The sequence below is a fragment of the Variovorax sp. OV329 genome, from assembly GCF_900114785.1.
Classification (GTDB): Bacteria; Pseudomonadota; Gammaproteobacteria; order Burkholderiales; family Burkholderiaceae_C; genus Variovorax.
Genome location: NZ_FOUG01000009.1, coordinates 170160 through 214321 on the forward strand (window position 1 = coordinate 170160; position 44162 = coordinate 214321).

Consider the following 44162-nt stretch of genomic DNA (forward strand, 5'->3'; position numbering starts at 1 on the left):
ACGGCCAGCACCGCGGCGCCGGGGGTGCTCCAGGCGATCATCACCGGCTTCCTCCACAGGAGCGAGGGCAGCATCGAGGCCAGGCCCATGCCGATGCCCAGCGCCCACATCCACGAGGCGATCTGGCCGGCGTTGGCGCCGAAGGCCTGCGCCGCCTGGAACACGATGGCCACCGAGCTGGTGAAGCCCACCAGCACGGCGACGAAGCCGGCGGTGAAGGCCGAGAGGCTCAGGTCCTTGAAAAAACGCATGGCGGCGATTGTGCCGGCCCGTGAAAGATCGCGCCCCGCAGGGCAAATGCGCCGCAGCCAAAGACCAGGGCGCCCGCGGAACCGGCTTCGTCGGGCCGCTGGGTGCGCCCCCTCGCAGGGGGTTGGCGGACCAGCGAAGCAGGGTAGCCTGGGGGTGGGCTAGATTTCTATCTTGCTTCCCAACTCCACCACCGCATTGTTCGGCAGGCTGAGGAAGTCCGCCGCCCCGCTCGCGTTGTGGTGCATCTGCGCAAACAGCTTCTCGCGCCAGGGCGCCATGCCGCTGCCCAGCGTGGGAATGACCACGTCTCGCGACAGGAAGTAGCTGGTGGTCATGGGCTCGAGCTGGCAGCCGCGCATGCGGGTGCCGTCCAGCGCGCTGGGCAGGTCGATGTCGTTCTTGAAGCCGTAATGCACGATCACCTGCCAGCAGTGGCGGCCCAGTGGCTCCATCTCGATGCGCTTGTCCATCGGGATCCAAGGAACCTCGTGGTTGCGCACCGTCACGAACAGGTTGTACTCGTGCAGCACCTTGTTGTGCTTGAGGTTGTGCAGCAGGGCGTTGGGTACCACGCCCGGCTCGGCGGTGAGGAAGACCGCGGTGCCGTCCACCCGCGCCGGCGGGTTGACGAAGACCGATTCCAGGAAGGCGCGCAGGTCGATCGCGTCCTGGCGCTGCACCTCGTGCATCAGGCGCCGCCCTTCCTTCCAGGTGAGCATGAGCGTGAACACCGCGCCACCGATCAGCAGCGGGAACCAGCCGCCTTCCAGCAGCTTGAGGAGGTTGGAGGCCCAGAAGGCGAAGTCCACCACGAAGAAAGTGGCGGTGGCGCCGATGCACAGCGCCAGCGGCAGCTTCCAGGCGAAGCGGATGACGAAGAAAGTGAGCACCGTGGTGATCAGCATGTCGGTGGTCACCGCAATGCCGTAGGCCGCCGCCAGGTTGCTGGAGCTGCGGAACATCACCACCGCCAGCACGATCGCCACGAACAGGCCCCAGTTGACGAAGGGGATGTAGATCTGCCCGGCCGTGCGCACGCTGGTGTGCTCGATGTTCAGGCGCGGCAGGTAGCCCAGCTGGATGGCCTGGCGCGTCACGCTGAAGGCGCCGGTGATCAGCGCCTGCGAGGCAATCACCGTGGCCAGCGTGGCCATGACCACCAGCGGAATGACGGCCCACTCGGGCGCCATCATGAAGAAGGGGTTCTTCACCGCCGAGGGCTCGCGCAGCAGCAGCGCGCCCTGGCCGAAGTAGTTGAGCGTGAGCGAGGGCATCACCACCGAGAACCAGGCGATGCGGATCGGCCCCTTGCCGAAGTGGCCGAGGTCGGCATAGAGCGCCTCGGCCCCGGTCACGCACAGCACGGTCGCGCCCAGGATGAGGAAGCTGGTGCCCGGGTTGTTCCAGATGAAGCCCAGCGCGTAGTGCGGGCTCAGGGCCCACAGGATCTCGGGGTGCGTGACGATCTGTGCCACGCCCAGGACGGCGATGGCGAGGAACCAGACGAGCGTGATCGGGCCGAAGAAGCGGCCGATGCCCGCGGTGCCATGCTTCTGCAGCGCGAACAGGCCGAAGAGCACCACCAGCGTGATCGGGATCACGTATTCCTTGAAGTGCGGCGACACGACCTCCAGGCCTTCCACCGCCGACAGCACGGAGATGGCCGGCGTGATGACGCCGTCGCCGTAGAACAGCGAGGTGCCGAAGATGCCCACCGTGAGCAGCACGTTGCGCAGCCGCGGGCGGCCGACCACCGCCTGCGAGGCCAGCGCCAGCATGGCGATCAGGCCGCCCTCGCCCTCGTTGTCGGCGCGGAGCACCAGCACCACGTATTTCAGCGAGACGATGATGGTCAGCGTCCAGAAGAACATCGACAGGATGCCGAAGACGTTCTCGAAGTTGAACATCACGCGGTCGTGGCTGAAGACCTCCTTCATCGCATACAGCACGCTGGTGCCGATGTCGCCGTAGACAACGCCGATGGCGGCCAGGATCAGCCCTGCGGAGGCCGTGGACTTGTGGGAAGACACGTTGTGTGACAGCGAAGGTCGTGGCGGCTGGCTTGTTCGTGCCGGGAGATGCTGCGTCCCGCCGATGCCGTGCTCGCCTGCGCCCGCGGGCGTTGCGTTGTTCTGGGAGGGGTATTGTGCAGTCACGCCGGGGCGCCGCCAATGAAAGGCGGCGGCCCGGCGGCGAGGCTCACTCGTAGACTTCGGCGTCCGGGTCGGTGGCTTCGAGTTCGTAGCTGGCGGCCACCATGGCCAGCCGGCCGATCACGCCGTACATGTAGAAGCGATTCGGCGCACTGGCGCCAGGCTTGGCGCCCGGCTGCGGTAAGTGCGCACTTTCAGAAAACGCCAGGGGCACGTAGCTGGCCCCGGGCGAATCCAGGTTCTCGTCGATGCTGCGCTCGGCATGCACCCGGTAGAAGCCGCCCACAACGTAGCGGTCCATCATGTAGACCACCGGCTCGGCCACGCCGTCGTGCACCCGCTCGCGGGTGAGCACGCCTTCCTGCACGATGATCTCGCTGCCCAGCGCCGGGGCCGGACGGCCGCCGGCGCGCGGCTTGAACAGGGCCTCGAGGTCCTTCATGTCGCGCACCGTCATCACGCCCACGCCATTGGTGCCGTTGTCGGGCTTGACGATGACGAAGGGCTTCTCGTTGATGCCGTATTCCTTGTACTTGCGGCGCACCTTGGTGAGCAGTTGGTCGACGTGGGTGGCCAGCAGGTCCTGCCCGGCGCCGGTGGACAGGTCCACCTCCTCGGCGTGGCTGGACATGGGGTTGATCAGCCAGGGGTCGATGCCCAGCAGCTTGCCGAAGCGCTTGGACACCTCTTCGTAGCTGCGGAAATGCTTGCTCTTGCGGCGCACCGACCAGCCGGCGTGCAGCGGCGGCAGCAGGTACTGCTCGTGCAGGTCTTCCAGGATGCCCGGCACGCCCGCCGACAGGTCGTTGTTCAACAGGATGGTGCAGGGGTCGAAGTTCTTCAGGCCCAGGCGGCGCTTGCTGCGCACCACCGGCTCCAGGCAGACGCTCTCGCCGTGCGGCAGCACGATCTTCTTGGGCGACTTGATGGCCGGGTCGATGGAACCCACCTTCACGTTCAGGCCGGCCATCTGGAAGATGCGCACCAGCTGGGCCACGTTGGCCAGGTAGAAGGTGTTGCTCGAGTGGTTCTCGGGGATCACCAGCAGGTTGCGGGCCTCGGGGCAGATCTTCTCGATGGCCGCCTGCGCCGCCTGCACCGCCAGCGGCAGCATTTCCTGGGTGAGGTTGTTCCAGCCCCCGGGGTAGAGGTTGGTGTCCACCGGCGCCAGCTTGAAGCCGGCGTTGCGGATGTCCACCGAGCTGTAGAAGGGCGGAGTGTGTTCCATCCATTCCAGGCGGAACCAACGCTCGATGGCTGGCATCGAGTCGAGCACACGCTGCTCGAGTTCGTTGATCGGCCCGGTCAGGGCGGTGACGAGATGGGGGACCATGCGGCAGCCTTGTTATGCGTGTTCTTGCTTGAGCTCAGAACGCAATTGTAGATTTGGGCCAATTGCGTCCAGGACAAGTGGCCCCTCGCCGCGAAAGGCCAGCCGCCGGCTACGTACGCAGTTCGCCCTGGCCCAGCACCACGTACTTCAGCGAAGTCAGCCCCTCGATGCCCACCGGGCCGCGGGCATGGAACTTGTCGGTGCTGATGCCGATTTCCGCCCCCAGCCCGAACTCGAAGCCGTCGGCGAAGCGCGTGCTGGCGTTGACCATGACGCTGGCCGAGTCCACCTCGCGCAGGAAGCGCTGGGCGTTGACGTGGTCGCGCGTGACGATGGCGTCGGTGTGGTGGCTGGAGAAATGGTTGATGTGGGCGATGGCCTCGTCCACGCCCGCCACCACCTTGATGCTGATGACGGCGGCCAGGTACTCCTCGTACCAGTCGGACTCCACCGCGTCCACCACCCTAGCGCCGTCCGGCAGCGCGCCGGGCGCTCGAAGGATGGCGGCGGCCTCGGGATCGCAGCGCATCTCCACGCCCTTGGCCGCAAAGATGGCGCCGATCTGCGGCAGGAAGGCGGCCGCCACCGAGCGCGCCACCAGCAGGCCCTCGGCGGCGTTGCAGGGGCTGTACTTCTGGGTCTTGGCGTTGTCGACGATGCGCACCGCCATGGGCAGCTCGGCGGTGTCGTCCACGAAGACGTGGCAGTTGCCGTCCAGGTGCTTGATCACCGGCACCTTGGCGTCGCGGCTGATGCGCTCGATCAGGCCCTTGCCGCCGCGCGGGATGATCACGTCCACGTACTGGGGCATGGCGATGAGGCGGCCCACCGCCTCGCGGTCGGTGGTCTGCACCAGCTGCACCGCATCGGCCGGCAGGCCGGCCTCCAGCAGCGCCTCGCCCACCAGCAGCGCCAGCGCCTTGTTCGACTCGATGGCTTCCGAGCCGCCACGCAGGATGGCCGCATTGCCGCTCTTGATGGCCAGGCTGGCTGCCTCGATGGTCACGTTGGGCCGGCTCTCGAAGATCATGCCGAACACGCCGATGGGCACGCGCATCTGGCCCACGCGGATGCCGCTGGGCTGCTGGCGCATGCCGATGATCTCGCCGATGACGTCAGGCATGGTGGCCAGCTGCTCGCAGCCCTCGGCCACGGTGGCCAGCACCTTGGGCGTGAGCTTCAGGCGGTCCACCATGGGCGCGGGCAGGCCGGCGGCACTCGCGCGCTCCACGTCGCGGGCGTTGGCGGCCTGCAGCTCGGCACCGGCCTCGCGCAGGCGGCGGGCAAGGGCCTTCAGGGCCTTGTTCTTGGTGGCGGCATCGGCACGGGCCATCGCGGCCGCGGCGGTCTTGGCCTGCGCACCCAGGGCCAGCATGTGTTCGTCGACGTTGAAGGCGTTCATGACGCCATTTTCCCACCGGCGGGGCGGGCGGCGACGGCGCGGGGTTTCAGGCGCCGCGCGGCGCGCGCCCCTCGGTCATGCACAGGCGGCAGAGGCGGAAGGCCAAGCGCTGCAGTGCCTGCCAGCCGTCCTTGGGCCAGTCGGGCTGGGGCAGGCCCTTGACGATGCCGTCCACCTTGTGGGCGTCATTGAGCAGGCGGGTCAGTACGCGGCCTTCCAGCCGGGGCAGCACGCGCTCGAAGGCGCGCTCCTTGGGGCCCCAGACGCGGTTCTCGCGCAGGGCCATGGGCAGCGGCCGGCCGGCATCGACGGCATCGCGCACGCGCTTGAGGGCCCGGATATCTTCCGCCAGCGTGTAGTGCACCAGCACCTCGGCCTCGCCCTCGGCCTTCAGCCCCTCCAGCATGCGCGAGACGCGCTGCGGGTTGCCGCCCAGGACCGCTTCGGAGAGCTTGAACACGTCGTAGCGGGCCACGTTGTTCACCGCGCCTTCGACCTGTTCGAAGGACAGCTCGCCCTCGGGGTGCAGCAGCGCCAGCTTCTGGATCTCCTGGTGCGCGGCCAGCAGGTTGCCCTCGACCCGGTCGGCGAAGAACTGCAGGGTGCGCTGGCCTTCGTCGCCCGACTTCACCCGCTGGCCCTGGCGGCCCAGGCGTTGGGCGATCCATTCGGGCAGCATCCCGCGCTCCACCGGGTCCAGCTGCAGGGTGATGCCGTTGGCCTCCAGCGCGCCGAACCAGGCGCCCGTCTTGGTGGCCTTGTCCAGGCGCGGCAGCAGCACCAGGGTGAGCGTGCTGTCGTTGCCCACGGTGCTCTCGGCAATCTGCTGCAGCGCCACGCTGCCGTCCTTGCCGGGCTTGCCGGACGGAATGCGGATCTCGACGATCTGCTTGTCGGCGAACAGGCTCATGGAACCACCGGCCGCCTGCACCGAGCCCCAGTCGAAGTGGGCGCCGGCCACCGTGTGCACGCTGCGCTCGGTGTGGCCCTGGGCGCGCGCCTCGGCGCGGATGAGGTCTGCCGCCTCCTGCACCAGCAGGGCTTCGTCGCCATGCAAGGTGTAGAGCGGACGCAGGCCCTTCTTCAGGTGCGCCGGAAGCTGGGCCGCGGCCAGTTGCACAGCGGGTGCCCTCGTCCTCAGAGCGACTTCAACGCGCCGAGGCGGCGGATGGTCTGCTGCACGACGTCGTTGATCATGTCGCGGTAGAGCAGCTGCGTCTCGCTCTCCTTGGCCAGCGCCGCGGTCTCGTTGTAGGTGATGTCGCGCGACTGCAGCATCTCCGAGGGCGGGATCACCTCCTTGCCCTGCGGCGTGCGCAGCTTGAAGCGCACGCGCAGGAACAGCTGCAGCTCGCGCACCTGGCCGGCCGAGTTGGTCGACAGCACCAGCTGGTCGCGCGTTTCGCTCAGCACGTCGAACACCACGTCGGCCTGCTCCCACTCGGTCATCGGCTTCACCGTCAGCTTGCCGGTCACGTCGATGGCACGCTTGAGCTGGGCCAGGTAGGCCGTGTTGGTGGGCATGGCGATGGACTGGAAGGCGAAGTCCGGCGCCTGCCGCAGCTTGAAGCCGCAGCCGGCCAGGCCCAGCGCGGCGCCCGCGGCCAGGAAGGCGCGGCGGGACGACGTCGACGTTGCAGTGCTCGAAGGGCTCATCGTGCGCGCACTCAGACCACCACGTTGACCAGGCGGCCAGGCACGACGATGACCCGCTTGGGGCTGGCGCCTTCGGCAAACTTGACGAAGCCTTCGCTGGCCAGCGCGATCGTCTCGATCTCCTGCTTGCTGGCGCCCGCGGGCACAAGCAGCGAGCCGCGCAGCTTGCCGTTGACCTGCAGCATGAGCTCGATCTCGTCCTGCTCCAGCGCGGTCTCGTCCACCGTGGGCCAGGGGGCGTCGAGCAGGTCGCCGTGCCCCTTGTCGTAGTCCAGGGCCTGCCAGAGCTCGAAGGCCAGGTGCGGCGTCGCCGGGTACAGCGTACGCAGCAGGATGCCGAAGCCCTCGCGCGCCGCGGCGATGTCGCCGGCGTCCGCAGGCTTGAAGCCCTCCAGCGCGTTGAGCAGCTTCATTGCGCCCGACACCACCGTGTTGTATTGCATGCGCTGGTAGTCGTAGTCGATCTGGCGCAGCACGGTGTGAACCTCATAGCGCAGCGCCTTCGCGGCCTTGCCGAAGTTGGGCGCGGCGGCAGCGCCCTCGCCCAGTTCCTTGAGCTGCACGCCGTAGTTCCACACTCGGCGCAGGAACCGGTAGGAGCCTTCCACCGCCGCGTCGTTCCACTCCAGCGTGGCCTCGGGCGGCGCGGTGAACATGGTGTACAGGCGCGCGGTGTCGGCGCCGTATTTCTCGATGAGCTCCTGCGGATCGACACCGTTGCGCTCGCTCTTGCCCATCTTGCCCACGCCGCCGTACTGCACCTCGGTGCCGTCGGCCAGCCTGCCGCCGACCACGTGGCCGGCGGCGTCCAGCTTGGGCGTGACTTCCGAGGGCGGGTGGTAGTCCTTGCCGCCCTTCGCGTTGCGGGTGAAGAAGATGTGGTTGAGCACCATGCCCTGCGTGAGCAGGCGGCTGAAGGGCTCGTCGATGGTCACCAGGCCCAGGTCGCGCATGACCTTGGTCCAGAAGCGCGCATACAGCAGGTGGAGGATCGCGTGCTCGATGCCGCCGATGTACTGGTCCATCGCCATCCAGTACTGCGCGCCCTCGCCGACCATGGCCTGGTCGTTCTTCGGGTCGCAGTAGCGCATGAAGTACCAGGACGAATCCACGAAGGTGTCCATGGTGTCGGTCTCGCGGCGCGCGGCCTTCCCGCACACCGGGCAGGTCACGCCGGCGTGGAAGCCCTCGTGCTTGTTCAGCGGGTTGCCGCTGCCGTCGGGGACGCAGTCGGTGGGCAGCACCACCGGCAGGTCCTTCTCGGGCACGGGCACGGCGCCGTGCTCATCGCAGTGGATGATCGGGATCGGCGTGCCCCAGTAGCGCTGGCGGCTCACGCCCCAGTCGCGCAGGCGCCAGGTGGTCTGCAGGCCGCCCAGGCCCTTCTGCTCCAGCGCATGCGCCACGGCCTTGACGGCCTCCTGGTAGTTCATGCCGCTGAAGTTGTCGGAGTTGATGGTGATGCCGCGCTCCTTGTCGGCATACCAGTCCTGCCACTTGTGATAGTCGAAGTGGGGCTCGTCCTCCACCAGCACCACCTGCAGGATGTCGATGTTGTACTTGTTGGCGAAGGCGAAGTCGCGCTCGTCGTGCGCCGGCACGCCCATCACGGCGCCGTCGCCGTAGCTCATGAGCACGTAGTTGCCCACCCACACCGGCACCTGCTCCTCGGTGATGGGATGGGTCACGGTGAAGCCCGTGGGCACGCCCTTCTTCTCCTGCACGGCCAGCTCGGCCTCGGTGGTGCCGCCGGCCTTGCATTCGTCGATGAAGTTGGCCACGCCCAGGTTGCTGCGCGCTGCCAGCTGGGCCAGCGGATGCTCCGGCGCCACGGCGCAGAAGGTGACGCCCATGATGGTGTCCGCACGCGTGGTGAACACGTACATGCGGCCGTCCTGGACCAGCTTGCCCTCGTGGTCCTTGATGCTGTGGGTGAAGGCGAAGCGCACGCCCTCGCTCTTGCCGATCCAGTTCTCCTGCATCAGGCGCACGCGCTCGGGCCAGCCGGGCAGCTTGTGCTGGGTGTAGTCCAGCAATTCGGGGGCGTAGTCGCTGATCTTCAGGTAGTAGCCGGGGATCTCGCGGCGCTCGACCGGCGCGCCGGTGCGCCAGCCCTTGCCATCCACCACCTGCTCGTTGGCCAGCACGGTCTGGTCGACCGGGTCCCAGTTGACCACCTGGGTCTTGCGGTAGGCGATGCCCTTTTCCAGCATCTTCAGGAACAGCCACTGGTTCCACTTGTAGTAGCTGGGATCGCAGGTGGCGACCTCGCGGCTCCAGTCGATGGCCAGGCCCATGGCCTGCAGCTGGCCCTTCATGTAGGCGATGTTGTCCATCGTCCAGGCGGCCGGGGGCACGCCGTTCTTCAGGGCGGCGTTCTCGGCCGGCAGGCCGAAGGCGTCCCAGCCCATGGGCATGAGCACGTTGTAGCCGCTCATGCGCAGGTAGCGCGTGAGCATGTCGTTGATCGTGTAGTTGCGCACGTGGCCCATGTGCAGCTTGCCGCTGGGGTAGGGCAGCATGGAGCAGGCGTAGTACTTCTTCTTGTTCGCGTCTTCGGTCACGCGATAGGCGTCGGCCGAGGCCCACTTGGCCTGGGCAGCGGATTCGACGTCGGCGGGTTTGTAGCTGGAATTCATGCGATCTCGACAGGGGATCGGCGCCGGGCCTGTTCTCAAGACAGGCCGCAAGGGGCCACAACGTGCTGGACCAGGGATTATCGCGGCATCGCCTGCCACTCCGCTGACGCGGGGCTGGCCCATTTCTCGCGTGCCAAAATGAAACACAACCAAAAGGGTGCGTGCATGGGCAGCAGGGGCGAGGACTGGTGGCGCGGCGCGGTGATCTACCAGATCTACCCGCGCAGCTTCATGGACAGCAACGGCGACGGCATCGGCGACCTGCCGGGCATCACGTCGCGGCTGGACCACGTCGCCGGCCTGGGGGTGGACGCCATCTGGGTCTCGCCCTTCTTCCGCTCCCCGATGAAGGATTTCGGCTACGACGTGGCCGACTACCGCCAGGTCGACCCCATGTTCGGCACGCTGGCCGACTTCGACGCCCTGCTGGCCCGGGCGCACGATCTGGGGCTGAAGGTCATCATCGACCAGGTGCTCTCCCACACCTCCGACCAGCATGCCTGGTTCGCCTCCAGCCGCGCCAGCCGGGAGAGCCCGCAGGCCGACTGGTACGTCTGGGCCGACCCCCGGCCGGACGGCACGCCGCCCAACAACTGGCTCTCGGTCTTCGGCGGTCCGGCCTGGCAGTGGGACACGCGCCGGCGCCAGTACTACCTGCACAGTTTCCTGGTGGAGCAGCCCGACCTCAACTTCCACTGTCCCGAGGTGCAGGAGGCCCTGCTCGACGAAGTGCGCTTCTGGTGCGAGCGGGGCGTGGACGGCTTCCGCTTCGATGCCTGCAACCACCAGTTCCACGATGCAAGGCTGCGCGACAACCCGCCGGCCCGGGCCGAGGCCATCGACGAGGTGAGCACGGTGCGGGCCGACAACCCCTACGCCATGCAGCAGCACTTGTACGACAAGAGCCAGCCGGAGAACCTGGCCTTCCTGGAGCGGCTGCGGGGCCTGCTGGACGAGTACGGCGCCGTCGGACTGGGCGAAGTGGGCGACGAGAACGCCCCGCCGGTCATGGCGCGCTACACCGAGCGCGGCCGGCGGCTGCACCTGGCCTACAGCTTCTCGCTGCTGACCACCGAGCACAACGCCGCCCACCTGCGTAAGCAGGTGCAGGCCCTGGACGACGCACTGGCGGAAACCGGCGGATGGGGCTGCTGGGCCGTTTCCAACCACGACGTGCCCCGCGTGGCCAGCCGCTGGAGCGCAGGCGGACCGCTCGACGCCCGGCGCGACAAGATGTGGCTGGCCCTGCTGCTGTCCCTGCGCGGCAGCGCCAGCGTCTACCAGGGCGAGGAACTGGGCCTGCCGGAGGCCGAGGTGCCTTTCGAGCGACTTCAGGACCCCTACGGCCTGGCCTTCTGGCCCGAATTCAAGGGCCGCGACGGCGCCCGCACCCCCATGCCCTGGCAGGCCGACGCCGGGCACGGCGGCTTCTCGGCCGGCAGCGCCGAGCCCTGGCTGCCGGTGTCCGAGGTGCACCTGCCCCTGGCGGTGGACCGGCAGGCGCAGGACCCTCTCTCCATGCTCAGCTACAGCCGCGGACTGCTCGCATGGCGCCGCCGCCAGCCCCTGTTGCGCACGGGCGGCATGCGCTTCGTCGACGTGCCCGAGCCCTTCCTGTGCTTCGAGCGCTTCGAAGGCGATGCGGTCCTACAGGCCCTGTTCAACCTGTCGGGCCAGCGGGCCACGCTGCGCCTGCCCAACATGCTGGTTCCGCTGGCCGGTTCGCCCTTCCTGGATGCGAAGCTGGACGGCGACCTCGTCCTGGAACTGCCGCCCTACGGCGTGTTCATGGGAGTACCCATCGATGCCGCTGCTGCCTGAATCCGAGATCCGCGCCCTGATGCGCGCCGAACATGGCGACCCCTTCGCCGTGCTGGGACCGCACCAGGACGCGGACGGCCTGTGGGTGCGTGCCCTGCTGCCCGGCGCGCGCTCGGTGGCGGCCGTGCAGGCCAGTTCCGGCTGGCCGCTGGCCGAACTGGAGCGCCAGGGCGAGTCGGACGTGTTCGCCGCCCTGGTGCCGGCCGCCGAGGCGCGCCTGGGCTACCGCCTGCAGGTGGACTGGGGCACGCACGCCTTGCAGCTGGACGACCCCTACCGCTTCCCGCCCGTGCTGGGCGACACCGACGTCTGGCTGCTGGCCGAGGGCACGCACCTGCGCCCCTTTGAACAGCTGGGCGCGCACCTGCGCGAGATGGAGGGCGTCCAGGGCACGGCCTTCGCCGTGTGGGCGCCCAACGCGCGCCGCGTCTCGGTGGTGGGTGACTTCAACAACTGGGACGGCCGCCGCCACATGATGCGGCTGCGCCGCGAGTGCGGCGTCTGGGAAATCTTCGCGCCGCACGTGGCGGCCGGCGATGCCTACGAGTACGAGATCCTGTCCGGCAGCGGCGAGCTGCTGCGCAAGTCCGACCCCTACGGCTTTGCCGCCCGGCTGCGGCCCGAGACCGCCAGCGTGGTGCAGGCCCTGCCGCGCCCGGTGGCCCTGCCGGCGGAGCGGGCACAGGCCAACGGGCGCGACGCGCCCATCAGCATCTACGAGGTGCACCTGGGCTCCTGGCGGCGCAAGAACGGCCACGAGTGGCTGACCTACCGCGAACTGGCCGACACGCTGGTGCCTTACGTGCGCGACCTGGGCTTCAGCCACATCGAACTGCTGCCCATCAGCGAGTTTCCCTTCGACGGCTCCTGGGGCTACCAGCCCATCGGCCTGTACGCGCCCACCTCGCGCTTCGGCACGCCGGAGGACTTCCGTGCCTTCGTCGAGGCGGCGCATGCGGCCGGGCTGGGCGTGATCCTCGACTGGGTGCCGGCGCACTTCCCCACCGACCCGCACGGCCTGGGCCGCTTCGACGGCAGCGCGCTCTACGAGTACGCCGACCCCCGCGAGGGCTTCCACCACGACTGGAACACGCTCATCTTCAACTACGCCCGCACCGAGGTGCGCAACTACCTGGTGGGCAACGCGCTGTACTGGCTGGAGCGCTACGGCGTGGACGGGCTGCGGGTGGACGCGGTGGCCTCCATGCTGTATCGCGACTACAGCCGACCGGCCGGCCAGTGGGTCCCCAACGTGCAGGGGGGGCGCGAGAACCTGGAAGCCATCGACTTTGTTCGCCGCATGAACCAGGTGGTGGGCGTGCAGCGGCCCGGCGCCTTCACGGTGGCGGAAGAATCCACGTCATTCCCCGGCGTGACGCGCCCGCCCGAGCATGGCGGCCTTGGCTTCCATTTCAAGTGGAACATGGGCTGGATGAACGACACCCTCGCCTACGTGGGCCTGGACCCGGTGTACCGACCGCACCACCACCAGCAGGTGACCTTCGGCCTGATGTACGCGCACAGCGAGAACTTCGTGCTGCCCTTCTCGCACGACGAGGTGGTGCACGGCAAGGGCTCGATGATCGGGCGCATGCCCGGCGACGAGTGGCAGAAGTTCGCGGGCCTGCGCAACCTCTACGGCTACCTATGGGCCTACCCGGGCAAGAAGCTGCTCTTCATGGGCGGCGAGTTCGCACAGTACGCCGAGTGGAACCACGAGCGCAGCCTGGACTGGCACCTTCTCGACCACGCGCCGCACCAGGGCATCCAGCGGCTGGTGCGCGACCTCAACAACGTGTATCGCCACTTCCCGGCCCTGCACGAGATGGACTGCGAGGCCCAGGGCTTCGAGTGGATCGTGCACGACGACAAGGCCCACTCGGTGTTCGCCTTCGTGCGCCGCTCGGCCGACGGAAAGTTCGTGCTCGCGGTGTGCAACTTCACGCCGGTCGTGCGCCACGGCCACCGCCTGGGCGTGCCCGAAGCCGGCGCCTACCGCGAGATCATCAACACCGACAGCGCCGTCTATGGCGGCAGCGGCGTGGGCAACGGCGTGCTGCCCGCCGAGGCCGTGCCCTGGCAGGGCCAGGCGCAGTCGCTGGTGATGACGCTGCCGCCGCTGGCCACCTTGCTGTGGGTGCTGGTCTGAGCCGGGCCGACGGAGCGCCATGCTGAGCGCGGGCCGGCCCTTTCCGCTGGGCGCCACGCTGGCCGAGGAGGGCGGCATCAACTTCGCGCTGGTGGCGCCGGATGCCGACCAGGTGGAGCTGTGCCTGTTCGACCCCACCGGCCAGTACGAGCAGCAGCGCCTGCGCCTGCCGGCGTGCACCGACGGCTGCTGGCACGGCCGCCTGCCGGGCGCGCGGCCCGGGCTGATCTACGGCTTTCGCGTGCACGGCCCCTGGGCGCCTCGCCAGGGCCTGCGCTTCAACCCCGCGAAGCTGCTGCTGGACCCGTACGCACGCGAGGTCGTCGGCGCCTACGGCGGCGAGGACCTGTTCCTGGGCCACGTGCCCGGCCGCCCCGACGAGCGCGACACCCGCGACAACGCCGCCATCGCCCTCAAGGCTCGCGTGGCCGCGCCGCTGCAGCAGGCGTCGCCGTCCGCGCGTCCGCGCATCGCCGCCGGCGAACGCGTGCTGTACGAGCTGCACGTGGGCGGCCACACGCAGCTGCACCCGGCCGTGCCCGAAGACCTGCGCGGCAGCTACGCCGGGCTGGCGCGGGGGCCGGTGCTGGACCACCTGCAGCGCCTGGGCGTCACCACCCTGAGCCTGATGCCGGTGCAGCACCGCGCCGACGAGGAGCGCCTGCTGAAGCTGGGCCTGCTCAACTACTGGGGCTACAGCCCGATCGGCTGGTTCGCGCCCGAGGCGCGCTACTGGAGCGGCAGCGCCGGCAGCACGCCCGCCACCGAGTTCCGCGCGCTCACCGACGCGGTGCATGCGCGCGGCATGGAGGTGGTGGTCGACATGGTGTTCAACCACAGCGCCGAGACCGACGAGCTGGGCCCCACCCTGAGCCTGCGCGGCATCGACAACGCCCTGTACTACCACCTGCGCCAGGACGATCCCGCCCTCTACGAGAACTGGACCGGCTGCGGCAACTGCCTGAAGCTGTCCGAGCCTCGCGTGCTGCAGTTGGTGATGGACTGCCTGCGCCACTGGGTGCTGGAACTGGGCGTGGACGGCTTCCGCTTCGACTTGGCGCCGGTGCTGGGCCGGCGCTCGCCCGGCGGCGAGTTCGATGCGCAATCGCCCTTCCTGGCCGCGATCGCGCAGGACCCGGTGCTGTCGCGCTGCGTGCTCATCGCCGAGCCCTGGGACGTGGGCCCGGGCGGCTACCAGCTGGGGCGCTTCCCGCCCGGCTGGCTGGAGTGGAACGACCGCTACCGCGACACCCAGCGCGCCTTCTGGCTGCACCGCAGCGCCGGCCTCGGCGAATTCGCGCAGCGCCTGGCCGGCTCCAGCGAGGACTTCCGCCACCACGGCCGCGCGCCCACCGCCAGCGTCAACTTCATCACCGCGCACGACGGCTTCACCCTGCGCGACCTGCTGAGCTACGACGAGCGCCACAACCTGGCCAACGGCGAGCACAACCGCGACGGCCACCGCCACAACCTCAGCCGCAACTGCGGCGTGGAAGGCGACACCGATGATGCGGCCGTGCTGGCCGAGCGCGCCCGCCTGTCGCGCGTGCTGCTGGCGGTGCTGCTGCTGTCGCAGGGCACGCCCATGCTGCTGGCCGGCGACGAGCTGGGCCACAGCCAGCGCGGCAACAACAACGCCTACTGCCAGGACAACGACATCACCTGGCTGGACTGGGTGCGCGCCGATGGCGAGCTGACGGCCTTCGTCGCCCGCCTCACCGCCCTGCGGCGCGAGGCCGCGCCGCTGCGCAGCAACCGCTGGTGGCCCGCGGACCCGCCCCGGGGCGAGGCAGCGCTGCGCTGGATTTCCGCCGAGGGCCATGCCATGGCCGCGGCCGACTGGGAAGCGCCCGGCCGCCAGGCCATCGCCGTCCTCTTCGAGGCGCCGGCGCCGCACAAGCAGTGGCTGCTGCTGGTCAACGCCCAGGAAGGCGCGGTGCGCTTCCACCTGCCGCCCGGCCGCTGGCAGCTGCGCCTGGCGACCGACGCCAGGGTTCAGGGCGCCGGCGAGCCCGGCATGCCGCTCGCGCCGGTGCAGGTCGTGCCGCCCACCAGCCTCTGGCTTGCAAGTGCGTAGGAGCCAGAGCGCCCGCGCGGTGCTAGTGTGCGGGGGCACGGGAAACTCATTGCAGTTCGGTCAGTACACATCAGGAGGCAAACAAGATGGACGACGACGTCAACACGCAATCCCAGCTCCAGGCGCACCAGTTGGTGCGCCGCACCATCGCGCTGGTGCTGGCCGGCGGCCGCGGCTCGCGGCTCAAGCAGCTCACCGACAAGCGGGCCAAGCCGGCGGTGTATTTCGGTGGCAAGTTCCGCATCATCGACTTCGCGCTGTCCAACTGCCTGAACTCGGGCATCCGGCGCATGGCGGTGGTCACGCAGTACAAGTCGCATTCGCTCATGCGGCACCTGCAGCGCGGCTGGAGCTTCCTGCGCGCCGAGCTCAACGAGATGGTGGACGTGCTCCCGGCGCAGCAGCGCATGGGCGACGAGCACTGGTACCGCGGCACCGCCGACGCGGTGTATCAGAACCTGGACATCATCCAGACCCGCTCCACCCCGCATGACTACGTCGTGGTGCTCGCCGGCGACCATGTCTACAAGATGGACTACTCCATCATGCTCATGGACCACGTGAAGCACGGGCGCGGCTGCACGGTGGGCTGCATCGAGGTGCCGCGCATGGAGGCCACCGCCTTCGGCGTGATGGCCATCGATGCCGACCGCAAGATCATGGAATTCCTGGAGAAGCCCGCCGATCCGCCGCCCATGCCCGGCAAGCCGGAGGTGGCGCTGGCCAGCATGGGCATCTACATCTTCGATTCCCAGTACCTCTACCAGCTGCTGGAGGAGGACAACGGCAACCCCGCCTCCAGCCACGACTTCGGCAAGGACATCATCCCCCGAGCCGTGGCCTCGGGCCGTGCGCTGGCGCATCCCTTCGGCATGTCCTGCGTGACGCGGGCCCACCGCGGCGGCGACGCGCCGGCCTACTGGCGCGACGTGGGCACGATTGATGCATTCTGGGCTGCCAACCTCGACCTGGCCTCGATCACCCCCGAGCTGGACATCTATGACACCAACTGGCCCATCTGGACCTACCAGCGCCAGCTGCCTCCCGCCAAGTTCGTGCTCGATCGCGACGGAAAGCACGGCATGACGGTGAACACCATCGTCTCGGGCGGCTGCATCGTCTCGGGCTCCAAGGTGAGCAGCTCGGTGCTGTTCTCGGGCGTACGTGTGCATTCCTACTGCGACATCAACGAGGCGGTGCTGCTGCCGGACGTGGAAGTGGGGCGCGGCTGCCGCCTGAACCGCGTGGTGATCGACCGCGCCTGCGTGCTGCCCGACGACACCGTGATCGGCGAAGACCCGGTGCTGGACGCCGCGCGCTTCGAGCGCACCGAAGGCGGCGTGGTGCTGGTCACGCGCGAGATGCTCAAGCGGCTGGTCACCCCCTGATGCCCATGCGGATCCTCCAGGTCACGGCCGAGATCTTTCCCCTGCTCAAGACCGGTGGCCTGGCGGATGTCGCCGGCGCCCTGCCGCTCGCCCTGCTGGCCGCGGGCCAGGACGTGCGGGCGCTGCTTCCGGGCTTTCCCGCCATCGCGGCCGGCGTGCGCGACGCGCAGACCGTGGCCGAGTTCGACGCGCCCTGGGGCGAGCGCGTGGGCCTGCGCCTGGGGCGTATCGTCACCGCCGGGGCGCCGGACCTGCCGGCCTACTGGATCGACGCGCCAGCGCTCTACGACCGGCCCGGCAATCCCTACGAAGATGCCTCGCGCAGCCCCTACAGCGACAACCACCGGCGCTTCGCCCTGCTGGGCTGGGTGGCGGCGCGCCTGGCGCAAGGGCTGGACGCGAACTGGCAACCCGAGGTGGTGCATGCGCACGACTGGCATGCGGCCCTCGCCCCGGCCTACCTCGCCTTCACGCCCGACAACGGCAAGCCGCGCGCGGGCAGCGTGTTCACCATCCACAACCTGGCCTACCAGGGCCTGTTCGCGCCCTGGCACCTGGGCGAGCTGGGCCTGCCGCCGGCGGCCTTCGGCATGAACGGGCTGGAGTACCACGGTCAGCTGTCCTTCATGAAGGGCGGCCTGGTCTTCGCCGACCGGCTCACCACGGTGAGCCCCACCTACGCCCGCGAGATCCAGACGCCCGAACAGGGCTTCGGCCTGGACGGTTTGCTGCGGCACCGCGCCGGTGCGCTCTCGGGCATCCTCAACGCGGTCGACGACCAGGTCTGGAACCCCGCCACAGACAAGCTGCTGCCCGAGCGCTTTGACCCGCGCCGCATGGGCGGCAAGGCGCGCTGCAAGGCGGCGCTGCAGGAAGAGCTGGGCCTGGCGCCCGAGGCGGATGCGCCGCTCTTCGTGGTGGTGAGCCGCCTGACCGAGCAGAAGGGCCTGCACCTGGTGCTGCACGGGCTGGATGCGCTGCTCGCCCAGGGCGGCCAGCTGGCGCTGCTGGGCAGCGGCGACGCCGCGCTCGAATCCGCCTTCCGCGACCGCGCCAATGCGGCGCCCCGATCGGTGAGCGTGACCCTGGGCTACAGCGAGCCGCTGGCCCACCGCCTCTTCGGCGCCGGCGACGTCACGCTGGTGCCCTCGCGCTACGAACCCTGTGGCCTCACGCAGATGTACGGCCTGAAGTACGGCAGCCTGCCGCTGGTGCACCGCGTCGGCGGCCTGGCCGACACCGTCACCGACAGCACCCTGGAGGACATGGCCGCCGGCACCGCCACGGGCTTCGCCTTCAACGAGTTCAGCGATACCGCCTACGAGCGCGCCCAGCGCCGCGCCTTCGCCCTGTTCCGGCGATCCGCCGACTGGCGCGCGGTGCGCAGCAGTGCAATGCGCCGCCCGGCGGACTGGGCGAATGCGGCGGCCGGCTACGTCGATGTGTACCGCCAGGCGCTGGCCCGCTGATCCCCACGACACACAAACACAAGACAGGGAAGAAAGAACTCCACCCATGACGACCGAAGCCTTCAAGTACGACCACCCCGACCGCGACGTGGCCGCCTTCAAGCGGGCCGTGGCCAACAAGCTGATGTACGCCGTCGGCAAGGACCCGGTGGCTGCCAGCCAGGACGACTGGCTGCATGCCACCGCCCTGGCCGTGCGCGACCAGCTCGTGGAGCGCTGGATGGCCACCACGCGCGCCCAGTACGCCCAGCGCCTCAAGCGCGTGTACTACCTGTCGATGGAGTTCCTGATCGGCCGCACCTTCACCAACGCCATCCTGGCGCTGGAGCTGCAGGACACCGTGAAGGAGGCGCTGGCCGACTTCGGCGTGGACGTCGAGCAGCTGGCCGAGCGCGAGCCCGACGCGGCCTTGGGCAACGGCGGCCTGGGCCGGCTCGCGGCCTGCTTCCTCGACTCCATGGCCACGCTGGGCGTGCCGGGCTTCGGCTACGGCATCCGCTACGAGTACGGCATGTTCCGCCAGCGCATCGTCGAGGGCCAGCAGGTGGAGACGCCCGACTACTGGCTCACGCGCGGCAACCCCTGGGAGTTCGTGCGGCCCGAGGTCAACTACCGCGTGCGCTTCGGCGGCCACGTGCAACGCGCGGGCGGCAAGAACGCGCCCTACGGCGCCGCGCGCTGGATCGACACGCACGACGTGCTCGCCGTGGCCTACGACACCATCATTCCCGGCTACGGGACGCAGGCCACCAACACGCTGCGCCTGTGGTCCGCCCGCGCCACCGAGGAGATCGACCTCAAGGCCTTCAACCGCGGCAACTACATGGAGGCGGTGGAAAGCAAGAACCACTCGGAGAACGTGTCGCGGGTGCTCTATCCCGACGACTCCACGCCCTCGGGCCGCGAGCTGCGGCTGCACCAGGAATACTTCTTCGTCAGCGCCAGCGTGCAGGACATGCTGCACCGCTACCTGCGCAACCACACCGGCTTCGACGAGCTGCCGGGGCAGCTGAGCATTCACCTGAACGACACGCACCCGGTGCTGGCCGTGCCGGAGCTGATGCGCCTGCTCATCGACGACCACGATCTGCCCTGGGACACGGCCTGGGCGCACACGCAGAAGATCTTCAGCTACACCAACCACACGCTGATGCACGAGGCGCTGGAGACCTGGCCGGTGGACATGTTCGGCCGCATCCTGCCGCGCCACCTGCAGATCATCTTCGACATGAACTCGCGCTTCCTGGCGCAGGTGGCGCAGCAGCACGGCAACGACGTGGAGCTGATGCGCCGACTGTCCCTCATCGACGAGAACGGCGAGCGGCGCGTGCGCATGGCCTACGTGGCGGTGCTGGCGAGCCACTCGGTCAACGGCGTGTCGGAGCTGCACTCGGAGCTGATGAAGCAGTCCATCTTCGCGGACTTCGCCAGGCTCTTTCCCGAGCGCTTCAACAACAAGACCAACGGCGTCACGCCACGGCGCTGGCTGGCGCAGGCCAACCCGCCGCTGGCCAAGCTGCTGGACCACCGCATCGGCCGCGGCTGGCGGCGCGACCTGAACCAGCTGGAGTCGCTCAGGCCGATGACGCAGCAGCCGGCCTTCGTGCGGGCCTTCCGGCATGCCAAGCGCGAGAACAAGCTGCGCCTGGCCAACTGGGTGGAGCAGCACCTGAACATCGTGCTGGACACCGACGCCCTGTTCGACATGCAGGTCAAGCGCATGCACGAGTACAAGCGCCAGCTGCTCAACGTGCTGCACGTGGTCACGCGCTACCACCGCATCCTGGACGAGCCCGATGCGAGCCATGTGCCGCGCGTGGTGGTGTTCGCCGGCAAGGCCGCCTCGGCCTACCACATGGCCAAGCTGGTGATCCGGCTCATCAACGACGTGGCGGCGGTGGTCAACGCGGACGAGCGGGTGAACAAGCTGCTGAAGGTGGTGTTCCTGCCCAACTACAGCGTGAGCCTGGCCGAGACGATCATCCCGGCGGCCGACCTGTCCGAGCAGATCTCCACCGCGGGCACCGAGGCCTCGGGCACCGGCAACATGAAGTTCGCGCTCAACGGCGCACTCACCATCGGCACGCTGGACGGCGCCAACGTCGAGATGCGCGACGCGGTGGGCGCGGAGAACTTCTTCATCTTCGGCAACACCACGGCGCAGGTGGCCGACATCCGCGCCAGCGGCTATGCGCCGCGCGAGTTCTACGAGGGCAACCTGGAACTGCAGCGCGTGCTGGACAGCATCCGCGACGGCCTGTTCTCGCCCGGCGAGCCGGCGCGCTACCAGGAGGTGTTCGATGCGCTGGTGAACTGGGGCGACCACTACCTGCTGCTGGCCGACTACGCCAGCTACGTGCAGACGCAGGAGCAGGTGGACGCGCTCTACCGCGACCCGGATGCCTGGACGCGCACCGCCATCCTCAACGTGGCGGGCATGGGCCGCTTCTCCTCGGATCGCACCATCGCCGAGTACTCGCACCAGATCTGGAACACCCGGCCGGTGAACCTGGCCTAGGGTCGCCAAGGGCGGCGAGCGTCAAACGCCGGCTCACACGCCCGGCCGGCATCCTGGGGCTTCCTCATCCACCCCTGTCGTGAAAGGAAGTGCCATGCCCAAGTACGTGATCGAGCGCGCCATCCCCGGGATCGGCGCGGCCAAGCCCGCCGAACTGCAGGCCATCTCGCAGAAGTCGTGCAGCGTGCTCAACGAGCTGGGCCCCGAGGTCCAGTGGGTTCACAGCTACGTGACCGGCGACAAGATCTACTGCATCTACCAGGCGGTCAATGCCGAGCTGGTGCGGGAGCACGCGCGGCGCGGCGGCTTCCCGGCCGACAGCGTGGCCGCCGTGGCCGCGGTCATCGACCCGGCCACCGCCGAGGCCTGAGCGGCCGGCAGCCCTCCCTTGCAGCGCCGGGCCATGCGCGACACCATGGCGGGCCCCCTGGACCGTCCGGGGTGGCGCTCATCCTCCGGAGGGCGACCCGTGAGCCTGTCCATCCACCTGCTCGGCGTGCCGCGCGTGCTGCGCGACGGCCAGGTCCTGGCCGCGCCGCGCGGCCACAAGGTCTGGGGGTTGCTCGCCTACCTGCTGCGCTGCCCGGTGCCGGCCAGCCGCGCGGAGCTGGCGGCCCTGCTGTTCGAGGATGCCGAAGACCCGCTGGCCGCCCTGCGCTGGAACCTGAGCGAGCTGCGCAAGCTGCTCGACGGTGCCGGGCCGCGCGGTGAGCAGCTTGCGCTCGAGCTTCCGCCAGGCTCCGCCGTCGACCTGGAAATCGTGCTGCGCGGCACCTGGGCCCAGGCGGTCCAGGTGCCGGGCCTGGAGCGCGAACTGCTGGAAGGCCTGCGCTTTGGCGCCAGCCCCTCCTTCGATGTCTGGCTGGCCAACGAGCGGCGACTGCTGCGCGCCACCGCCGAGGCGGTGCTGCACGAGGCGGCCCTGGCGCGGCTGGCGGGCGGTGCCGAGCGCGAGGCGACGGCGTTCGCAACCCGGCTGGTCCGATCCAATCCGCTGGACGAGAACTACCAGGCGCTGCTGGTGCGCAGCCTGGCCGCGGCCGGCGACGGCGTGGCCGCAGCCAGACAGGCGGCCGCCTGTGCCGAACTCTTCGAGCGCGAACTGGGCATCAAGCCCGGCGCTGCAATGCAGGCGGCCATCCGCACCGCCACCGCCGCGCCCATCGCACGCCCGGCCACCGGCCGCGCGGCGGCCAAGGCGCAACTGGAAGCCGGCGAAGCCGCGATCAGCGCCGGTGCGCTGGAAGCCGGCCTGCAATGCCTGCGCCGTGCCATCGTCGAGGCCGACAGCACCGGCGACCCGGTCCTGCGCACGCGCGCCCGCGTGGCGCTGGGCTCGGCCCTCGTCCATGCGGCGCGCGGGCGCGACGAGGAAGGCGCCACCGCCCTGCACGAGGCATTGGCCGTTGGCCAGAGCGCGACGCCGGCCCTGGCCGCGGCGGCCTGCCGCGAGCTGGGCTATGTCGAGTTCTTGCGCGGCCGCTACGAGCGCGCACTGAAATGGCTGGAGCAGGCCCGGGCGCTGGCCAGCAGCGACCGTGCCGAGCTGGCGCGCATCGCGATCGTGCGCGGCTCCACGCTCAGCGACACCGCGCACTACGAGGCCGCGCTGGCCACGCTTCGCGAGGCGCATGCCATGACCGAGGACCTGGGCGATGCCAAGCAGGCGTCCTATGCGCTGTCGATGATCGGCCGCGTGCACCTGATGCGCCACGATTTCGACGCGGCCACCGAAGCGCTGGCGCGTTCACTGGAACTGGCGCGCCGCCACTGGACCGCCTTCGTGCCCTGGCCGCAGTCGCTGTGGGCCGAGGTGCGGCTGCTGCGCGGCGAGGTGGACCTGGCGGCCGAGCACTTCGCCGAGGCCTTCGCGCTGGGCTGCCAGCTGGGCGACCCGTGCTGGGAAGGCATCGCCGGCCGCGGCCTGGGCCGCGTCGCGATGCTGCGCGGCCAGACCGCGCAGTCGGTGGAGACGCTGGCCGACACCATCAGCCGATGCGCGCGCCTGCCCGACGCTTACGTGTGGGGCAAGGTCTATGCGCTTGAGCTGCTGTGCAGCGTCGCCGTGCAGGGCCGCCTGCCGCAGGCGCCGGTATGGGTCGATGAACTGGAAGCCGTGGCCGCCCATTCGGGAATGCGCGAGTTCAGCGTCCGCGCGCGCATGCACCGCGCCGCACTCGGTGATGCCACGGCAGCGGCGGCGGCACGCGCACTCGCCAGGGAGATCGACAACGCGGCACTTGCTGCCCACACCGGGCGCTGAGGCCGCGCCCGGATCAATGCACCTGGCCGCGCTCGGCCAGTGGCGTCTCGGTGTGCGCCACGCAGTGCCACTGGTCGTCCTTGCGCACCCAGGTGGAGGTGTCGGCCATCTCTTCGGTCTTCGACTGCCCGTCCTTGCCGCGCGGCGCCATCGACTGCTTCACGCGGTAGCTGAGGATGGCCAGGTCCTGCGTGGGCATCAGCATCTCGAAGTCGGCGAGGTCGAAATCCTTGAGGACCATGGTGCCCTGCTCGGCCATCTGCCGGTACTGCGCGTGGTCGAACTTCATCATGCCGTGGGGGCTGACCATCAGTGCCTGCTGGTCCAGCAGGGACAGCGCAGCGTCCGTATCCTGCGCCACCATCGACTGCCAGAATTTCTTCTCCAGGTCGATCAGCTGCTGCGCGGTGTCTTGCACTTGCTCATGTTTCGCCATGCGGAACTCCTGAACGTGGTTGGACAAGGATCAAGTGTGGCCAGCGGCGGCCACCCTCCCAATCAGTCGCCGCGGGAAGTGCGGGTAGTCCTTGGCCGACGGACGTGCGCGCGGCACAGCGCGCGTTCAGCGGGCGGGCTCGGCGGGCGCTGCAGGCGCCAGCGGCGCCTCGGTCACGAAGCCGATGCGCGACAGCCCCGCCTTGTTGGCGATGCCCATCACCTGCACCACGCGGCCGTAGGGCACGCCCTCGTCGGCGCGCAGCTGCACCTCGGTGTCGCGGCTGGCCGCCGCGGCCTTGGCAAGTCCGGCGGCCAGCTCCTCGGGACTGACCGGCGCCTCGTTGAGGAAGGTGCCACCTTGCGCGTCGATGACCACCGAGACGAACTGCGGCGCCTGCGCCGGCTGTCCGGCATCGGTCTTGGGCAGGTCCAGGCGGATGGAGCTGGCCATGAGCGGCGCGGTGATGATGAAGATGACCAGCAGCACCAGCATCACGTCCACCAGCGGCGTGACGTTGATGTCCGACAGCGGCCGCTGTCCGCCGCCGCCCAGCGCACGTCCGCCGCCGCTGCCCGCGGAGCTGCCGAGCGAGGTGCGGCCGAACGCCATGGCCTGGTTCTCAGTGCGACGCCGGCGCGAAGCGCGCCAGCAGATCGTGGGCGAAGCCTTCCAGCTCGGCCTCGATGCGGCCGATGATCCGGCCGAACACGTTGTAGGCCAGCACGGCGGGAATGGCCACGGCCAGGCCGAAGGCCGTCATGATCAGCGCCTCGCCCACCGGGCCGGCCACCTTGTCGATGGTGAAGCCGCCGCTCTGCGTGGCAATGGTGGCCAGGGCATGGTGGATGCCCCACACGGTGCCCAGCAGGCCGACGAAGGGCGCGGTCGCGCCCACCGTGGCCAGCAGGATCTGGCCGCCCTGCAGCCGGCGCAGCGCCGAATGCAGCGCGTCGCGCAGGGCGCGGGTCAGGCGCAGAGAAGGGTCGCCGCCGGCGCCCAGGCTTGACGCGTCCGTGGCCGAGGCATGGCGCAGCGCATGCACCGCCGGCAGCACCAGCAGCGCGCGGTCGAAGCCGGCGAGGCGGCTGGCGGCCTCGTCCAGCGAGGGCGCCTGCCAGAAGGCGGCGATGCTGCGCAGCACGCTGGCTGTGCCGGCGCGCAGCAGCCAGGCCTTCCACAGGATGGCGACCCAGCTGGCAACGGACATGAGCAGCAGCAGGCCGGCCACCGCGCGGCTGACCGCGTCGCCTTCGAGCAGCAGGGCCTGCAGCGCGCTCAACGCAGGCCCAGCACGTCGAACATGTCGAACAGGCCGCGCTTCTGGCCCGCCAGGAAGCGCACCGCGCGCAGGCTGCCCTGGGCATAGGTGACGCGGCTGGAGGACTTGTGGCTGATCTCGATGCGCTCGCCGATGCCCGCGAACAGCACCGTGTGGTCGCCCACGATGTCGCCGCCGCGGATGGTGGCGAAGCCGATGGAGGACGGGTCGCGCTCGCCGGTGACGCCTTCGCGGGCGTAGACGGCGCAGTCCTTCAGGTCGCGGCCCAGCGCATCGGCGATGACCTCGCCCATCTTCAGCGCGGTGCCCGAGGGGGCATCGACCTTGTGGCGGTGGTGCGCCTCGACGATCTCGATGTCGTAGCCCGTGGACAGCGCCTTGGCCGCCATCTCCAGCAGCTTGAGCGTGACGTTGACGCCCACGCTCATGTTGGGCGCCATCATGATGGCGACGTCCTTGGCGTATTCGGCGATCTGCGCCTTCTGCGCCTCGCTGAAGCCGGTGGTGCCGATCACCGCCTGCACGCCCAGCTCGCGGCAGACCGCCAGGTGCGCCAGCGTGCCCTCGGGCCGGGTGAAGTCGATGAGCACCTGCGAGTTGGCCAGGCCCTGGCGCAGGTCGGACACGATGGGCACGCCCGATGCGGTGCCCAGCCAGGCGGTGGCGTCGCTGCCCAGCGCGGGGCTGCCGGCGATGTCGAGCGCGCCGCTGAGCTTGCAGTCGTCGGTGCCCTGCACGGCCTCGATCAGCATGCGGCCCATGCGGCCGGAAGCGCCGGCGATGGCGACGCGGTGAACGTTGGATGTGTTGGAGTCGGTCACGCGTTTCCTTGAGAGGAAGAACGGGAAGGGGCTGGTCTTCGCAAGCCCCGGGGGCACGGCGGGCTCAGCGGCCGGCGTCGAGCGGCGGGTAGCTGGGGGGCAGGGGCGGCAGGTTCTGCTGCGACGGCGCATCCGCGGCGCTCTTGGCGTCGCCGTCTTTCTTCGGGTCGAACTTCTTGAGCTCGTCCTCGGAGGCTTCCAGCTTGGGCACCTTGCCGCCCGCGCGGGCACGGGTGTCGAGCGCGGCGACGAATTCTTCCTCGCTGGGCATCGGGTCGCCCTCGAAGTGGTCGAGCAGCTCGCCCTTGAAGAACATGGTCAGGCGGCGCTGCTGCGCCTCCACGCCCTGGCGGCGGATGGTGAACACGTAGTCCCAGCGGTCGCCGTGGAACACGTCGCTCAGCAGCGAGGTGCCCAGGATCTCGCGCACCTGCTGGCGCGTCATGCCGGGCTTGAGTGCCTCGACCTGTTCCTTGGACACGAAGTTGCCCTGGACCACCTCGACCTTGTAGGGGGTGACGGAATTGAGCGCGCTGCGCGTGGAGCTGCCGATGCTGCTGCACGCACCCAGGCTGACGGTGCCGGCAAGGGCCACCAGAAGCAGCCCGAGGCGGCGTGTGTGAATGGCAGACATGGGAAAAGAGGCAAGCGATATGATCGAACCATTGTAGCGGCTGGCCCCCGGCGGCTTGGCCGCGGCCGGCAAGGGAACCCAATGGACAAGATCGAAGAACTCAAGAGCACCGGGCTGAAAGCCACCTTGCCGCGCCTGAAGATCCTGGAAATCTTCCAGAGCGGCAGCCAGCGCCACATGACGGCCGAAGACGTCTACCGCGTGCTGCTCAACCACCATTCCGACATCGGCCTGGCCACCGTCTACCGGGTGCTGACCCAGTTCGAGCAGGCCGGCATCCTCGAGCGCAGCCACTTCGAAAGCGGCAAGGCCGTCTACGAGCTCAACGAGGGCACCCACCACGATCACCTGGTGTGCACCAGCTGCGGCAAGGTGGAGGAGTTCTACGACGCCGAGATCGAGCAGCGCCAGCAGAACATCGCCAAGGACAAGGGCTGGACCCTGCAGGACCACGCCATGTCCCTCTACGGCCTCTGCGGCGACTGCATCAAGAAGCGCTGAACGTCAGCTAGCGCCAGCAGCATCCGCGCCTGCGCACCCAAAGCCAGCGACACACCGAGGAACCGGCTTCGCCGGGCCTCAGGTGTGGTCTCCCCCTCGGGGGGTGGCGAATTACACGTAGCGGGAGCGAAGTGAAAAGCCGGGGAGCTTCAGCTATTCGTCCCGGTTGGCTTCCATGGCCTTGTGGTGGCGGGCGACGAATTCAGCGTACGTGTCGATGCCGCGCAGTTGCAGGATCGAGTTGCGCACGGCCGCCTCCACGAGCACGGCGATGTTGCGGCCGGCCACCACCTGGATGATGACCTTGCGGATGGGCACGCCCAGCACGTCCTGCGTGAGCGGGGCCGAGGGCATGCGCTCGTAGTCGCGCTCGAAGCTGTCTCGGCGCACCAGGTGCACGATGAGCTTCAGGCGCATCTTCCGGCGCACCGCCGTCTCGCCGAAGATGGCGCGAATGTCCAGCAGGCCGATGCCCCGCACCTCCAGGAGGTTTTGCAGCAGATCGGGGCAGCGGCCTTCGATGGTGGTCTGGTTGATGCGGAACAGGTCCACCGCGTCGTCGGCCACAAGGCCGTTGCCGCGCGAGATCAGCTCCAGGCCCAGCTCGCTCTTGCCCAGGCCCGACTCGCCCGTGATCATCACGCCCAGCCCCAGGATGTCCATGAACACGCCGTGCATCGAGGTGCGCTCGGCGAAGTGCTTGGACAAATAGGCGCGAAGCACGTCGATCACGAAGGCCGACGATTCCTTGGTGGCGAACAGCGGCAACTGCGCCCGCTCGCAGATGGACAGCAGGGTGTCCGGCGCGGCCTGGCCGTCGGCCAGCACCAGCATGGGCGGCTCCAGCGTGACGATGCGCGCGATGCGCCGCGCGCAGTCGTCCAGCGTGCCGCGCGTCAGATAGGCGATCTCGCGCGCGCCCAGGATCTGTACCCGGTAGGGATGGATGTAGTTGAGGTAGCCCACCAGGTCCGCCGCCGACTGGGCGCGGCTGATCACCTCGGGGTCGAACTGCCGCTCCGACGCCCCCAGGCCCGCCAGCCACTCCCATCGCAGGGAGCCGCGGAACTCCTCGAACATCGCATCGGCACTGACGACAGTCGGCTTCATGGACTCAGCGCAAAAATCCCCGCGGCCGAAGCCAGCAACACACCGAGGAACTGGCTTCGCCAGGCCTCAGGTGTGGTCTCCCCCTCGGGGGGTGGCGTTACACGACCGAAGGGAGTGAAAAGCCGGGGGGCCAAGGTCACGCCACCTGGGCCGACTGCCAGCCGGCGATCAGGGCGTGCAGTGCCGAGGCATCGCTGCTGGACTTGATCTGCTCGCGCAGGTTGGCGTCGGACAGCAGTTCGGCGATCTCGGAAAGAATTTCCAGATGCTTCTGGGTCGCCGCCTCGGGCACCAGAAGAAAAATCAACAGTACGACGGGTTGCTCGTCCGGTGCGTCGAAGCCGATGGGGTGGGCCAGTTGGAACACCGACGCCATGGGCGACTTCAGGCCCTTGATGCGGCCGTGTGGAATGGCAACGCCATGGCCCAGGCCGGTGGAGCCGAGACGCTCGCGCGCAAAGAGGCTGTCGGTGATGAGCGCGCGGCCGAGTCCGTGGAGGTTCTCGAACAGCAGCCCAGCCTCTTCAAAGGCGCGCTTCTTGCTGGTGGCATCGACGCCCACAAGGACTTGTGCGGGCGGCAGGATGGACGCGAGTCGGTTCATGGTGGGGAGAGAGCGGGGGCGATTATGCACCTGCCCCACAAAAAGCAAAGAGCCGCCCTAAGGCGGCCCGCAAGAGGATTTGCCCTCAGTGTCAATTACATCACGTTACATGACCCGCTTCGGGGCTGCATGGTGGTGGTCCTGCAGGCGGTCCTTGTGGCGCACCACCTGGCGGTCCAGCTTGTCGACCAGTTCGTCGACTGCGGCGTAAAGATCAGCATGGCTCGACTCGGCGAACATGTCATTTCCCTTGACGTGGATGTTGCATTCGGCCCGTTGGCGCCTTTCCTTTTCCTTCTGCTTTTCCACCGTCAGGATCACCTTCACGTCGACCACCTGGTCGAAATGCCGCGTGATCCGGTCCAGCTTGCTGGTGACGTAGTTGCGCAGCGCGGGAGTAACGTCGAGGTGATGACCGCTGATCGTCAGATTCATGAATGACCTCCTGGAATTGACGGTTAAGGAAGTGACGCCACCCGGAACCCGGGTGGAATCGGCGGGAGAACTTGGGGGGAGATGAGAAGGGGGAAGATGGGAGACGGAAAGCTCGGCAGGTCGATTCACTATGCCCGGGCCCCCCCAGAAAATCAACGTTCCGGGGCCTTGTCCCTACACCTTGTTTGTGACCATATCTTTACTTTGCTTTTGATGGCAAAGTCGCTGAGTTCGCTGATTCCCGGCCCTAGCGCCAGGCCGCCCGCAGGCGGTTCCTCAGGTCGATCGTCGCCTGGGGAGGGCGCACCGCAGCAGGCTGCTGCGGAGGCGGCGGCCACACCACCTGATCGAATGCCTTGGCGTCCTGCGCGGCGATGAAGCGCGTGCGCCCGGCATACATGTGCCGGTCGCCATGGGCCGCCTGCTGCGTCACGTAGAAGCGCTGCGGCACCAGCAGGTGCAAGTGGTCGCGGGCGCGGGTCATCGCGACGTAGAGCAGGCGCCGCTCTTCCTCGATCTCCTCCGCGCTGCCGGTGGCCATGTCAGATGGAATGCAGCCATCCACCACGTTGAGCACATGCACCGAGGTCCACTCCTGCCCCTTGGCCGAATGGATGGTGGAGAGGATGAGGTAGTCCTCGTCCAGCAGCGGCGGTCCGGATCGGTCGCTGGTGGACTCGGGCGGATCGAGCGTGAGCTCGGTGAGGAAGCTCTCGCGGCTCGCATAGCCGGCAGCCAAGCGCACCAGCTGCTCGACGTCGGCGCGGCGCACCGCGGCGTCCTCGTGCAGGCGATCGAGGTGCGGCAGGTACCAGCGCAGCGCCAGCTCGGCATCGGCCGGCCAGGTGGCCTGGCTCGAACGCAGGCTCGCGTAGACGGATGCGAATTCGGCCCACGGCTCGCGCGCGGCCGCCGGCACCGCGAAGCCCTGCAGGGTGGCGGCGGGGTCGGTGGATTCGTCCATCGCATCCAGCAGGCGCGTGGCGGTGGCTGGGCCCACGCCCGCCATCAGCTGCACCACGCGGAAGCCCGCCTGGCGCCCCTTGGGGTTCTGCGCAAAGCGCAGCACGGCCAGCAGGTCCTTCACGTGCGTGGCCTCCAGGAACTTGAGGCCGCCGAACTTGACGAAGGGGATGTTGCGGCGCGCCAGTTCCAGCTCGAGCGCGGCGCTGTGGCTGGAGGTGCGGAACAGCACCGCCTGCGAGTTCAGGCGCAGCCCGCCTTCACGGTGCTCGAGCACCCGGTCGGCCACCCAGGTGGCCTGCTGTGCCTCATCGGGCACCAGCACGATCTGCGGGCGGCCCGCCGAGGGCTTGTCGGTCCACAGTTTCTTCGAATGCCGCTCGGCGGCGCCCGCGATGAGCGTGTTCGACACGTCGAGGATCGGCTGCGTGGAGCGGTAGTTGCGCTCCAGCGTGACGATGCGCGCAGGGCTGCCGAACTGCGCCGGGAACTCCAGGATGTTGCGCACCGTGGCGCCGCGGAAGGAGTAGATGGACTGCGCGTCGTCTCCCACCGCCGTGACGCCGCGTCCATCGGGCTTGAGCCGCTGCAGGATGGCCGCCTGCAGCCGGTTGGTGTCCTGGTACTCGTCGACCAGCACGTGGTCGAAGCGCTCGCCCAGCTGTGCTGCCAGCGCGCTCTCGCCCATCATCTCGTGCCAGCCCAGCAGCAGGTCGTCGTAGTCCAGCACGTCCTGCTCCTGCTTGGCTTCGACGTAGGCACCGAACAGGCGCTTGAGCGAATCTTCCCATTCGGCGCACCAGGGGAAGGACTCGGCCAGCACCTGGTGCAGCCCGGCCTGCGTGTTGACCACGCGCGAGTAGATCGACAGGCAGGTACTCTTGAGCGGAAAGCGCTTCTCGGTGCCGGTGAGGCCCAGCTCGTGGCGCACCAGGCCCATCAGGTCCTCGGCGTCGCCGCGGTCGTGGATGGTGAAGTTCTCGCCCAGGCCCAGCTGCGTCGCGTACTCGCGCAGCAGGCGCGCACCCACCGCGTGGAAAGTGCCGGCCCAGGGCAGCTTGGGCGGCGTCTGCGAGCCCAGGCCCAGCACCTTGGACAGCACATGGCCGGCGCGCTGCGACATCTCCTGCGCGGCGCGGCGCGAGAAGGTCAGCAGCAGCAGGCGCTGCGGGTCGGCGCCCTTGGCAATCAGGCAGGCGACGCGATGGGCCAGCGTGCTGGTCTTGCCCGAGCCGGCGCCGGCCACGATGAGCAGGGGCCGGTCATCGGTCGCCTCCTGCGTGTCGACGCCGTGCAGCACCGCCTCGCGCTGCGCCTCGTTGAACTGCGCCAGGGCGTCGTGCAGTCGGGTGACAGGGGATTCGGCTTCGATGACGGACATGGGATGAAGGCATGGACTGTACATCCATCCAGCCTCTTCGCGTACGTCGGCGGGCGCGCCTACAAGGCCCCGCAAGGCGCCGATGACATAATCGCGCCCGTCGTTTTTACAGGAGTTACCGCCTTGGAAATCTGCCCGTCTCGGCAGCTTTCAACTCCCTGCTGACGGCCATCGGAACTACACGATGGTGCCAGGGGTCGGTTGAAAGCGCCCCGCCCCTTTGCCACCCATCAGTCGTTGTATCCACGGGAGTGAGCCCATGCTCAACATCTTCACGCTCGCCAATGGGCGCCTCGTCCAGGAAGAAATCGAGGCTCTGGAAGAGCTTTCCAAGTTCCAGCCGATCTGGGTCGACCTCGAGTCACCGTCGCTGGAAGAGAAGCGCTGGATCAAGCAGTACTACGGCCTGTCCATCCCGGAAGACGCGATGGACGAGGACATCGAGGAGTCTGCACGTTTCTATGAAGAAGACAACGGCGAACTGCACATCCGCTCCGACTTCCTGATTGCCGACGAGGAAGACCCGCGATCGGTGCGCGTGGCCTTCATCCTGAACCAGCACAATGAGGAATTGCGCAGCCGCGGCGTGCTCTTCACCATCCACGACGAGGACGTGCCGGTGTTCCGCCTGCTGCGTTTGCGCGCGCGGCGCGCGCCGGGCCTGATCGAGGATGCGAAGGAGGTGCTGCTCAAGCTCTTCGACGCCGACGCCGAATACTCTGCCGACACGCTGGAAGACATTTATGACGAGCTGGAGCTGGCCGGCAAGAAGGTTCTCAAGGGCAACGTCAGCGACGAGTTGGCCGGCGAAGTGCTGGGGCTGATCGCGCGGCAGGAAGACCTGAACGGCCGCATCCGCCGCAACGTGATGGACACGCGCCGCGCCGTGAGCTTCATGATGCGCAGCCGCATGCTCAATGCCGAGCAGTTCGAGGAGGCCAGGCAGATCCTGCGCGACATCGAATCGCTGGACAACCACACGGCTTTCCTGTTCGACAAGATCAACTTTTTGATGGATGCCACGGTCGGCTTCATCAACATCAACCAGAACAAGACCATCAAGATCTTCTCGGTGGCCAGCGTGGCGCTGCTGCCGCCCACGCTGATCGCCAGCATCTACGGGATGAACATGCAGATTCCGGAGGTGGCGGAGCTTGGATCGGGGGCCTACCCCTTCGTGCTGCTGCTGATGGCCGCCAGCGCGCTCGGCCCCATGTGGTACTTCCGGCGCCGCGGCTGGTTGAAATAGAGCCCCCCGGCTTTTCACTTCGCTTCGCTGCGTGTAATTCGCCACCCCCCGAGGGGGCGACCCCACCTGGGGCCCGGCAAAGCCGGTTCCCGGTGCGGGACTGGGGCCTGCGCGGCTCGCTGCGCTTCTTGTGCGTGCCGCGCGTTCGGCTGGCTGGGTCAGTCCTGCAGCAGTTGCCAGAGCCGTGCGGGGGTCAGCGGCATCTGCAGTCGCGTTGTCTTGTCGGCGTGGCCGGCTCGGGCGAAGGCGTCGGCTACGGCGTTGACGACTGAGGGGGTGGCGCCGATGGTGCCGAGTTCGCCGACGCCCTTCACGCCCAGCGGGTTGGTGAGGCAGGGGGTGCTGGTGTCCATCTCGGTGCGGAAGGGCGGGGCCTGCAATGCGACCGGGAGGGCGTAGTCCATCAGGCTGCCGGTGAGCAGCTGGCCGGTCTCGGGGTCGTAGGCGACCTGCTCCAGCAGGGCCTGGCCCAGGCCCTGCACGGCGCCGCCGTCAAGCTGGCCGCGCACGATCATGGGGTTGACCACGTTGCCGACGTCGTTCACCGAGGCATAGGACACGACATCCACCTCGCCCGTCGCAGGGTCCAGCTCGACCTCGCAGACGTGGCAGCCGTTGGGCCAGCTCGGGCCGCCGACGGTGGTGCTGGAATCGATGACGATGCGCCGGCCACTCTGCTTGCCCGCCAGCTCGAAGAGGCCGATGGACAGGTCGGTGCCTTTCACGGAGAAGCGGCCGAGCGCGTAGTCGATGTCGTCGGCGGAGGCCTCCAGCTCCTTGGCCGCGAGGCCGCGCGCGTGCGAGATGGTCTTCTCCGCGCCATCATGCAGGGCCGAGCCGCCGGTGAAGAGCGAGCGCGAGCCCGCGCTGCCGAAGCCGTTGCCGCGGTCGGTGTCGCCCAGCACCACGCGCACCTGCTCGGGTGGCACGCCGAACACGTCCACCACCAGTTGCGTGAGCGAGGTGGCGATGCCCTGCCCCATGGCATTCACGGCGGAGAACACTTCCACCACACCTTCCTCGGCCAGCACCGAGACGGTGACGCTTTCCTGCAGCGCATTGCCGCCGGTCCACTCCAGGAAGGTGGCGATGCCCAGGCCGCGCACCCGGCCGCGTGATTGCGATTGCGCAGCGCGCGCGCCGAAGCCGTCCCAGTCGGCCAGTGCCAGGCCCTGTTTCATCACGTGCTCGAAGCGGCCGCTGTCGTACACCTGGGCCATGGGGTTGGTGTAGGGCATCTGCTCGGGGCGGATGAAGTTGCGGCGGCGCAGCTGCACGCGGTCGATGCCGCTCTGGCGCGCGGCCTCGTCCATGAGGCGCTCCATGTTGAAGATGGCCTCGGGCCGGCCCGCGCCGCGGTACGCCCCGGTAGGCGCGGTGTTGGTGAGAACTGCCTGGAAGCGGAAGTCGATCACCGGGATGTCGTAGACGCTGGTCTGGACCCAGGGGCCGATCAGCAGCTGGATGGCCACGCCGGCGCCGGTGGGGTAGGCGCCCACGTTGGCCACCGAATGCAGGCGCAGCGCCAGGATGCGGCCGTCGGCGGCCAGGGCCATCTCGGCCTGCACCTCGACGTCGCGGCCATGCGTGGTGGCGAGGAACTCCTCGCTGCGGTCGGCGATCCACTTCACCGGGCGCTTCAAGTCGCGCGCAGCCACGCCGACGACGGCGTCCTCCGGATACAGGCCGGTCTTCATGCCGAAGCCGCCGCCCACGTCGTTGACCTGCAAGCGCAGCTCGGTGTTCTCGATGCCCAGCATGCCGGCCAGCGTGTCGCGCACACCGGTGGGCATCTGCGTGCTCATGCGCAGTGCGGTGCGCTTGCCGTCCTCGCCTTCGGGCGCCGCCAGCACGGAGCGCGGCTCCAGCGTGACGGCCGCCAGGCGCTGGTTGTTGATGGTCAGGCGCACCACGTGCGCGGCTTTGTCGAAGCCGGCCTGCGCCGCCTTGGCATCGCCATGGCGCATCTCGGCGCAGATGTTGCCGGGTGCGCCTTCCTCGCTGAGCACGGGTGCGCCCGCGGCCATCGCGGCCGCGTTGCCGACCACCATGGGCAGTTCCTCGAATTCGACGTACACCGCCTCGGCCGCATCGCGGGCCTGCTGCAGCGTCTCCGCTACGACGGCGACCACCGGCTCGCCGACGAAACGCGCGCGCTCGTGCGCCAGCGCGAGCCGGTCGGGGCCGCCCGCTGGCTGGCCGTCCGGGCGCCGGAAGCCGGCCACGCCGGGGATCGGCTTGAGCCCGGCCGCGACGAGGTCGGCGCCGGTGTAGATGCGCACCACGCCAGGCATGGCGGCTGCGCTCGCGCTGTCGATGGACACGATGCGCGCATGCGGATAGGGCGAGCGGAGGAAGGCCACGTGCAACTGGCCCGGCAGCGCCAGGTCGTCGGTGTAGCGGCCGCGGCCGGTGAGAAGCTGCTCGTCTTCCAGACGGGGGACGGCCTGGCCGCTGCCGAAGCGCTTGGCTTCGGGCGTGCTGTTGTCGGGGAGGGCACTCAAGGGATCACCTCGTGGGGGTGGTGGAACAGGGGCTCGCGCATTGTGTTGGCTGCCGCGCCCGGGCGTCAAACGGGCCCGCGAAGTACCTGCACGCGCAGCGTGTCCCCCGCGCGCAGCCGCCCGCCCTGCAGCACCCGCGCCGTCACGCCACCGTGGCCGCGCATGGCGTTGTAGCCGCCCTCGCCCAATGCGGCCTCCATGCGCGAGCAGGGCTCGCAGGGGCCGGTGATTTCCAGAAGCACCTCCTCGCCGATGGCCAGCCGCAGCGGTTGGTCGCGAAAGAGCGTGCGCGCGGCCAGCAGGTTGAGCCCCGAGACCACCAGGTTGCGCCGCAGCAGCTCGGCCTGCAGCGCTTCATGGCCGCTGAGCGCCGCGATGACCGGCAGGTGCTCGGCCTGGATCAGCGTGACCTGGCGCTTGCCGCCCGAAGACTTCGTCGCGCGGTCGCCCTCCAGCCCGCGACCGGCAACGGCCAGCGCCTCGGGCACGCTGCGCATCGGCACGCCGCGCGCGGGACGCAGCAGGATCGCGTCCAGGCGCCCGTCGCCGGCGAAGCGGCGCGTGAGCTCGCGCAGGTCGCCGCCCCCGAAGCTCATGGCGGCAGCAGCGGAAGCAGCGCGGCGATCAGCGCGCGCGCCTGGATGCCGGCGACCTCCTGAATGTAGGCGTCGAAATCCACGTGCGCCGTGTCGTCGGCGCGGTCGGAGATGTTGCGCACCGCCGCGAAGGCCAGTCCGTGGTCGAAGCAGACCTGCGCGACGGCGGCGGCTTCCATTTCCACCGCCATGGCTTCGGGCAGGGACGCACGCAGCGCCGCCGATTCGGCAGCGCCCGACACGAAGCGGTCGCCGCTGGCGATGAGGCCATGGTGCAGGCGCTGCGGCTGCAACAGGCCGAAGCGCTGGCGCGTCGTCTCGTCGATGAGGTCGCTGTCGTCCAGCACCGCCTGCGCGGCCTGCGCCAGCCAGCCCGTCAATTCGGCATCCGCCGGGAAGCGCGATCGGCCGTACAGCGGCACCTCGTGGCGCGGGAAGATGGGCGAGGCATCCATGTCGTGCTGCACGAACTCCGTGCCCACCACCGTGTCGCCCACCCGCACCGAAGGATGCAGGCCGCCGGCCACGCCGGTGAACACGATGCGCGAGACGCCGAAGCGCTCGATCAGCGCCGCCGCCGTGGTGGCCGCGGCCACCTTGCCGATGCGCGAGAGGGCCAGCACCACCTCGCGCCCGTGCCAGCGCCCCACGTGGAATTCGCGGCCCGCATAGCGCTCGATGCGCACTTCGTCCAGCCGCTCGCCCAGGCCTGCCTGCTCCTGCGCCATCGCGCTGAGGATGCCGGTGGTCATGGATGGATGTCCTCCATTGTTCAGAAATGAAAAAGGGCCGGCATGGGCCGGCCCTCGATGCCTGTGGTCAGGCCTGCAAGCTTACTGCTTGATGTCCACGCCGTAGAAGGTGTGGCGGCCGAAGGGGCTCAGCTTGAAGTCGATGACCTCGTTGCGCACGGGCTTCAGCTGCACCGCGTGGGCAATGGTGAACCAGGGCGCCTGTTCCTTGAAGATGACCTGGGCCTTCTTGTACAGCGCGTCGCGGTCGGCCTGCTTGGGCACGCTCTTGGCCTTCACCACCAGGTCCTCGTAGGGCTGGTAGCAGAACTTGGCCACGTTCGAGCCGTTGGACTGCGCGGAGGCGCAACCCAGCAGGGTGTAGAGGAAGTTGTCCGGGTCGCCGTTGTCGCCGGTCCAGCCCAGCATGCCCATCTGGTGCTCGCCTGCCTGCATGCGCTTGCGGTATTCGCCCCATTCGAAGGTCTTGATCTCGGCCTTCACGCCCACCTTGGCCAGGTCGGCCTGCATCAGCTCGGCGATGCGCTTGGCATTGGGGTTGTAGGGACGCTGCACCGGCATGGCCCACAGGTCGGTGGTGAAGCCGTTCGGATGGCCCGCTTCGGCCAGCAGTTTCTTGGCGGCCTCGGGGTCGTACGCGTCGTCCTTCACCGAGTCGTTGTAGGACCACATGGTCGGCGGAATCGGGTTCTTCGCGGCCACGCCGGCCGTGAGGTACACGCCGTCGATGATGGCCTTCTTGTTGATGGCCATGTTGACGGCCTTGCGCACGCGCACGTCGTCGAAGGGCTTCTTCGTGGTGTTGTAGGCCAGGTAGCCCACGTTCAGGCCGGCCTGCTCCAGCACCTTCACGTTCGGGTCCTTGCGGATCGCGTCCAGGTCGGCCGGGTTCGGGTAGGGCATGACGTGGCACTCGCCCTTCTGCAGCTTGGCCCAGCGCACCGAGGCGTCAGGCGTGATGGCGAAGACCAGGTCGTCGATCTTGGCCTTGCCGCCCCAGTACTGCGGGAAGGCCTTGAAGCGAACGATCGCGTCCTTCTGATATTGCACCAGGTAGAAGGGACCGGTGCCGATCGGGTCCTGGTCGATCTTCTCGGGCGTGCCGGCCTTGAGCATGGCGATCGCGTATTCCTTGGACTGGATGCCCGCGTACTGCATCGCCAGGTTGGCCAGGAAAGGCGCCTCGGGCTTGTTCAGCACGATCTTCACGGTGTAGTCGTCGATGCGGTCCACTGTCTTGAGCAGCTTGGGCATGCCCATGTCGTTGAAGTAGCTGTGGTTGGGGCTGGTGACCCGGTAGTAGGGGTCGTTTTCCTTCCACTGGCGCTCGATCATGAAGATGAAGTCATCCGCATTGAAGTCGCGCGTGGGCTTGAAGCTCTTGCTGGTGGTGTGCCACTTCACGCCCTTGCGCAGGTGGAAGGTGTACTCGGTGCCGTCGGCGGAGATGTCCCACTTCTCGGCCAGGCCGGGCACGACCTTGGTGCCGCCGCGCTCGAACTCGACGATGGTGTTGTAGACCTGCGTGGTCACGTCGAAAGACGTGCCGGTGGTGTTCACGCCCGGATAGAAGTTCTCGGGGCTGCCTTCGGAGCAATACACCAGTGTCTTGGCCGAAGCGGCCACGCTGGTGAGCGCGAGCGCTGCGGGAAGGATCAACGCGGCGACTCGTGCGCGCCGCGCGATGCTGGAGCTGGATTTCATGGTCGAATCCTTTTTCTAGGACAGGGCTGGTTTAAGAAGACTTCGCCGAAGCGAGGGGGACATTCACGACGGACACGACGGGCGCGCCATCGAGAAACTTTTCGGCGTGGTGGCAGGCCACCAGCCGTTCATCCAGGGGCCGCAGCACCGGGCGCTCGGCCCGGCAGCGGTCGGTGACGTGGGCGCAGCGCGTGTTGAAAACGCAGCCGGCCGGCGGGTTCAGCGGCGAAGGCAGTTCGCCCTTGAGCACGATGCGCTCCTTGGCCAGCCCCGGCGTGGACGCCAGCAGCGCCTGCGTGTAGGGATGCAGCGGCCGCGCGAAGATGCGCTGCTTGGGGCCCTGCTCCACCGCATGGCCCAGGTACATCACCAGCACGTCGTGCGCGATGTGCCGCACCACGCCCAGGTCGTGCGAGATGAAGAGGTAGGCCAGGCCCAGTTCGGCCTGCAGGTCGGCCAGCAGGTTGAGCACCTGGGCCTGCACCGACACGTCCAGCGCCGACACCGGCTCGTCGGCCACCACCAGCTTGGGGCTGAGCATCAATGCGCGTGCGATGGCGATGCGCTGGCGCTGGCCGCCGGAGAACATGTGCGGGTAGCGGTCGGCATGCTCAGACCGCAGGCCCACCTGGCGCAGCATCTCCTGCACGCGGCGCTTGCGCTCGGCCTTGTCGAAGGGCATGTTGATCTCGAGCGGCGCCTCGAGGATCGCGCCGATCTTCTTGCGCGGGTTGAGCGAGCCGTAGGGGTTCTGGAAGACCAGCTGCACCGCGCGGCGCAGGTTGCGGCGCTCGGCGGAGCCCATGGCGGCGACGTCGTGGCCATCGACCACCAGCTGGCCCGAGCTCGGCGACTCGATCAGCGACACCATGCGCGCCAGCGTCGACTTGCCGCAGCCCGACTCGCCCACCACCGCCAGCGTGCGGCCGGCTTCCAGCGTGAACGACACGCCGCCCACCGCATGCAGCGCAGCCGGCTCCTTGAACAGGCCGCGGCGGATGCGGTAGACGCGCTGCAGGTTGGTGGCCTGCGCGACGACGCCTGCGGGGCGCTGCACGCTTGCGCCGTCTTGCAAGAGAACCGCGCTCATTCGCCGGCCTCCACGGCCACGTGGCCGTCGCGCACGATGGACACCTCGCGCTGCGGATCGCCCAGCGGATAGTGGCAGCGCACCTGGCCGCCCTGCCATTCGCGCAGCTGCGGGCGCACCGTGCGCGAATGCTCGGTGGCATAGGCGCAGCGCGGTGCGAACAGGCAGCCGCCGGGCCGGTCGTGCGCGCCCGGCACCACGCCGGGAATGGTCGCGAGGCGCCCGTCCTCGGGCGCGCGATCGGGCAGCGCCGCGAGCAGCGCCTCGGTGTAGGGGTGTTGTGGCTGCGCGAAGAGGCGCTCCACCGGCTGCTGCTCCATCACCTGGCCGGCATACATCACGGCCACGCGCTGCGCCATCTCCTCCACCACGCCCATGTTGTGGGTGATGAGCACCAGGCCCATGCCGCGTTCCTTCTGCAGGTCGCGCAGCAAGTCCAGGATCTGCGCCTGGATGGTCACGTCCAGCGCGGTGGTCGGCTCGTCGGCGATCAGCAGGCGCGGATTGCAGGCGATGGCCATGGCGATCATCACCCGCTGGTTCATGCCGCCCGAGAGCTGGTGCGGATAACTGGAAAGGCGCGAGGCCGCGGCCGGGATGCCGACCTGCTCCAGCAGTTCGATGGCGCGGCGCTGGGCTGCGCGCTTGTCCATCTTCAGGTGCAGGCGCAGCGTCTCCATCAGCTGGAAGCCGATGGTGAAGCAGGGGTTGAGGCTGGTCGTGGGCTCCTGGAAGATCATGGCCACGTCCTTGCCCACGAGGGTGCGGCGTGCCTTGTCGGAGATGCCCAGCAGGTCGTTGCCGGCAAAGCGCATGTGCTGCGCGCGCACGCGGCCCGGATAGGCGATCAGCCCCATCAGCGCCATCATCGTCACGCTCTTGCCCGAGCCCGACTCGCCCACGATGCCCAGCACCTCGCCCTCCTCCACCGAGAGGCTCACGCCATCCACCGCATGCAGGGTGCCACCTTGCGTGGGGAACTCCACGTGCAGATCGCGAATCTCCAATAGCGCCATCGTTCTTATCTCTTCAGCTTGGGGTCGAGCGCGTCGCGCAGGCCGTCGCCCAGCAGGTTGAATGCGAGCACCGCGGCCAGGATCGCCAGGCCCGGGAAGGTCACGACCCACCAGGCGCGAAGCACGAATTCGCGCGCATCGGCAAGCATGGTTCCCCATTCGGGCGAGGGCGGCTGCGCGCCCAGGCCCAGGAAGCCCAGCGCGGCCGCGTCCAGGATGGCGGTGGAAATGCCCAGGGAGGCCTGCACGATCAGCGGCGCCGAGCAGTTGGGCAGCACCTCGCTGAACATGAGGCGCAGCGTGCCGGCGCCGCTCACGCGCGCGGCCGTCACGTAGTCGCGCGACACCTCCGAGATCACCGCCGCGCGCGTGATGCGTACGTAGTGCGGCAGCACCACAATGGCCACCGCGATCATCGCGTTGATGAGGCCGGGGCCCAGGATCGCCACGATCACGATGGCCAGCAGCAGGCTGGGCAGCGTGAGCACGATGTCCATGAGCCGCATGATCGCGATCTCCAGCACGCCGCGGAAGAACCCCGCGATGAGTCCCAGCGCGATGCCCACCACCACGGACAGCGCGACCACTGCCACGCCGATCGACAGCGACAGGCGGGCGCCCCACATGAGGCGCGAGAGGATGTCGCGGCCGATGGCATCGGTGCCCAGCAGGTGCGCGGACGAGCCGCCCGCCTGCCAGGCTGGCGGCAGCAGGAAAGCCGCGCTGTCGGTCTGGTTGGGCGCATGCGGCGCGATCCAGGGCGCCAGCAGCGCGATCAGGAACATCAGCACCACCGTGGCGAGGCCCAGCACCGCGCCGTGGTTCTGCGAAAAGGCGCCCCAGAATTCGCGCCAGGGTCCGGGCGGCGCCGGCGCGGCCACGCTGGCCGCAGGAGTCGTCGTCGTGGTGTTCGTCATTTGGACTGGCGGATGCGGGGGTTGATGACGCCGTAGGCCAGGTCCACGCTGACGTTGACGAGCATGACGATCACGCCGAGCAGCAGCATGCCGCCCTGCAGCACCGGGTAGTCGCGCCGGCCGATGGCCTCGATGAGCCACTTGCCCACGCCCGGCCAGGAGAAGATGGTCTCGGTCAGGATGGCGCCGGTGAAGAGTTGCCCCACCTGCAGGCCGATCACCGTCACCACCGGGATCATCGCGTTGCGCAGCGCATGCAGGCCCACCACGCGCAGTTTCGACAGGCCCTTGGCGCGCGCGGTGCGGATGTAGTCCTCGCCCAGCACCTCGAGCATGGCCGAGCGCGTCATGCGCGCCACCACCGCCAGCGGGTTGGTGCCCAGCACGATGGCCGGCAGGATCAGGTGCTGCAGCGCCGACCAGAAGGCGCCCTTGTCATCCGACAGCAGCGAATCGACCAGCAGGAAGCCCGTCACCGGCTCCACGAAGTACTGCACCGAAATGCGGCCCGACACCGGCGTCCAGCCCAGCTGCACCGAAAAGAACAGTATCAGCAGCAGGCCCCACCAGAAGATGGGCATGGAGTAACCGGTGAGCGAGGTGGCCATCACCCCGTGGTCGAAGAGCGAATTGCGCCGCACCGCCGCGATGATGCCGGCCGGAATGCCGATGACCAGCGCGAAGACGATGGCGCACAGCGCCAGTTCCACCGTGGCCGGGAACAGCGCGACGAACTCGCGGATCACCGGCTCCTGCGTGATCACCGACTTGCCCAGGTCGCCCTGCAGCACGCGGCCGATGTAGATGCCGTATTGCGTCACCAGGGGCTTGTCCAGCCCGTACTCCTTGAGCAGCTGCGCATGGCGCGCCGGGTCGATGCCGCGCTCGCCGGCCAGGGTTTCGATGGGGTCGCCCGGCACCAGCCGGATCAGGAAGAAGGCGAGCAGGGTCATGCCGATGAAGGTCGGCACGAGCAGGCTTGCTCGCGTCAGGAAGAATCTGAACATTGGGCGGGAATATGCAAGAGCAATGCCGGGAAATGTTCCCGGCAGAACCCCTATTGCCGCGCATCAAAGGCGCGGCGGGTACCACTTAGGTGTCCCTCTGCGCGAAACACCGCGAAACCGGCTCTGTCGGGCCGCAGGTGTTGCCCCCTCGAGGGGGGATGCGAGCTACACGAAGTGAGCGAGAGTCGGGGGTGGGACTATTACCCGCGCAGCTCGCGGCGAAGGACCTTGCCCACCGGCGTCTTGGGCAGCTCGGTGCGGAACTCGATCACCCGCGGCTGCTTGTAGCCCGTGAGGTTGGTACGGCAGAAGTCGCGCACGTCCTGCTCGGTGAGGGCCGGGTCCTTCCTGACGATGACCAGCTTGATGCCCTCGCCGGTCTTGGCATCGGGGATGCCCACGGCGGCGCATTCCATGACGCCGGCGATCTGCGAGACCACGTCCTCGACCTCGTTCGGATACACGTTGAAACCGCTGACGATGATCATGTCCTTCTTGCGGTCAACGATGCGGAAGAAGCCGCGCTCGTCCACCACGCCGATGTCGCCGCTCTTGAAATAGCCGTCGGCGGTCATGACCTTGGCGGTTTCGTCCGGGCGCTGCCAGTAGCCGGCCATCACCTGGGGGCCCTTGATGGCGATCTCGCCGGGCTGGCCCAGGGGCACGTCGTTGCCGTCGTCGTCCAGCAGCTTCATGTAGGTGCTGGGCAGCGGCAGTCCGATGGTGCCGGTGTATTCCGTGCTGGTCACCGGGTTGCAGCTGGCCGAGGGCGAGGTCTCCGACAGGCCATAGCCTTCGCAGATGGGGCAGCCGGTCTTGTCCAGCCACAGCTTGGCCACGCCGCTCTGCACGGCCGTGCCGCCGCCCACCGAGACCTTCAGGTTCTTCCAGTTGACGGTGTTGAAGGCCGGGTGGTTGGCCAGGCCGTTGAACAGCGTGTTGACCGCGGGGAAGCTGTGGAAGGTGTGCTTGGACAACTCCTTGAGCGTGCCCGCCAGGTCGCGCGGATTGGGAATGAGGATGGTCTTTCCACCCGTGCGCATGGCCAGCATCATGTTCACCGTGAAGGCGAAGATGTGATAGAGCGGCAGCGCGCACACGCTGGTGGGCTGCTCGCCGGCGGGCACCTTCTTCATGGCCGGCTCGTTCCAGGCCTCGGACTGCAGCACGTTGGCGATCACGTTGCGATGCAGCAGCACCGCACCCTTGGAAACGCCGGTGGTGCCGCCGGTGTACTGCAGCACCGCCACGTCGTCCGGGCCGATCTCGGGCTGCTGCAGCTTGCGCGAGGCGCCGCGGGACAGCGCGTCGTTGAAGCGCACCGCGCCCGGCAGCTGGAAGGGCGGCACCATCTTCTTGACGGTGCGCACCACGAAGTTGACCAGCGCACCCTTCAGGGCACCGAGGCGGTCGCCCATCGCGGCCAGCACCACGTGCTTGACCGGCGTGCTGGCGATGCAGGCCTGCAGCGTGGCACCGAAGTTCTCGATGATGACGATGGCCTTGGCGCCCGAGTCCTTGAGCTGGTGCTCCAGTTCACGCGGCGTGTAGAGCGGGTTGACGTTGACCACCACCAGGCCGGCGCGAAGGATGGCCGCCACCGTGATCGGGTACTGCGGCGTGTTGGGCATCATCACCGCCACGCGGTCGCCCTTGGACAGACCCAGGCTCTGCAGGTAGCCGGCCAGGCGGCGGCTCGCATGGTCGACCTGCGCATAGCTCACGTCGGTGCCCATGAAACTGTAGGCCACGCGATCGGCGTAGCGCTGGAAGCTTTCCTCCATCAGCGCCACGAGCGACTTGTACTGGCTCGGGTCGATGTCGGCGGGCACGCCGGCGGGGTAGCTGGCCAGCCAGGGGCGGTCTGTCATTTGAGTTGTCTCCTGTCTCATCTCTCGCGCGGCATGGCGCCCGCGCATCCATCTTCAAGAAAAATTATTCGATCGCCTTGCCCATGTCCTCGACCACCTTCTTGGCGTCCCCGAAGACCATCATGGTCTTGTCCATGTAGAACAACTCGTTGTCCAGACCCGCGTAGCC

Annotated in this window: 36 protein-coding genes (1 of these 36 only partly in view); 10 read left to right on the plus strand and 26 right to left on the minus strand. The window is 68.6% G+C overall.

All coding sequences use genetic code 11. The features are described 5' to 3' along the window. The 7 genes from BM345_RS17130 to leuS form a co-directional block, all read right to left on the minus strand. Positions 1 to 251, minus strand: partial view of a benzoate/H(+) symporter BenE family transporter gene (locus tag BM345_RS17130; RefSeq protein WP_093381382.1) — the beginning only. The gene continues 988 nt to the left of window position 1, outside the view; 251 of the gene's 1239 nt are visible here — the first part of the coding sequence; it begins with the start codon at positions 249 to 251; the stop codon falls past the left edge of the window. 159 nt (positions 252 to 410) lie between these two features. Then, positions 411 to 2282 carry a potassium transporter Kup gene (locus BM345_RS17135; protein ID WP_093381384.1) on the minus strand — a complete coding sequence of 624 codons (1872 nt, stop codon included), beginning with the start codon at positions 2280 to 2282 and terminating at the stop codon, positions 411 to 413. Positions 2283 to 2451: 169 nt separating this feature from the next. Next, positions 2452 to 3738, minus strand: coding sequence for a glutamate--cysteine ligase (gene gshA / locus BM345_RS17140; RefSeq protein WP_093381386.1), 1287 nt, complete (start codon positions 3736 to 3738; stop codon positions 2452 to 2454). A 109-nt stretch (positions 3739 to 3847) separates the two neighbouring features. Then, positions 3848 to 5140, minus strand: coding sequence for a glutamate-5-semialdehyde dehydrogenase (locus BM345_RS17145; RefSeq protein WP_093381388.1), 1293 nt, complete (start codon positions 5138 to 5140; stop codon positions 3848 to 3850). Between the two features lie 46 nt (positions 5141 to 5186). Next, positions 5187 to 6260 (minus strand): DNA polymerase III subunit delta, encoded by a 1074-nt coding sequence (gene holA, locus BM345_RS17150; protein ID WP_093381390.1) that lies wholly within the window; start codon positions 6258 to 6260, stop codon positions 5187 to 5189. Positions 6261 to 6277: 17 nt separating this feature from the next. Next, complete coding sequence (lptE, locus tag BM345_RS17155; RefSeq protein ID WP_093381392.1) at positions 6278 to 6796, minus strand: LPS-assembly lipoprotein LptE; 519 nt, start codon at positions 6794 to 6796, stop codon at positions 6278 to 6280. Positions 6797 to 6807: 11 nt separating this feature from the next. Then, positions 6808 to 9435, minus strand: coding sequence for a leucine--tRNA ligase (gene leuS, locus BM345_RS17160; RefSeq protein WP_093381394.1), 2628 nt, complete (start codon positions 9433 to 9435; stop codon positions 6808 to 6810). A 165-nt stretch (positions 9436 to 9600) separates the two neighbouring features. Here leuS and BM345_RS17165 point away from each other — a divergent pair, with 165 nt between their 5' ends. The 8 genes from BM345_RS17165 to BM345_RS17200 all read left to right on the plus strand — a co-directional run bounded on the left by BM345_RS17165 (position 9601) and on the right by BM345_RS17200 (position 23120). Further along, positions 9601 to 11256, plus strand: a complete 1656-nt coding sequence (locus tag BM345_RS17165) for an alpha-glucosidase (protein ID WP_093381396.1) — start codon at positions 9601 to 9603, stop codon at positions 11254 to 11256. Continuing rightward, positions 11240 to 13405 carry a 1,4-alpha-glucan branching protein GlgB gene (gene glgB / locus BM345_RS17170; RefSeq protein ID WP_093381398.1) on the plus strand — a complete coding sequence of 722 codons (2166 nt, stop codon included), beginning with the start codon at positions 11240 to 11242 and terminating at the stop codon, positions 13403 to 13405. The genes BM345_RS17165 and glgB overlap by 17 nt, the downstream gene beginning before the upstream one ends. 19 nt (positions 13406 to 13424) lie before the next feature. Then, the gene (gene glgX / locus BM345_RS17175) at positions 13425 to 15482 is read left to right on the plus strand and encodes a glycogen debranching protein GlgX (RefSeq protein ID WP_093381399.1); all 2058 of its coding nucleotides are present in this window, start codon (positions 13425 to 13427) and stop codon (positions 15480 to 15482) included. 86 nt (positions 15483 to 15568) lie between these two features. Next, positions 15569 to 16870 carry a glucose-1-phosphate adenylyltransferase gene (gene glgC, locus BM345_RS17180; protein ID WP_093381401.1) on the plus strand — a complete coding sequence of 434 codons (1302 nt, stop codon included), beginning with the start codon at positions 15569 to 15571 and terminating at the stop codon, positions 16868 to 16870. A gap of 5 nt (positions 16871 to 16875) precedes the next feature. Beyond that, complete coding sequence (gene glgA / locus BM345_RS17185) at positions 16876 to 18339, plus strand: glycogen synthase GlgA (protein ID WP_093381473.1); 1464 nt, start codon at positions 16876 to 16878, stop codon at positions 18337 to 18339. 46 nt (positions 18340 to 18385) lie between these two features. Further along, the gene (locus BM345_RS17190) at positions 18386 to 20857 is read left to right on the plus strand and encodes a glycogen/starch/alpha-glucan phosphorylase (protein WP_093381403.1); all 2472 of its coding nucleotides are present in this window, start codon (positions 18386 to 18388) and stop codon (positions 20855 to 20857) included. A gap of 94 nt (positions 20858 to 20951) precedes the next feature. Further along, entirely contained in the window at positions 20952 to 21227 is a 276-nt protein-coding gene (locus BM345_RS17195; protein ID WP_093381405.1) for a DUF4242 domain-containing protein, read from the plus strand. Positions 21228 to 21326: 99 nt separating this feature from the next. Next, entirely contained in the window at positions 21327 to 23120 is a 1794-nt protein-coding gene (locus BM345_RS17200; protein ID WP_254789783.1) for an AfsR/SARP family transcriptional regulator, read from the plus strand. Between the two features lie 13 nt (positions 23121 to 23133). On the opposite strand, the gene BM345_RS17205 is transcribed toward BM345_RS17200, so the two are convergent. The 5 genes from BM345_RS17205 to BM345_RS17225 form a co-directional block, all read right to left on the minus strand. Then, the gene (locus BM345_RS17205; protein ID WP_093381406.1) at positions 23134 to 23556 is read right to left on the minus strand and encodes a nuclear transport factor 2 family protein; all 423 of its coding nucleotides are present in this window, start codon (positions 23554 to 23556) and stop codon (positions 23134 to 23136) included. Positions 23557 to 23682: 126 nt separating this feature from the next. After that, on the minus strand, positions 23683 to 24168 hold the full coding sequence (locus BM345_RS17210) for an ExbD/TolR family protein (RefSeq protein WP_093381408.1): 486 nt from the start codon (positions 24166 to 24168) through the stop codon (positions 23683 to 23685). A 10-nt stretch (positions 24169 to 24178) separates the two neighbouring features. After that, positions 24179 to 24838 carry a MotA/TolQ/ExbB proton channel family protein gene (locus tag BM345_RS17215; protein WP_093381409.1) on the minus strand — a complete coding sequence of 220 codons (660 nt, stop codon included), beginning with the start codon at positions 24836 to 24838 and terminating at the stop codon, positions 24179 to 24181. Beyond that, a complete protein-coding gene (gene dapB, locus BM345_RS17220; RefSeq protein ID WP_302847560.1) occupies positions 24835 to 25659 on the minus strand; it encodes a 4-hydroxy-tetrahydrodipicolinate reductase in 825 nt (274 codons plus the stop codon). The genes BM345_RS17215 and dapB overlap by 4 nt, the downstream gene beginning before the upstream one ends. A 64-nt stretch (positions 25660 to 25723) precedes the next feature. Next, the gene (locus BM345_RS17225; protein WP_093381476.1) at positions 25724 to 26293 is read right to left on the minus strand and encodes an outer membrane protein assembly factor BamE; all 570 of its coding nucleotides are present in this window, start codon (positions 26291 to 26293) and stop codon (positions 25724 to 25726) included. Positions 26294 to 26374: 81 nt separating this feature from the next. Here BM345_RS17225 and fur point away from each other — a divergent pair, with 81 nt between their 5' ends. Continuing rightward, positions 26375 to 26794 carry a ferric iron uptake transcriptional regulator gene (fur, locus tag BM345_RS17230; protein WP_093381413.1) on the plus strand — a complete coding sequence of 140 codons (420 nt, stop codon included), beginning with the start codon at positions 26375 to 26377 and terminating at the stop codon, positions 26792 to 26794. A gap of 153 nt (positions 26795 to 26947) precedes the next feature. On the opposite strand, the gene hprK is transcribed toward fur, so the two are convergent. The 4 genes from hprK to BM345_RS17250 form a co-directional block, all read right to left on the minus strand. Then, on the minus strand, positions 26948 to 27904 hold the full coding sequence (hprK, locus tag BM345_RS17235) for an HPr(Ser) kinase/phosphatase (RefSeq protein ID WP_093381414.1): 957 nt from the start codon (positions 27902 to 27904) through the stop codon (positions 26948 to 26950). A gap of 136 nt (positions 27905 to 28040) precedes the next feature. Continuing rightward, a complete protein-coding gene (locus tag BM345_RS17240) occupies positions 28041 to 28508 on the minus strand; it encodes a PTS sugar transporter subunit IIA (protein WP_093381416.1) in 468 nt (155 codons plus the stop codon). 105 nt (positions 28509 to 28613) lie between these two features. Further along, on the minus strand, positions 28614 to 28943 hold the full coding sequence (raiA, locus tag BM345_RS17245) for a ribosome hibernation-promoting factor, HPF/YfiA family (protein WP_093381418.1): 330 nt from the start codon (positions 28941 to 28943) through the stop codon (positions 28614 to 28616). 247 nt (positions 28944 to 29190) lie between these two features. Next, a complete protein-coding gene (locus BM345_RS17250) occupies positions 29191 to 31287 on the minus strand; it encodes an ATP-dependent helicase (RefSeq protein ID WP_093381420.1) in 2097 nt (698 codons plus the stop codon). Between the two features lie 259 nt (positions 31288 to 31546). Between BM345_RS17250 and corA the strand changes: the two genes are divergently transcribed. Next, positions 31547 to 32536: a magnesium/cobalt transporter CorA gene (corA, locus tag BM345_RS17255; protein WP_093381422.1), complete on the plus strand. Its 990-nt coding sequence runs from the start codon at positions 31547 to 31549 to the stop codon at positions 32534 to 32536. Positions 32537 to 32694: 158 nt separating this feature from the next. Here corA and BM345_RS17260 read toward each other — a convergent pair whose 3' ends face one another. The 10 genes from BM345_RS17260 to BM345_RS29735 form a co-directional block, all read right to left on the minus strand. After that, complete coding sequence (locus tag BM345_RS17260; protein WP_093381424.1) at positions 32695 to 35040, minus strand: xanthine dehydrogenase family protein molybdopterin-binding subunit; 2346 nt, start codon at positions 35038 to 35040, stop codon at positions 32695 to 32697. Positions 35041 to 35105: 65 nt separating this feature from the next. Next, positions 35106 to 35636 (minus strand): MOSC domain-containing protein, encoded by a 531-nt coding sequence (locus BM345_RS17265; protein ID WP_093381426.1) that lies wholly within the window; start codon positions 35634 to 35636, stop codon positions 35106 to 35108. Next, a complete protein-coding gene (locus BM345_RS17270) occupies positions 35633 to 36388 on the minus strand; it encodes a 5'-methylthioadenosine/adenosylhomocysteine nucleosidase (RefSeq protein WP_093381427.1) in 756 nt (251 codons plus the stop codon). The genes BM345_RS17265 and BM345_RS17270 overlap by 4 nt, the downstream gene beginning before the upstream one ends. A gap of 81 nt (positions 36389 to 36469) precedes the next feature. Beyond that, the gene (locus BM345_RS17275; RefSeq protein ID WP_093381429.1) at positions 36470 to 38092 is read right to left on the minus strand and encodes an ABC transporter substrate-binding protein; all 1623 of its coding nucleotides are present in this window, start codon (positions 38090 to 38092) and stop codon (positions 36470 to 36472) included. A 31-nt stretch (positions 38093 to 38123) separates the two neighbouring features. Beyond that, positions 38124 to 39182, minus strand: coding sequence for a peptide ABC transporter ATP-binding protein (locus tag BM345_RS17280; protein ID WP_093381431.1), 1059 nt, complete (start codon positions 39180 to 39182; stop codon positions 38124 to 38126). Beyond that, positions 39179 to 40198: an ABC transporter ATP-binding protein gene (locus BM345_RS17285; protein ID WP_093381432.1), complete on the minus strand. Its 1020-nt coding sequence runs from the start codon at positions 40196 to 40198 to the stop codon at positions 39179 to 39181. Before BM345_RS17285 ends, BM345_RS17280 begins: the two co-directional genes overlap by 4 nt. Before the next feature lie 5 nt (positions 40199 to 40203). Further along, entirely contained in the window at positions 40204 to 41115 is a 912-nt protein-coding gene (locus BM345_RS17290; protein WP_093381434.1) for an ABC transporter permease subunit, read from the minus strand. Further along, complete coding sequence (locus tag BM345_RS17295; RefSeq protein WP_093381436.1) at positions 41112 to 42122, minus strand: ABC transporter permease subunit; 1011 nt, start codon at positions 42120 to 42122, stop codon at positions 41112 to 41114. The genes BM345_RS17290 and BM345_RS17295 overlap by 4 nt, the downstream gene beginning before the upstream one ends. Positions 42123 to 42322: 200 nt before the next feature. Then, positions 42323 to 43993, minus strand: a complete 1671-nt coding sequence (locus tag BM345_RS17300) for a long-chain-fatty-acid--CoA ligase (RefSeq protein WP_093381438.1) — start codon at positions 43991 to 43993, stop codon at positions 42323 to 42325. 64 nt (positions 43994 to 44057) lie between these two features. Continuing rightward, on the minus strand, positions 44058 to 44162 hold a 105-nt coding region (locus BM345_RS29735), incomplete at its 5' end, for an NAD(P)(+) transhydrogenase (Re/Si-specific) subunit beta (protein ID WP_139237527.1).

Bases quoted from the DNA above. Each gene is read 5' to 3' on its own strand.
- BM345_RS17275 (WP_093381429.1), bottom strand. From the start codon at position 38,092: ATGAAATCCAGCTCCAGCATCGCGCGGCGCGCACGAGTCGCCGCGTTG.
- gshA (WP_093381386.1), bottom strand. From the start codon at position 3,738: ATGGTCCCCCATCTCGTCACCGCCCTGACCGGGCCGATCAACGAACTC.
- BM345_RS17190 (WP_093381403.1), top strand. From the start codon at position 18,386: ATGACGACCGAAGCCTTCAAGTACGACCACCCCGACCGCGACGTGGCC.
- leuS (WP_093381394.1), bottom strand. From the start codon at position 9,435: ATGAATTCCAGCTACAAACCCGCCGACGTCGAATCCGCTGCCCAGGCC.
- BM345_RS17285 (WP_093381432.1), bottom strand. From the start codon at position 40,198: ATGGCGCTATTGGAGATTCGCGATCTGCACGTGGAGTTCCCCACGCAA.
- hprK (WP_093381414.1), bottom strand. From the start codon at position 27,904: ATGAAGCCGACTGTCGTCAGTGCCGATGCGATGTTCGAGGAGTTCCGC.
- BM345_RS17240 (WP_093381416.1), bottom strand. From the start codon at position 28,508: ATGAACCGACTCGCGTCCATCCTGCCGCCCGCACAAGTCCTTGTGGGC.
- BM345_RS17225 (WP_093381476.1), bottom strand. From the start codon at position 26,293: ATGTCTGCCATTCACACACGCCGCCTCGGGCTGCTTCTGGTGGCCCTT.
- BM345_RS17165 (WP_093381396.1), top strand. From the start codon at position 9,601: ATGGGCAGCAGGGGCGAGGACTGGTGGCGCGGCGCGGTGATCTACCAG.
- BM345_RS17210 (WP_093381408.1), bottom strand. From the start codon at position 24,168: ATGGCGTTCGGCCGCACCTCGCTCGGCAGCTCCGCGGGCAGCGGCGGC.
- BM345_RS17265 (WP_093381426.1), bottom strand. From the start codon at position 35,636: ATGAGCTTCGGGGGCGGCGACCTGCGCGAGCTCACGCGCCGCTTCGCC.
- BM345_RS17250 (WP_093381420.1), bottom strand. From the start codon at position 31,287: ATGTCCGTCATCGAAGCCGAATCCCCTGTCACCCGACTGCACGACGCC.
- BM345_RS17205 (WP_093381406.1), bottom strand. From the start codon at position 23,556: ATGGCGAAACATGAGCAAGTGCAAGACACCGCGCAGCAGCTGATCGAC.
- BM345_RS17290 (WP_093381434.1), bottom strand. From the start codon at position 41,115: ATGACGAACACCACGACGACGACTCCTGCGGCCAGCGTGGCCGCGCCG.
- BM345_RS17195 (WP_093381405.1), top strand. From the start codon at position 20,952: ATGCCCAAGTACGTGATCGAGCGCGCCATCCCCGGGATCGGCGCGGCC.
- fur (WP_093381413.1), top strand. From the start codon at position 26,375: ATGGACAAGATCGAAGAACTCAAGAGCACCGGGCTGAAAGCCACCTTG.
- glgB (WP_093381398.1), top strand. From the start codon at position 11,240: ATGCCGCTGCTGCCTGAATCCGAGATCCGCGCCCTGATGCGCGCCGAA.
- glgA (WP_093381473.1), top strand. From the start codon at position 16,876: ATGCGGATCCTCCAGGTCACGGCCGAGATCTTTCCCCTGCTCAAGACC.
- corA (WP_093381422.1), top strand. From the start codon at position 31,547: ATGCTCAACATCTTCACGCTCGCCAATGGGCGCCTCGTCCAGGAAGAA.
- glgX (WP_093381399.1), top strand. From the start codon at position 13,425: ATGCTGAGCGCGGGCCGGCCCTTTCCGCTGGGCGCCACGCTGGCCGAG.
- BM345_RS17270 (WP_093381427.1), bottom strand. From the start codon at position 36,388: ATGACCACCGGCATCCTCAGCGCGATGGCGCAGGAGCAGGCAGGCCTG.
- raiA (WP_093381418.1), bottom strand. From the start codon at position 28,943: ATGAATCTGACGATCAGCGGTCATCACCTCGACGTTACTCCCGCGCTG.
- lptE (WP_093381392.1), bottom strand. From the start codon at position 6,796: ATGAGCCCTTCGAGCACTGCAACGTCGACGTCGTCCCGCCGCGCCTTC.
- glgC (WP_093381401.1), top strand. From the start codon at position 15,569: ATGGACGACGACGTCAACACGCAATCCCAGCTCCAGGCGCACCAGTTG.
- BM345_RS17145 (WP_093381388.1), bottom strand. From the start codon at position 5,140: ATGAACGCCTTCAACGTCGACGAACACATGCTGGCCCTGGGTGCGCAG.
- BM345_RS17280 (WP_093381431.1), bottom strand. From the start codon at position 39,182: ATGAGCGCGGTTCTCTTGCAAGACGGCGCAAGCGTGCAGCGCCCCGCA.
- BM345_RS17295 (WP_093381436.1), bottom strand. From the start codon at position 42,122: ATGTTCAGATTCTTCCTGACGCGAGCAAGCCTGCTCGTGCCGACCTTC.
- BM345_RS17300 (WP_093381438.1), bottom strand. From the start codon at position 43,993: ATGACAGACCGCCCCTGGCTGGCCAGCTACCCCGCCGGCGTGCCCGCC.